The sequence below is a fragment of the Staphylococcus sp. HMSC063F05 genome (genome assembly GCF_001837075.1).
In the GTDB taxonomy this organism is placed as follows: Bacteria; Bacillota; Bacilli; order Staphylococcales; family Staphylococcaceae; genus Staphylococcus; species Staphylococcus epidermidis.
Map to the genome: position 1 here is coordinate 3,545 of NZ_KV831337.1, position 57,671 is coordinate 61,215.

Consider the following 57,671-nt stretch of genomic DNA (forward strand, 5'->3'; position numbering starts at 1 on the left):
TGTCGCCTTATCCACATTTGTAACTAAATCATTTGGGTTCGATTTAGTTTTAATGTCTAACTCTTCTTGCATCATCAACCTTACTTTATTTCCTGCTTCTAGTATCAACCCTTTTGCAAAATCATATAAAGCCATCGTATCATCTCCTATTACTACATATTATACATGAAGAACTATGTAAATTTATATGAATTCACACTATTTTACCTTTAAAAAGACTTCGTAAAACAAGAGAATAACCATCCTTATTTTAGATAAACTTTAAAAGTTTATGCTACAATATCCATAATCATATTAAAAGGAGGCATATTATGACCCAATATACTTTTTCACCTAAGGATTTTAAAGCTTTTGAAGTCGAAGGTTTAGACCAAAGAATGGAAGCACTTAATGACTATGTCAGACCTCAACTTCATCAATTAGGATCTTATTTTGAAGAATATTTCACTACACAAACAGGTGAAACTTTTTATGCTCACGTAGCTAAACACGCACGTAGAAGTGTCAATCCACCTATCGATACATGGGTAGCTTTTGCTCCTAATAAACGTGGTTATAAAATGTTACCACACTTTCAAATCGGATTGTTTAGAAATCAGCTTTTCATTATGTTCGGTATCATGCACGAAGGTAGAAATAAAGAAGAAAAAGTGAAAATATTTGATAAACATTTTGATAAACTGACATCTTTACCAAGTGATTATAGTGTTTCTCTAGATCATATGAAAACTGAAAAGCACTATATCAAGGATATGAGTAATGAAGAGTTGCATGCTGCTATCGATAGAGTTAAAAATGTTAAAAAAGGTGAATTTTTTGTTGCCAGAACATTATCACCAACCGATAAAAGATTAAAATCTGATAAGTCTTTTCTAAAATTTGTTGAGGAAACTTTTGATGAATTTTTAAAATTTTATCAATAAATATAAAATGCTTGAGTGATTTGAATTATGAAAAGTCATTCAAGCATTTTTGTCGTCTTAATATTTTTAGGTTGACCTAATATTTTATTTAGGTTAATATATTCTCATATATTAATGGGGGTGATTTTATTGAATTCCAATAATAACAATCATGAACAACAACGAAGTTTAGATGAAATCAATAACACCATAAACTTCAATCATAATGATAGTGCAAGTCAAAAATTTCTGGCTTTTTTAGGACCGGGATTGCTTGTTGCAGTTGGTTACATGGATCCTGGAAATTGGATTACATCCATGCAAGGAGGAGCACAATATGGCTATACCTTGTTATTCATAATCTTAATCTCTAGCTTATCTGCTATGCTGTTACAAAGTATGACTGTGAGATTAGGAATAGCAACTGGTATGGATTTAGCACAAATGACACGTCATTTTTTAAATAAGCCTGTAGCAATTATGTTCTGGATTATTGCAGAATTAGCAATTATCGCTACTGATATTGCAGAAGTTATAGGCAGCGCTATCGCATTAGATTTAATCTTCGGCATACCATTAATTGTAGGCGCATTAATCACTGTATTTGATGTATTTTTATTATTATTCATCATGAAATTTGGCTTTAGAAAGATTGAAGCTATCGTGGGAACATTAATCTTTACCGTATTGGCCATTTTTGTATTTGAAGTTTATATTTCTTCTCCACATATAATAGATATGCTTAATGGTTTTGTGCCTCATAAAGAAATTATTACAAACCAAGGGATACTTTATATTGCACTAGGCATCATAGGTGCTACTATTATGCCACATAACTTATATTTACATTCTTCTATTGTACAATCTCGAAAATATGATAGACACAGTATTCATGAAAAAGCACAAGCGATTAAGTATGCTACCATAGACTCTAATATACAGCTATCCATCGCTTTTGTAGTCAATTGCTTATTACTTACACTTGGTGCAGCACTATTTTTTGGAACTAAAACTGAAGATTTGGGTGGTTTTTATGATCTTTATTTGGCTCTAAAAACAGAACCTGCTTTAGGTGCAACGCTTGGCGGTATTATGAGTACTTTATTTGCTGTTGCCCTTTTAGCTTCTGGTCAAAATTCAACTATAACAGGAACGTTAGCAGGCCAAATTGTGATGGAAGGATTTCTTAAATTATCCATTCCAAACTGGTTACGTCGTCTTATCACTCGGTCTTTAGCAGTGATACCTGTTATCATTTGTCTTATAGTATTTAAAGGAAATACTGAAAAAATTGAACAATTACTTGTCTTTTCTCAAGTGTTCTTGAGTATTGCTTTGCCATTTTCGTTAATACCGCTTCAATTAGCTACAAGTAATCAAAATCTTATGGGTCCTTTTAAGAATAAGACATGGATTAACATCATTTCTTGGTTACTCATAATTGTCTTAAGTGGACTTAACGTATATCTTATCATTCAAACATTCCAAGAATTATGATTAAATGAATAACAAAGAAAATGTATCCTCTATTTTGAAATGACAAATTAGAAAGTCATTTTCTTTCGCTATTTATTCATATAGTTAACTTCAAGTTGTATAGTCCCTTTCTTACTTTATTAAAAAATACGCCTTATCAATTATTTTTACTGATAAGGCGTATTTTTATGGACTGCATTCAACATTTAATAGTCAAACATCAATCTAAACCTATTAATATATATATGGATCGTCCTTTTTTTGTTTGTTGATTTCTTGTTCAGGATCCCAAGCATCTTTCTGTTGTTGGTTTTGTTGATGATTCCAATCACTTTGGCCCTTTGAATGGTTTTGACGAAGTTGAGCTGTAGCATTTTCATTTACATCTGTTTTATCTTTTTTTGCAAAAAGTCTAATCGCAGCAATCATCCATAAAACCATTGCGATTAAATTAGTCGTAAATAAACCTACGATAGCCGCTGCTATGAGTAAACTAGCAGCAAGGTTTTTTCTACCTTCAATTACCATTGTACCAACAAAACCTAATAGCGTTGAAAAACCTAAAATGACTAATGACGCAATAAGAGAAACTAAAAACATTTCAGATGATATATCTTGATTATTACCTGAAAACTGCTTCATTAATTCATTATATTGTTGTTGATTTGATGTGTTATTAATAACAAATATCGATAGAATACCAAAAATTAAAAATAATAGGCTCAAGATATTTGCAATCCACGCTAATCTTTTTTCTACTTTTCTATTCAATTAATATGTGCCTCCTAACTCTTAAAACTATGGTTAATTTAATCATACTAAAAATTTATCTTTATCGCGAATAAGTGTATTTCATATATTGATTAAGAAGTAATAAGTTGCTATGATGTCAAGTTGATTTATCCAAAGTCCAACTCACTTTCTTTGAAATAGCGATATAGTAATACCCTGTTTATTATGTATTACATTTAATCTAAAATTAAAAATCTTGATATCATCCTATATAAAATCTAGTTACAGATAATGAATTTTTTAAAAATGCCTAGGACAGCAATAAATATCCTAGGCATAATTATTAATTTTCTTTTTTTGAATCTTCCTGTTGATTTAAGTTATTATCTGTATCTTCTTGTTCATTATTAATCATTTGTCGACGTTCTTCATAATTCATACGTCGTTGGTTAACAGCACTTGGCTGGTTTTTTCTTCGTTCTTTCATACGTTTATTATATGCTTTTCTCTTTTCTTTTTTCTTAGCACGTATTTCTGCTTTTTCTCTTTTTCTTTGCGCTTTTAGTTCTTTAGGATCAATTTGTGGTTCAACAACTCCTACGTCATCAAATTGATTACCTTCCATATGTTCCTGTTGCGCATCTTCAAAATCCGTATTTTTAGATTTTTTATTGTACTTAGCTTGTCTTGACATGACTGTTGGTTCATCTTCAGTTTGTTGAGATGCATATTCACTTTCAACTGCTCTTTTTGGAAATTGAGAATATTTATCTTCATTATCTACATATTCGTCTGAATAAAGTTGATCGGAAGATGTATCTTCATCGGGTTGATTATCAGTTATACCATTATAGGAATCTTGTTGCTGAGCATTTCTATTGAATTGACGTCTTGTATTTCTATCTTCCTTTTTAGTATGCATAGGTTCATACACATCATCATTATATCCATGTTCATTTCTTGACTCTGGTTCATAAAAACCTCTCTCATCATAGTATGGTTGATCATATTCATTATAATAAGATGGCACTGTTTCTATTCTATCTCTTCTAGCAAACATCATCATTGCAATGATAAAGAATAAGATAGGAATGATTAGAGTTACAATCAACAATACAAGCGGAATTGTGACTATAGCAGCTATTAAAAAAAGTAAACCAGACAAAATTCTTATATTCATAGAAATTAACGCTAAAAACGAGATGAGCAAACAAACAATAAAATAAACAATAATTGCCCAAACTCCATTTTGTAACCAAATCACAAATTGAGTTGTACTTAAATCATTATTGGCTAAAATTTGTTGTACGAGTTCATTATTATTAAGTGTGTTTTCTAAATTGGCAATTGACGTATCATTACTAAAAGATACGAGCGCAATAAACATTGAAACAATAGTTAATATGAGTAAGAATACCCAACTAAACCAACCTAATATTTTTTCAGTTAGCCGATTTGCTGGACGCTTAATTTGTGTATATTGCTCTCCTAACATTCGTTACAACTCCTTAACTTACTTATCACATTATTATATTAAAAAATTCTAAAAATAACTACCATTTGCTATTTTAAAGACATTTTAAAATTTAAAAAGCTTTCATTATAATCACTGAGAGACGTTTGACCTAAATCTTTATAGACTTCTAACCGTTGCTGTTCTTGATTTGATGGATAAAATCTATAATCATTTCTTACCTTTTTAGGCAACTTACTTCGAGCTGCTTTATTAGGTGTTGCATATCCTACCCATTCCGTATTCTGGGCACTATTTTGCGCGTCTAGTAAGAAATTCATAAACTTATACGCACCTTCTTTATTTTGTGCAGTTTTAGGTATCACCATATTATCAAACCATAGGTTAGAGCCTTCTTTAGGTATCACGTAATTATAACGAGTATTTTCCTGTACAAGTGGTGCAGCAACGCCACTCCAAACTACTGCAACATGTCCTTCGTTTTGTTGAAGCATCATAGTAATTTCGTCGCCTACTATCCCTCTAACTTGAGGTGCTAAATTATGCAAATCTTTTTCTGCTTGATGAATATGGGTCGGATTTTTGTCATTAAGACTATACCCTAATTTATTTAATCCCATTCCAATTATCTCGCGTGCACCGTCTACTAATAAAATATCATTTTTGAATTGAGAATGATACAAATCGTCCCAACTATCGAACGTTTCATTAGGATATTTCTCTTTATCATATAAAATTCCTACGGTACCAAAGAAATATGGAATTGAATATCGATTGTTTGGGTCATATGACAAGTTCATATAATCATTGTCTAAATTTCTGATATTTGGAATTTTGTCATGATTTAAAGTCTCAAGCAGTTTAGCTTTTTTTAATTTTTGAACAGTATATTCACTTGGAAAAGCTACATCATAGTGTGTGCCTCCATTTCGAATTTTCGCTTCCATTGCTTCATTTGAATCAAAGGTTTCATATACGACTTGTATACCTGTTTCTTTTTCAAACTTCTTAATTAAGCTAAGATCAATATATTCTCCCCAATTGTAAACATATAACTTCTCATTTGAGTGGGTATTATCTTTTGATTTAAACCAATGACTAATCATTAAACATAAAATACCAATAACTATAGCAGAAATGATAAGTTGAAAAAATCGCTTCATTCATTAACACCTCGCTTCATCTTTTTCTGACGATTAACGATATGTTGAATAAAGTAATATCCAAATACTCCAAACATAATAGCAATAAATATTATTGTAGAAATGGCATTAATCTCCATACTTATACCTTTTCGAGCCATAGCATAAACTTCTACAGACAATACACTAAATCCGTTTCCAGTAACAAAGAAGCTTACCGTAAAATCATCTAGAGAATATGTTAATGCCATAAAGAATCCTCCTATAATCGAGGGCATAATATTAGGTATAATAATGCTAGTTAATAATTGTGATTCATTAGCACCTAAATCTCTTGCTGCATTTAACATGTTATCATTCATTTCATATAATTGGGGTAAGACGATGATAACAACAATTGGAATACAGAACGCTATATGAGATGCTAGCACTGTTGAAAATCCTAAACCTAAACCTGTGAAATGTCCTATTGCAGTGAACATAATTAAAAAAGAAGCACCAATGACTACGTCTGAAGATACCATTAATACATTATTCATCGTTAATAGCGTAACCTTAAACCGTTTGTTGCGTAAGTAATATAAAGCGATCGCACCAAATGTACCTATAACTGTAGCAATCGATGCAGATAAAAGTGCCACTGCAACTGTATTAAAAATCACCGACATCAACCGATCATTATGAAAAAGGGAGTGGTAATGTTCTAAAGTAAAATGTTCGAAGTGACTCATATTACCCGCAGAATTAAAAGAATAAATCATTAAAAAGAAAATGGGAATATAAAGCACACTTATTAATAGAGCTATATATAATTTTCCGTACCATTTCACACTAATCACCCCTTCCCATTAGATGATTTTGATTTTGTAATAATGAGTAAAAAGGCCATAAAAATAATGAGAAAAAGTGCTATAGTGGAACCTAATCCATAATTTTGTATAGTTAAGAACTGTTCTTCAATTGCTGTACCTACATTGATTACTTTGTTCCCGGCAATCAACCTAGTAATCATAAACAGTGAAAGAGCTGGTATAAATGTTACTTGCACACCTGTTTTAATACCTTCTCTTGTTAAAGGAACGATTACTTTACGAAACGTAGTAAATGTACTCGCGCCCAAATCATTAGAGGCTTGCAAAATATTGTTAGGAATTGCTTTCATGCTGTTAAATATAGGCAAAATCATAAATGGGATATAAATATAACTCGCCACCAATAAAAATGCACCACTTGTAAACAACAAATTTAATTTAGGTATTTGAAATATATGTAGAGCTTGGTTAATAACTCCATCATGCCCCAACAAACCAATAAATGCATAGGTCTTAAGAAGTAAATTAATCCAAGTAGGGATAATTAACAACATAAGCAGTATATTTTGAAATCTTGAATAAGAAATAAAGTACGCAGCTGGGTAACTTATTATTAAGGTAATCATAGTAATTAAAGCGGCATACCATATTGAATCAATAAACATTTTTAAATATCTTGTTGAAAATACCTGCTCATAATTTGTGAAACTAAAGTGACCATGAATATCTATAAAAGAAAAGTAAACAAGTAAAATGACTGGAATGATAATAAATATAACCATCCATAATAAGTAAGGAACCAGTAACCATTTATTGATATTATGCATGATGATAGTCCTCATAACTTTCAATTCGCTTATCAAATTCTTCTTCAGTTTCACCTGGTACCATGATGTGTATTGCTTCTGGTTCAAAATACAGACCTACTTCACTACCTACATTAGCTTTTTTTGTTGATTGTATTACCCATTCATACCCTTTTCTATCTTTACAACAAATTTCATAATGTACACCTCTAAATAGCATAGAATCAACTTTGGCTTTAAATAGCCCATCATTTTGTGAAACAAGTGAAATGTCTTCGGGTCTAATTACAACTTCAACTTTTTTATTTTCTTTTATTCCCATATCTACACAATCAAAATTTTGACCATAAATATTAACGACAAAATCTTCAACCATTGTACCGTGAACTATGTTGGACTCTCCTATAAAATCAGCAACAAATCGGTTAACTGGTTCATCGTATATATCTATTGGTGTGCCAAATTGTTGAATTTTGCCATCTTTCATAACAAAAATATAATCACTTAATGCTAAGGCCTCTTCTTGATCATGAGTTACAAATATAAAGGTTATACCTAAACGGGATTGAAGTTCTCTCAATAAATATTGCATTTCAGTTCGTAATTTTAAATCTAATGCGGATAAAGACTCATCTAATAATAATATTTCAGGCTCATTAACAATTGCCCGTGCTATGGCTACACGTTGTTTTTGTCCACCACTCATACCTTGTATTTGCCTATGTTCATAACCACTTAATTTCACCAACTGAAGTGCTTCAGTAACCTTACGCTTAATTTCTGACTTACTTAATTTTTTTAATTTTAAACCATATGCAATATTGTCGAATACATTTAAATGTGGAAACAATGCATAGTCTTGGAATACAGTATTTACCTTACGCTTATTCGGTGGCATTTTACCAATAGGTTTATCTTTATATATAATATCTCCACTATCGGGATATTCAAATCCTGCTATGAGTTTTAAAATTGTTGTTTTTCCACAACCTGAGGGACCTAATAGTGTATAAAAATAGCTTGGTTCAATATCAATATTAATTTCATTTAGTATTTGTACATCTTCAAAGCCCTTACTGACATCTTTAAAAGAAAGCAATGGATTCATACAGTTTCCTCCTATAAATATGAAGCTGTGGCAACGATTAAAACCTTCACTTCTTTATCTGTTTCGTTATATAAGCGATGTTTATCTTTCGCTTTAAAATAAAGTACATCTTCTTTACAAGCTTTATATACTTGATTTCCTAATTGAAGTGATACTTCACCATTTAAACAATAGATAAAAGTATCTGATTCAGATGGTTTAAAGTTTTTATATGAGGCATTTGGTCGTAAAGTTAGGATTAATGGTTCCATGTCAAATTCATTAGAATTCGCTACAAGCCAGTTCAAGATATAACCTTTATCATACTCATCATAAATGGTCTGTTCCTTCTTCTTATAAAGTACCTTCTCATCTGACGGTTCTTTAAAAAAGTCACTTGCAGAAGTACCAAGTACTTCTATTAAATTTAAAAATGTTTCCATACTAGGTGAAGCATGATTACTTTCAATTTGTGATATATATCCTTTTGATAAATCAGTTCGCTCTGCTAATTCCTCTTGTGTCAAATTTTTTATTCTTCTTAAATTACGTAATTTGTATCCAATATCCATCTTTCTAACCACCTAAAAAAGCTATATCATGTTTACTTATATCAAACATTTTGTTTAATGCTTAATAAAAATAACAGAATATAGCTACGTAATCAATAGTTTTATATTAACTTATTATTGTGGATTTAATAGAAAAAGTTAGTCGAAATCTTTACTAAATAAAGTTTGATTTGGATTTTTTTTAATTTCTTGAACTACTTTGTAACTATTATAACCACTTTTATTTTCAAATTCTTTAAAAATCTGTTTTTCATCAGCTTTTCCAGGCACAATATGTTTAAAATTTTTATAAGCATTTAAAACTTCGTCACCTTTTACAGATGCCTCATAATAATTTTCGATTTTATTAAAGAAATGAATTACTTTCATCATTTCATCATTAGTCCAATCTAAATCTAATGGATATTGATATTCCATAGTGTCCTCTCCTTCATATACTTTTATTTTTCACATTTAGATATATTAAAAATAACACAGTATACCTTTATTGGCATAAAAAGATGGGATAAAATCCATTTTTGAATTCTATCCCACCATGAATAAATACCCCTAGCAGATTGCTATTATTTAGAGTAGCTAAACGCTAAGGGTATTTTGAAATGATTTAAGATACGTATGTCTTTGCCAGTCCGTGACTATACAAACGAAAAAGTAATATACGTACAAATCATAAATAAATCATATTAATTTATATACATTTATCATTATTAACTAGTAATTACATAGTATGAATTGGATAACCAATTGCTTTTTCAGCAGCTTCCATTGTCATTTCACCTAAAGTTGGGTGTGCATGTACAGTTAATGCGATATCTTCAGCATTCATACCTGACTCAATAGCTAAACCTAATTCAGAGATAATATCAGATGCGCCAGTACCTACAACTTGTGCTCCAATAAGCGTATCATCTTCTTTAAGTGTAATTAACTTAACAAAACCATTTGTATCATCTAATGATAAAGCTCGTCCATTAGCTGCATAAGGGAATTTAGAAGCTTTAATTGATAAACCTTCTTCTTTTGCTTGAGCTTCAGTATAACCAACTTGTGCTAATTCTGGTTCTGTAAAGCAAACTGCTGGCATACCAATATAGTCTACCTCTGCGGCTTGACCATCTATCGCTTCAGCAGCAACTTTACCTTCATAACTAGCTTTGTGAGCTAATGGTAATCCAGGTACAATATCTCCAATCGCAAAGATATTTTCAATAGAAGTACGACTTTGTTTGTCCACTTCTAGTAATCCACGATCAGCAAATTTCAGACCAAGTTCTTCTAATCCTAATTCATCAGTATTAGGGCGACGGCCAACTGTAACTAATACATAATCAGCTTCGATAGTTTGTTCCTCACCTTTTGCCTCATAAGTTACTTTGACACCATTTTCAGTTTCTTCTGCAGATTTTGCCATTGCTTCAGTAACGATTTCGATACCTTTTTCTTTCATACCTTTTTTAACAGGTTGTGTCATTTGCTTTTCAAATCCGCCTAAAATATCTTTTGCACCTTCAAGGATAGTAACTTCAGAGCCAAAGTTTGCAAAAGCAGTACCTAATTCAGAACCGATATATCCGCCACCAACTACAACTAGTTTGTTAGGTACTTCTTGTAGATTTAAAGCTCCTGTTGAATCGATAACACGTTTACCAAATTCAAAATTTGGAATTTCAATTGGTCTTGAACCTGTAGCTATAATCGCATGTTTGAAATTGTAAGTTTGAGCACTCTTTTCGTCCATGACACGTAAACTATTGTTATCAACGAAATAAGCTTCACCTCTAACAATCTCTACTTTGTTACCTTTTAAAAGTCCTTCAACACCGCCAGTTAATTTATTAACTACAGAAGTCTTGAATTCTTGAACTTTTTGATAGTTTAACGAAACGCTTTCAGCAATTACCCCTAAGTTTTCTGAATTTTGCGCTTCAACAAAGCGATGAGAAGCATGTAGTAATGCTTTTGAAGGTATACAACCAACGTTTAAGCATACACCACCTAAATTACCTTTCTCAACGATTGTTACCTTTTGTCCTAATTGAGCCGCGCGAATGGCTGCGACATATCCACCTGGACCTGCTCCTATTACAATAGTATCTGTTTCAATTGGGAAATCTCCAACTACCATGTTTTTACCCCTCCATTAATAATAATTCTGGATTATTTAATAAGCGTTTAATGTGATTCATAGCATTTTGTCCAGTAGCACCATCGATTTGTCTATGGTCAAAGCTTAATGATAAAGCTAACACTGGTGCAGCTACAATTTCTCCATCTTTAACGATAGGTTTTTGAGCGATACGGCCAATTCCTAAGATAGCTACTTCTGGGTGATTGATAACTGGAGTGAACCATTGTCCACCAGCGGAACCGATATTACTAATTGTGCATGTTGCACCTTTCATTTCTTCTGAAGTTAATTTACCATCACGTGCTTTTACAGCTAGTTCATTAATTTCATCAGAAATTTCGAATATTGATTTACGATCGGCATGTTTAACTACTGGTACTAATAATCCTTTATCCGTATCTGCAGCAATACCAATATTCCAGTAATGTTTGTGTACAACCTCTCCAGCTTCTTCATTGAAAGAAGTATTAAGTGCTGGATATTTTTTAAGTGCAGAAACTAATGCTTTAACAACATATGGTAAGAAAGTAAGTTTTGTACCTTGTTCAGCAGCAATTTCTTTAAATTTCTTACGGTGATCCCATAATTCTTGCACATCAATTTCATCCATTAATGTAACATGAGGTGCAGTGTGTTTAGAATTAACCATTGCTTTAGCAATTGCTTTGCGCATTGCAGGTATTTTTTCTGTAGTTTCAGGGAAGTCGCCTTCTGGTAATGCTTGTGTTGCAGAAGCATTAACGACATCACTAGAAGTTGATTCAGATGCTACGCTAGTGTTTGAACCTTCTTCGGAACTACCACCATTTAAGTATGCATCGATGTCTTCTTTTGTGATTCGTCCATTTTTACCAGAACCATTTACAGCTTTAATATTGACACCATTTTCACGTGCATACTTACGCACTGACGGCATCGCTTTAACAGTTTTACTTTCATCTACTTCTGTCTTTTCTTGTGATTGAGTTGATGAAGCTTCTTCTTGCACTGGTGATTCTTGTTCTTTTTCTTCTTTCTTAGAATCCTCATCATCGCCATGACCTTTAAATTGCATTTCTTCTGCATCAGGTGCATCAATTTTAACGATGACATCTCCTACTACTGCCACTGTTCCTTCATCTACTAACACTTCTTCAACAGTACCACTTACTGGAGAAGGAATTTCTACTACAGATTTATCATTTTGAACTTCTGCTAATACATCATCTTCTTCAATTGTATCGCCGGCTTTAATAAACCATTTAACAATTTCACCTTCGTGGATACCTTCCCCGATATCGGGTAATCTAAATTCAAATGCCACGTTCTTGTCCTCCTAAGATTTACGTATTTAAATTATTGAAAATTTATACAAAAGTTGTAAGGTAAGGAAAACCTTACAACTAAATGTAAACTTTATTTGATTGATATTTTTACGTTTGCTTTTTTAATAATTAGAATTCTAAAGTTGCCTTAGCTTGCTCTATAATATCTTTTTTATTTGGTAACCAAACGTTTTCAGCTTGAGTAAATGGATAAATTGTATCTGATGCGGCTACTCGAGCTATTGGAGCTTCTAATGAAAGAATTGCTCGCTCTGCTAATTCTGCTGCCACTTGTGCACCCACACCAGCTTGACGTTGTGCTTCTTGTACAACTACAGCACGTCCAGTTTTCTCAACTGATGCTACTAAAGTATCTATATCAATTGGTTGTACAGTACGTAAGTCAATAACTTCAACTGAATAACCATCTTTTTCTAACTCTTCAGCAGCTTTTAGTGATTCTTGTACCATTGCCCCGTAAGATATTAGAGTAATATCATTACCTTCTTTTTTAACATTGGCTTTTCCAATGTCAATTTTGTATTCTTCTTCAGGAACCTCTTCACGGAAAGAACGATATAATTTCATATGTTCTAGATATACAACTGGATCATTACTTTGAATAGAAGAAATTAATAATCCTTTAGCATCATAAGGACCTGATGGAATAACTACTTTCAAACCAGGTGATTGAGCTAAGATACCTTCTAAATTATCAGCATGCAACTCTGGAGTGTGGACGCCACCACCAAAAGGTGTACGAATTGTAACAGGCGCTGGTTTAGTTCCACCTGAACGGAAACGAGTACGAGCAATTTGACCAGCTACTTCGTCAAATACTTCATAAACGAATCCTAAGAATTGAATTTCCATAACAGGACGGAAGCCAGTCACTGCTAAGCCTAGTGCAAGCCCACCAATTCCAGACTCTGCTAATGGTGTATCAAATACTCGATCTTCGCCAAATTCTTTTTGTAAACCTTCAGTAACACGGAATACACCACCGTTAACACCAACGTCTTCACCGAAAACTAAAACGTCTTCGTCTCTTTTGAGTTCACTTTTAAGCGCATCGTTAATCGCTTGAACCATTGTCATTTGTGCCATGGCTTACTTCGACTCCTTCTCTTTGTAAATTTCATATTGTTCTGCTAAATTTTGAGGCATTTCTTCATACATGATATCCATTAGAGAAGTAACAGTTTGTTTTTCTGTATTGTCAGCCTCTTTAATAGCTGCTTTTATTTCAGATTTTGCACGTTCAACCACTTCATTTTCTTTGTCTTCATTCCAAAGACCTTTAGCTTCTAAATATTTTCTGAAACGTACTAATGGGTCTTTTTTCTCCCATTCAGCATCTTCATCTGAAGTTCTATAACGAGTAGGATCATCACCAGCCATAGTATGTGGTCCATAACGATAAGTTAAAGTTTCGATAACAGTAGGACCTTCTCCTGCTACTGCACGTTCACGTGCTTCTAATGTTGCTTGATAAACAGCTAAAGCATCCATACCATCAACTTGAATTCCAGGGATACCAACTGAAATAGCCTTTTGTGCTAATGTTTCTGCAGCTGTTTGTTTACTACGTGGTGTAGAGATGGCATAGTTATTGTTTTGAATTACAAAAATTGCAGGTGCTTTGTATGCAGATGCAAAGTTAATTCCTTCATAGAAGTCACCTTGTGATGAACCACCATCACCTGTATAAGTAATTGCGACTGCATTTTTGCCACGTTTTTTAAGTCCAAACGCTACACCGGCAGTTTGAATATATTGTGCACCGATAATAATTTGAGGGCTAAGTGCATTAACTCCCTCAGGGAATTGGTTACCTTTGAAGTGTCCTCTTGAGAATAAGAATGCGTCTGTAAGAGGTAAGCCATGCCAAATAATCTGAGGCACATCACGATAACCAGGTAAAATGAAGTCTTCACTTTCTAAAGCATACTGAGATGCTAATTGTGAAGCTTCTTGTCCTGCTGTTGGTGCATAGAAACCTAAACGTCCTTGTCTATTTAACGAAATAGAACGTTGATCAAGAATTCTAGTCCATACCATTCTTTCCATTAATTCCACTAATTGTTCGTCTGTTAAATCAGGTACTAAGTCTTCATTAACGACATTTCCGTCTTCATCCAAAATTTGAACCATTTCAAATTTCGATTGAGTCTCATTTAAAACTTTAACTGCATCGAATTGGGCTTGTAACTTAGGAGCCATTCAATTCACCATACCTTTCCCATGTAAATAGAAATTCATTTTATCCTCCTTAATTGTATCACAAATAAAAATCTCTGTTAAACGATTTCATAAAGTTCTGTTCCACATAAAAATAATACAGTTACATGACCTGTTGTATTAAAAATCACGTAACTGTATTAACCCATTATTTATTTTAATTGGTCTACATCTTGTTTTTCTCTTTTTACTTTCTCAATGGCTTTTGAGTAAGCATTAAATTTATTATTCATTTCTTTATATGCTTTAGAAAGATCTTTCGATTTTCCGTCTACTTCCGATTGTGTTGCATTATCTTCATTCAAATAAGAAAACAGTTCTTTTTCCTTATTAAGTGCTTTTTTGTAAGCCTTTGCATAAGCATCATGTGATTTATATTTTTCTTTAATAGCACTATCAAGTTGTTCAACTTCTTTTTTCTTTGCTTTGTTTTCTACATGTTCAAGATATTGCTTGGCTTGTTTAAATTCTTTTTCAGAATTATCTAGAGCCTTCTCTTCTTTTTCAAATTCTTTTTGTCTTTGTTTTACATTTTCAACTATATCTTCAGCTGCTTTTTTACGTGTGCTTTGATCTTTATCATTTACCTTTTTAAATAATTTTTGCTTTTTCTCTTCTAATTCGTTTATTTTTTTACTTACTTGATTAACGGTTTTCTCTTGGTCCATAGCTTTTTGTACTTGATCATCATATTTTTTAATTTCTTTTTTATCTATAGTACATCCAGCTAATAACACTGCTGACGTTAGGACAATTGCTACAGTCTTTTTAAAATTCATGAACTGTTACCTCCTCAAAGTTGTTCGCTTGTAATATTAAATAATAAATTATAATAAATCAATATAAAGCTATCATTCTATATTCTAGTGCAAACATTTAAAGCAATAAAATCTTTGAGTATCTATTAATGTACTTGTGTCTATCTTATCTGATATATTATTTAATAAGGAAGGTGTATGACATGATAACAATGAAAGATATTATAAGAGATGGTCATCCAACACTTCGTGAAAAAGCGAAAGAATTAAGCTTCCCACTTTCTAACAATGATAAAGAAACATTGCGCGCAATGCGTGAATTTCTAATCAATAGTCAGGATGAAGAAACCGCAAAACGTTATGGTTTACGTTCTGGCGTAGGTTTAGCTGCTCCACAAATTAATGAACCAAAACGTATGATTGCTGTCTACTTACCTGATGATGGAAACGGTAAATCGTATGATTATATGCTCGTAAATCCTAAAATAATGAGTTACAGTGTACAAGAAGCTTATTTACCAACTGGCGAAGGTTGTCTAAGTGTTGATGAAAACATCCCAGGTTTAGTGCATCGTCATCATAGAGTCACTATTAAAGCTCAAGATATTGATGGAAATGATGTTAAATTACGTCTCAAAGGCTATCCTGCAATTGTATTTCAACACGAAATTGATCATCTAAATGGCATTATGTTTTATGATTATATTGATGCCAATGAACCTCTAAAACCACATGAAGAGGCCGTAGAAGTCTAAATCATGAATTATATTAAAACACTTCATTAAGTTGTATTTTATACTTACTTAATGAAGTGTTTTTTTAAAAGTAATTCAAATGTCATTAGGATTAATTTAAAAACAACAAAGTACATGCAAAATAAAACTGCTTTATTTATTCAAAAACATCATGTAAAATATAACTTAACTGAAATCTTAGTAAATTGATACTAATTTCAAATCTTGAACGACATTATTACCCTAGAGAACATACTGGGCAGTGAGATTAAACAAGTATAAAAATAACGTTTAGATTGAGCTGGTATGTTTCTAACAAATTAAATTTAGAACACAAAAATTATTGAAGAATAATACTCTAATGGATATGTAAAAAATCTTTAATAACCCGAGTATTCACAACTAGGGTCGTAAAAAATAACAATTATAATTTATAGGAGGACAATACAACAATGGCAGTATTTAAAGTATTTTATCAACATAATAAAGATGAAGTCATCGTTCGTGAAAATACTCAAACAATTTATGTTGAGGGACAAACTGAGGAACAAGTGAGACGTTATTTGAAAGACCGAAATTTTAATATTGAATTTATTACTAAATTAGAGGGCGCACACTTAGAATATGAAAAAGAACATTCAACACACTTTAATGTGGAGAACGCCGAATAATGAAACAACTACATTCAAATGAAGTAGGTGTATATGCACTTGGTGGTTTAGGTGAAGTTGGAAAAAATACCTATGCTGTTGAGTACAAAGATGAAATTGTAATCATTGATGCTGGAATCAAATTCCCTGACGATAATCTGTTAGGAATTGATTATGTAATTCCTGATTACACTTACTTAGAACAGAACCAAGATAAAATTGTCGGTCTGTTTATTACTCATGGACACGAAGACCATATAGGTGGTGTGCCCTTCCTATTAAAACAAATTAATGTACCTATTTACGGTGGTCCATTAGCATTAGGTCTCATTCGCAATAAACTAGAAGAACATCATTTGCTTAGAACGACTGAATTACATGAAATAGATGAAAGTAGCGTAATTAAGTCTAAACATTTTGAAATTTCTTTCTATCTAACCACACATAGTATTCCAGAAGCATATGGCGTTATAGTCGATACACCTGAAGGTAAAATTGTTCATACGGGAGACTTCAAATTTGACTTTACTCCTGTAGGTGAGCCTGCTAACATAGCTAAAATGGCTCAATTAGGTCATGAAGGTGTGTTGTGCTTACTATCAGACTCAACAAACGCACTAGTTCCAGATTTTACTTTAAGTGAACGTGAAGTTGGACAGAATGTCGATAAAATTTTCAGAAATTGTAAAGGTCGTATTATCTTTGCAACTTTTGCTTCTAATATTTATCGTGTTCAGCAAGCAGTTGAAGCAGCAATTAAATATAATCGTAAAATCGTTACATTTGGACGTTCAATGGAAAACAATATCAAAATTGGTATGGAACTAGGATATATCAAAGCGCCACCAGAAACGTTTATAGAACCTAATAAAATAAATAGTGTACCTAAACACGAGTTACTCATTCTTTGTACTGGTTCTCAAGGTGAACCTATGGCTGCATTATCAAGAATTGCAAATGGTACACATAAGCAAATAAAAATTATACCGGAAGACACTGTAGTATTTAGTTCTTCGCCTATTCCAGGTAACACTAAGAGTATCAATCGTACAATTAATGCGTTGTACAAAGCTGGTGCAGATGTGATTCATAGTAAAATTTCAAACATTCACACTTCTGGACACGGTTCTCAAGGTGATCAACAATTAATGTTACGTCTGATTCAACCTAAATACTTCCTGCCAATTCACGGTGAATATCGTATGCTTAAAGCTCATGGTGAGACTGGTGTTCAATGCGGTGTTGATGAAGATAATGTATTTATTTTCGATATCGGTGATGTACTTGCTTTAACACATGATTCTGCACGAAAAGCAGGAAGAATTCCTTCCGGCAATGTACTTGTTGATGGCAGTGGTATAGGTGATATTGGCAATGTTGTCATCAGAGATCGTAAATTACTTTCAGAAGAAGGGTTAGTTATTGTTGTTGTGAGCATTGATTTTAATACTAACAAATTACTATCTGGCCCTGATATTATTTCACGCGGTTTTGTTTATATGCGGGAATCTGGTCAATTAATTTATGATGCTCAACGTAAAATTAAAGGCGATGTCATTTCTAAACTTAACAGCAATAAAGATATTCAATGGCATCAAATTAAATCTTCAATTATCGAAACATTACATCCTTATCTTTATGAAAAAACAGCTCGAAAACCTATGATTTTACCTGTGATAATGAAAGTAAATGAAGATAAATAAACACTTAAATATATTTAATCAAGTTACAATGAATTTATACTACTTTAAATGTTTCCATTACTCTAATAGTATTATATATTTTTAGTAGTAATTAATTATTTTGAATTATTTATTTAATACGATTTGAGATTATATCTTTTATCTTTGAATTTCTTACAAAAAGGAGTTTAGAGCTAAAAGTTCTTAAACTAGTAAAAAGAGACAATTTCTATATTATTTCATATAGAAATTGTCTCTTTTATAATTTTCAAACTATAATAAGCTTGTTGATATACTATCTTACTTATATAAGTTCCTTTAATACAAATCATATTCCTTCTATAACTAGCCAATTGTTTTTGGTTTAGGTTCAGAAAGTTTCTTAAAGTAATATTTCTATATTCCAATCAAAAAATACAGATTATGTGTAGACATATAGAACTACTTTTAACAATATTTTACGATGATATAATAGATTGCATCACAATGATATTCAATTTCATTAAATTCAGTATCTATAATTGTTTCAATTTTATCATTCACATATCTAGACATATCATTTATGAAGATGAGTATTGAAGTTTCTATTAGTATAGTAAATTAAGTCATATTATAACCTTTATTCACAAGGCATGTCTTTCAATACTAAGTATTGTATAAATAGAGAAAAGCAGTAAGGTAATTTTCAATTAGAAAATATCTTACTGCTTTTTTAGGAATTAATGTCCCAGTTTTCTTTTTATAATTTTGAAATATTTTTATTCACTTATCAAGTTTTAGGAATAACATTTACATAGAAGTTCAAATAATTAAGTGTACTTTGTTATGTCTAAGCTTAAAATAATACAATTTTATTAATCTATTTAAATACTAAAAAAGATTCAACATTATAAACTAGTTTTCAATTACAATGTTTTAAAAATAAAAAGAAACAAATTTCACTTTTTAACAATTCGCTTATAATGTACACATACATCAATTTGAAATTGGATATGCAAACATTTACTTGCTTATATTTTTTTCAAAGCGACCTAAGTCATTATCATGACCAATCATAATTAAAATGTCTCCTATTTCAATATTGATGTTAGGGTCTGGAGAGACTATAAATTCTTTAGCTCTTTTAATTGCTATAATGTTAATACCATATTGAGCTCGAATATCTAATTCAATAATTGTTTGTCCTGCCATTTTTTCTGTAGATTTTAATTCAACGATTGAATGCTCATCAGCAAGTTCCAAGTAGTCAAGGACACTAGCACTAGCAACATTATGAGCAATACGTCTTCCCATATCTCTTTCAGGGTGCACAACAGTATCGGCACCTATTTTATTTAAAATCTTAGCATGATAATCATTTTGGGCTTTAGCAGTAACCTTTTTAACACCTAATTCTTTAAGAATTAACGTCGTTAGTGTACTAGATTGTATATTCTCACCAATAGCGACAATAACATGATCGAAATTACGTATTCCTAAACTCTTCATTACTGCCTCATCAGTTGTATCAGCAACAACTGCATGTGTTGCTATATCACTATATTCGTTAACACGATTTTCGTCTCTATCAATAGCCATAACATCCATGTCTAATGCGTTAAGTTCTCTAACAATACTACCACCAAAACGCCCTAGTCCAATTACGACATACTCTTTATCCATATTCGTCCTCCACTATATAAAAGAGGAATGATTACTAACATTCCTCAGAGTCTTATTATTTCTTTCCTTCCACATATGCTTTGTCGAAAACAAATAATCTTAATAATAATATTAACGATGGAATTAATAAAAGTAAACCTAAAACAAAAACAATAACTAATGATAATCCCATTTCCGGATTGACATGGGAGTCTGTAATTTTAATAAACGGATAAAGTAAATATGGAAGTTTACTCATTCCGTAGCCAAAGAATGCAAATAACATTTGCAATATAACCATGATAAAAGCTAGACCGTGTTTCTTTTTAAATATAGTCAGTAATCCAGCTATTATAAAAAATATAAAGCTGATTGCAAACATCCTCCAATAATTAAAAATAGCAGTTCTAAAGTGATCAGAATTTTGAATTCTAAGAGATAAGAAAACAAATAATGAAATCACAATCATAGGTGGCCCCCAAAAAATATGCCATTGTCGTGTCATATCATAAGCAGGTTGATCATTTGCTTTATGAGCATAATATGTTAAAAAACCTGATGAAATATAAAGAACTGAAACAATGGCTAAGAATACTACAGACCATGCAAATGGACTTAATAATAATTGTATCCAGTCTAAATCAATATGTGTGCCATGCTCATAGATATAACCACCTTCTGAAATTGTTAGAGCAGTTGCTAGAGAAGCTGGAATTAACAGCCCTGTTAAACCATATAATACAATCCAGGGCAGTTTAGTATCTTGACCATAATTTTCAAAAGCATAAAAACTACTTCGTATAGAAATAAGAATTAAAGCTATTGATCCGGGTACTAATAAAACTGTTCCTAAGTATTTAGCAGAATCAGGAAAAAAACCTATAAATCCTACAAAAAAGAAAACGAAAAAGACATTTGTAACTTCCCAAACTGGATTGAGGTATCTATGGATTAAATGATTAACCTTTTTCTCATTACCTGTCATTTTAGAATGCAATGCGAAAAATCCTGCACCAAAATCAATGGAGGCGATAATAATATAACAAAATAAAAATACCCATAATACTGTTATACCGATATAAGCGTAAATCATTTTGTTTCACCTCTCTCTTTAATCACTTTTTCTACATCTTTATAAGCAGGTTGATTTTTAAACATTCTAATTAGTAAATAAGCCGAAGTAACTAGTAATAAAAGATATAGTAAACCGAATAGCGTCGTTACTAATGTGATTCCCCCCGCCTGGGTAGCAGCTTCTGATACGCGCATATATCCTCGTATAATCCACGGTTGACGACCCATTTCAGTTAAGAACCAACCAAATTCTATCGCTAACATTGATGCAGGACCAGTTAACAAGATAGCGTATAACATCATATTACTAGTTACATATTTACGTAACTTTTTAACAATTAAAAATAACATATATAGTCCTGAAATGATAAAACAGAATATTCCCATTGATACCATCAAATCGAAAAAGTAATGCACTATCATAGGAGGTAATTCATTTTTAGGAAATTCATTTAAACCTTTAACTTTTGTATTAAAGCTATTATCTGCTAAAAAACTAAGTAATCCGGGAATCTCTAGTGCTCCTGAAACTTCATGTGTTTTTTCATTTAATACACCGAAAAGAACTAAATTCGCATGAGATTGCGTATCATAATGCCATTCATATGCTGCAAGCTTATCTGGTTGAACTTTGTGTAAAAATTTAGCAGATAAATCTCCTGCAATCATCGAAAGAACGGTATTGATGAATCCAACAATCATGCTTAAATTAAGAGCTTTTGTATGGTATGTTCTATCTTCTGTATGATTATGACGTAATAATTTAAACGCTGCGATGGCTGCTAATATAAACGCCATCGTCATACCTGCAGTTGCAACTACATGTAAAGCACGAACCATAAACGATGAATTAAACATTGCTTCTAATGGCTGAACATTTACCATACGACCATTTTTAATTTCAAAACCAGCTGGGGTATTCATAAATGAATTGACTGATGTAATAAAGAATGCTGAGAATGAACCTCCTATAATAACGGGTATAGATATGAAAAAATGTGTCCATTTATTTTTAAATCTTTCCCAAGTGTATAAATAAATACTTAAAAAGATTGCTTCAAAAAAGAATGCAAAAGTTTCCATGAATAGTGGTAATGCGATAACATGACCGCCCATTTTCATAAATGTTGGCCAGACAAGTGAAAGTTGTAAACCAATAATAGTACCTGTAACGACTCCAACAGCAACGGTTATCGTGTAGCCTTTCGACCATCTTTTAGCCAATGTGATATAATTCGCATCATTTTTCTTTATGCCAATAAACTCTGCTATTGCAAACATAAGTGGCATACCAACACCAATTGTTGCAAATATGATATGCACTGCAAGTGTCATACCCGTCAACAATCGAGCTATTTCTACTGAATCCATCTATTAATCACCCTTCATTTTTTTAGTTATTGGAGTGACAAGTGATTAGAATTATAAGTCCTTAGTACTATTGAACTAAATTAAATTGCTTTAAATCACTGTGACGATTTTATGTCTTTTCACACAACGTTCACAAAGTTGAAATGACGTCTCATTTTTTATATAGTGTGGTAAGATAAATCATGAGAGGATGTAATGTATGACTGATACAGTGATTATTTATACACAAGATGACTGTCCACCTTGTGCTTTTATTAAAAATTATTTAGTAAATAAAAATATAAAATTTACAGAAAAAAATATCAAAAACCAAAAATATAAAAATGAAATGATGAATTACGATGCTTTTGCTACACCTTTTATTTTGCTTAAAGGGATGCCAATGTATCAAGTAGATATGGAAAAATTGAATGATGAATTGAATATTACACCTTAATTTCTATTTATTATTTTATGCGTGTTTAATTTCAAATTTTCAGACTAGCTAAACAAAATCCTCGCCTTTAAATAATTTATTAAATAAATATAATATATTAACAAAATGAAAAATATAGGACATATTTTGAAAAATAGCAATTCAACAAACGAATATAATTTAAACAATTATAAAAAGACAATTTCTATATTATTTCAATAGAAATTGTCTTTTTCTTGTCTAAGAACTTTATGTCCCAGACTCTTAAAATATTCTTTTTAAAGTCAATTATTTAGCTAATTGGTTAACTAAATCAACGACTTCCTCTTGCGTTGAGCATTCAACAGCTCTATTAGCAAGTTCAGCCATTTCATTTTTACTTAAACCATTGATTTGTCTTCTAGCTTTTAGGATAGAAGTCGCACTCATTGAGAACTCATCTAAACCTAAACCTAATAATAAAGGCACAGCTGTTTGATCTCCAGCCATTTCACCACACATACCAGTCCATTTACCTTCTTTATGAGAAGCTTCAATAACTTGTTTAACTAATCGTAAAATTGAAGGATTATATGGTTGATATAAGTATGAAACTCGTTCAGACATACGGTCAGCAGCTAATGTGTATTGAATTAAGTCATTCGTTCCTATACTAAAGAAATCTACTTCTTTAGCAAATACATCAGCAAGTGCCGCGGTAGCTGGAATTTCAACCATAATACCTAATTCAATATCATCTGAAACTTCGTAACCTTCGCGAAGAAGATTTTCTTTCTCTTCAAGAAGCATTGATTTAGCGTCACGGAATTCTTTAATTGTTGCTACCATTGGGAACATAATATTCAATTTCCCATAGACTGAAGCACGTAGTAATGCACGTAATTGTGGTCTAAAGATTTCCGGCTGTGCTAAACATAAACGTATCGCACGATAACCTAAGAATGGATTCATTTCTTTAGGCAAATCTAAGTATGGAAGCTCCTTATCTCCGCCAATATCTAAAGTACGTACAACTACACGTTTACCGTCCATAGTTTCAAGTACCTTTTTATAAGCCTCGAATTGTTCTTCCTCAGTAGGCATTTGGTCTCTACCCATGTACAAGAATTCTGTACGGTATAAACCTATCCCCTGTGCACCGTTATCAATAACTCCTGATAAGTCATCTGGAGTACCAATATTAGCAGCTAGTTCAGCATGAACACCGTCAACTGTTACTGTATCAGCATCGCGCAATTTTTGAAGTTCTTTCTTATCTTCAAAGAAACGCTCACGTTTATTTTGATAAGCAATTAACTCATCTTCTGTAGGATCTATGATAACATCTCCGGACATACCATCTACAATAATCATATCACCTTGTTTAACTTCTTCAGTGATAGATTTAGTACCGACAACAGCTGCAATCTCTAATGAACGACTCATAATTGCAGAGTGGCTTGTTCTACCACCGATATTAGTTACAAAACCTTGAACAAATTCTTTATTTAACTGTGCTGTATCTGAAGGTGTGAGGTCATTACCTACAATGACAGCACTTTCATTGATTAAACTAGGATTAGGTAAATCTACACCTAGAATATGAGCCAATACACGTTTAGAAACATCTCTGATATCAGCTGCACGTTCTTTCATGTATTCATTATCCATTGACTCAAAAATAGAAATAAATTGTGTCGTTACTTCATCCAAACCAGTTGCAGCATTGACTTTGTCATTTCTAATTTTGTCTTGAATGGGTTGTATTAATTCTGGATCATCTAAAACAAGTAAATGTGCATCAAAAATCGCTGCTTTATCAGCACCTAATTGAGCTTCGGCATTATTTCTTATTTTAGTTAATTCGATTTTTGAAGCTTCGATAGCGTCATTAAACTTTTCAACTTCACTTTCTATGTCAGTAACTTTTTCGTTACTGTCATAGGATAAGTCTGGCTCTACAATTAAGTAAGCTTTTGCGATTGCCACACCATCTGATGCAGCAATCCCTTTAATTAATTTAGACATAATTATTCAGCTAAACCTTCTTTTGATAAGACATCAGTGATAGATTGAATTGCGTCAGTTTCATCGCTACCGTCAGCATAAATAGTTATTTCAGCATCTTTACCTACACCTAAGCTCATTACACCCATGATTGATTTTAAATTAACTTTCTTCCCGTTATATTCTAATTGAATATCTGAATCAAATTTTGATGCAGTTTGTACTAGCATTGTAGCAGGGCGAGCATGAATCCCTGTTTCGTCTGTGATTACATATGATTTTTGTTCCATATTAAACTCTCCTTTGTACAGTTAGAATCTTCAATATTATTACAATCTAACAAAATATTTACAACTTAACTTTACCAAAACCTATAGCTAAATTCAATTCGTTTAAAATCGTTTTCAACATATAAATTTTGCACCTCGAGACGATTATAACACTTCTATAAGTTATTGATAACTTTTTCACATTTATTAATATGATCTTTACCCAATTTGCTCATAAAATAATAGCTAATGGATGCAGATACAGCTTGCCCAACAAACGGGAACCATTTTGTTTGTTTGGCAGCTGCTCGTTTAGCTACATCTTTAATCACAACTTTAAGCAACGCCTCAGATACCTTACGTCCAATAAATTGACTTCCTTGAATTGCCGCTGCAGACATAATTCTTTCTTTCACTTGATCACTCAATGAATTAACTTGATCGTGATCTAAACCATAAATTTTATTTACATCCTCTATAATATCTCTCATTAATTTAAGATCTACTCCAAAATCAAGTCCTGGAATAGGGACAATACTAGCACCGGAGGAAAGTAGCGATTTCTTTTTAACTAAAGTTTCAGCTCTTTCTCTGCGTTGTCTAAGTTCTTCCTGTGTAGTTGGCAAATCACCTTTCTCTTTAATTTCCTCTATGTTCAATAATGAGTTCCCTACTTTATTTGTAATATTATTAGTTAGTTTACTTCTAATTCCCATATAATGACATCCTTTCAAATAAAATTTCAACAGTGATTTATACCCATATTTATAGAAAATTAATGTTTTATTGTTACAAATACTGCTTTTAAATATTTTGAAGGTTTGTAGTGAGGATGAGTTTTAAAATCTTTAGGTAACCCCATTACTTCATTTATTTCATATTCAATATTATTTTGGGCTAATGTTTTCTTTATTACGTTTTTAAATGCCTTAAGAGAAAATGCACTTGAATTCGTACATAATAGTAATGTACCTCCTGGCGATAAAATGTTAAGGGCTCCTTCAATTAATAAATTATAATCTTTTTGAACAGAGAATGTTTTTTTCTTATTTCTCGCAAAGCTAGGTGGATCAATAACAATTGTATCGTATTGATGTCCATGTCGTCCTGCATAATTATAAAAATCAAACGTATCCATAACATAAATATATTGAGATTTAGGATTAATACCATTTAAACCAAAATTTTCTTCAGTTAGCCCTCTAGAGCGATTTGCTAAGTCTACACTTGTTGTTGAGTTTGCATTTTCAGCTGCTATTACTGAAAACGCTCCAGTGTAACTGAATAAGTTAAGTACGTATCGTCTTTCTGAAAACTGATCTCTTAATTTTTTTCTAACTTCTTTTTGATCTAAAAATATACCAGTCATAAGACCATCGTTTAGGTCTACATTATAAAAGGTAAAATTTTCTTCTACAACGATAGGAAATTCAGGAGCATTACCTTCTACAAAGCCACCAGTGTAGGAAGTACCTTTAAAACGCATTTTCTCAAAAATTGAAATGTATTCATATACCTCTTTGATTGCTTCTAAGATAGGAAATCTAAATTTATATATTCCTTTCGAATACCATTGAATTAAAAGATGTCCGTTATAATTATCAATTGTCAGACCACCTACACCGTCACCTTCAGCATTAAATAATCTAAATGCATTTGTACCTTCTATGTTGAAATAGTATTGTCGCTCTTCTAATGCAGCTTCAAATAAACGTTTAAAAAACAAAGTGTTAATCTCTTCATTTTGATTATAACTCAATACCCATCCTAATCCTTTATGTTGTCTTCCAATATATCCAGTAGCTATATATTGTTGTTGCTCTGTCACCAGTGTTATCAAATCACCTTCTTTAAGATGATCATGTTCAAATAAATCTTCTTCATCTATTAATGGATAGTGGTTTAAATACTTTGTTTCTTTGCCTTTATTTAGCGTAGCAAGTTTCATAAATGAATACCTCTCTTAATTTTTATCACTGTTAGTTATGATAATTTTGTTTTGTAAATCAGTTAACACCATATAATTTCAACATCATTTTAACAAATAACTTTAGTGAATCACACAGAAAAAGAGTGGGACGAAATTCATTCTGAATTCACTATCCCACCCATGAAATGTATTGCTCACATAGAAACCTTTCTGTGATATTTCTTACTGGTCATTGAATATAAAGTTAGATAAATACAATTATTGATTTGAAAAGTTAAGTATTTTCACCAATGATTAGTTGTTATAAATCAAATTTAACCTATTTATTTTTCTCTCAACTGTAAAGAATAAGCAACAATCATTGCAATAAGCATTAATAATAAAATTGGCGTAATGAAAATTGATAATAATAATCCATGTACCATAATATTGATAAATTCTGTAAGAAATTTAAAGAATAAAATACTGCCCATAAAGAGTTGTAAATAATAATATTTATCCCTTAAATAATAAGTTAATGTAGTTGCAATATAAATAATAATAATGAAAAGTAGCAATAATAATGTTACCCATTCAACTACATATTGCGTTTGTGATAACTCCCATTCACCAGTTAAGAATAATGCGTTTCTATTATTAAATTCTAGAAAAGCAAAAAACAGAATAATTACACCACAAAACAATTGAACATACATAGGTTTAACCCATTTAGGTTTTTTCATCCAACTTGGAATATCGTCCTCTTGTATATCTACTATGCTGTTAATTTTTTGCTTAAATTTGTCCCTTTTGGCTCTAATTTTATCTAAATCAACACTTCTTCTAGTCTTACGTGCATACTCGGTTGTCTTATTTTGTAGTTGTTTTAAGTGAACTTTAGTTTGATTAGATACATTGCCTTTATTAGTTCTTGAAAGTTCAGGTTCCTCTTCGCCTAATTCTTCTTTAGTGAGTGGTAATGAACGTCTTAGGAATAAGAAATTCCATATAGCCATCTGACCTAATAGCCACATAATAATGAAGAATGTATTTACACTTAAAATATCAATTGATTCAATTTCATTTGCGTCAATACGTCCATATAGCGAAATTTGGGTAATAAGATAACTCATTCCATAAGTTACAATAATCCACATATAATGGTTCTTTCGATTGTCTTGGTTCAACTCATCTTTATAAACTATGTAACCAATATGAACTGTAAAAGGAATAATAAAGACGATAGCAAAAAAGCCATACACTTGTGTCATTAGCAATAATGTAATGATAAAGTACATAATGCCAATAACTAAAAAGAAAATTGAAATGTCATAATCGTATTTAATAGTTCTAAATAAAGTGTGACCTAACAGCATCACTAGAATACCAAATACGATGATTACTATGGCACTTGTAATTGGAAAGCCACCAATAAATTTACTCATCACTTTTATAATCTCGGCAAAAAAGGCATTTAGGAATTCCCATACGTTATGCACATGCGTATCAACCTTTTTGTCACCTTTAAATTGTTTGATTAAAGGTAAGTTAATAAAAATAATGAGACCTGTAAAAAGTGAAACGATACCGATGATATAACTAAATATAATTTCGGTGTGTTTCCTAAGAAAAGACATACTGTTCACCTCAAAATTATTATATATGAAGATTGTTTAATTGTCTTTAAAATATCATGAAATACATCTATAGTCCTACAAACGTTTATTAATAGAATAACGGGGTAAAACATTTGTGTAAACTGAAATCCTATTAAAGAGGTGAATTTTTATGACAAATAAAGAATTCGAAAAAAATCAGCAGAAAAAGCCAAAGAAGTAGAAGAAAAACTTAAAGAACAAAACGAAGAAAAAACAGATGATATCGAACAAACAAAGAAAGATATTCAAGATACACTAGATTAATTTCACTAATGATATAAGTGTTTATGCTAGATAATAAGATGATTTATTAGCATTTAAATCGTTGAATCATTGAGTTCATAAGTAATATAAAAAGACAATTTCTATTAAAATTTTGATAGAAATTGTCTTTTTTCTGTACTAATAAAGGCGTTCATCTATGATTATCATTATAATAATTTCTTTTAATACAAATCTACGTTATTATTTAACCTTTTTTATTTCACAGTTGACATTTATGTAAAATTCAGCAGAATATTTATTTATCCTAAAGAAATTACACAACAATTTTACGACTACTTTTTCGCAGGATTTGCGTCATAGCTCTTAAATCATTATTAATATCATTGATAGAAAAAACTGTCGCCAAAATTCTATATCTTGGACGACAGTTATATTTATCATTTAATTACACTATAGTAATTTATGTTTACGTAACAATTCTTCAATGAAAGTACCACGTATTTTCTTCAGCACTGTATTTAATACTGATCTTTTAATAAAGTTTTTATTAACAAGTTCATGTAAAGATTTACGATCATTTAATTCATAAAATGCATCCATCAGTACGCGTGCATCAAATTCGGAGGCATAAACTTCAGGTACACCTCTATCAACATCCAACAATTGATAAACTGCTTCCATAGCTGTTCTAACTGAATATTCTGTAGTGAATACAGTATCCCGTGCTGTTTCTGCAAAGTTTCCAATAAATGCTAAATTTTTAGAGCCATTCGGTACTACTAACGGTCGATCTTTGTATGCTCTAGGCATGAAATATGCAGTTACATATGGCATATAAACAGGAATCGTGTTACATTCTGATTGAGCTAATTCAACAATTTCCTCTTGGGGAACACCCATATGATATAACCATTCTTGACAGATTTCACTACCAGTACATTCCGTGATTGGCTTTTTAATGAAGTCTCCTTTTTCGTCAGAGTATAATGCGTAAATCCATACACTAACTTGATTTTTAGGTTGTTTCTTAAATTGTTGCTGACGGTTCACTGTAAAACTAAGTTGCCAACTCGAATTAGCGACAGAAATGATACCGCCTGTGACTGTCCGACCTGATAAAACATCTCTTTTACATAATTGTTCGATATATGAGATTATTTTTTTATTATCTGTTGTTGCCGTTGCTGATACGAACCAACTTTTAGCTGGAATGTGATCACAGAATTTCTCAGGTCTTCCGAATTCAGGACTTTGATTAGCTAAGTTTTTCCATAATGTCCAACTACCACCTAAAGAATGTGTTATAGGAGCAGGGTGGTCATTATCACCATAGGTTGAACTTTCGGTAATACTTCCATTAGTAACAAATACCAAGTCATTAACTGTCAACGGGATAGATTCTTCTTTATCATCTCTAGTTAAAATGATTTCTCTAGCAATTTTAGTAGATGGTGTTGCATCAACTAAAATATTATTCACTTGTACTCCAAATTCAAAGTTCACGCTATGTGATTTTAGATATTCTATCATCGGTAATACTAAAGATTCATATTGATTATACTTAGTAAATTTTAATGCACTAAAATCTGCTAAACCACCAATATGATGCACAAAACGCATAAGATATCTACGCATCTCCATCGCTGAATGCCATGGCTCGAATGCAAACATTGTTTTCCAATAAAGCCAAAAATTAGAATTTAAAAAGTCTCTTGAAAAGACATCAGTGATTTTAACATCGTCTAAATCTTCTTCTTTCATCAAACATAAATTTAAAATTTCTTTAATTGCTTTTTTTGTTAATGTAAAATCACCATCAGTATCAATACGCTTACCTCCACTTTCAATCGCTCTACATTTAGAATAATTAGGGTCTTCTTTATTTAACCAATAAAACTCGTCTAACACAGAAGCATTAGTTTGCTCAAGTGATGGTATACTTCTGAATAAATCCCATAAGCATTCAAAATGATTTTCCATTTCTCTGCCACCACGTACTACATAGCCATGATGCTCCATATTGATGCCATCTAAACTTCCGCCTGAGATATCTAACTCTTCTAAAATATGGATATTCTCGCCTTTCATTTGTCCATCTCTAATTAAAAAACATGCTGCAGCTAAAGAAGCTAATCCAGACCCTATTAAATAGGCTGATTTACTATCAACATTTTCAGGTTTTTTAGGTCGAGCAAACGCTTCGTAATTACTATTTGTATAATACATAGAAACATCACTCCAATTAGATAAAGTTTGAAAATCTATATGATATCGCTTTCAAGTATATTTTACTCCTCATTGTGTAATAACACAAACAATTGGTTATTTTTTAATTTAGTTTACTTAAAACTATACTAATCATTTTTATTTAGCTATTTTTAATATCAAATTAAAGACTGGTTAGAAAAATTTAAATCATTAATTCTATAAATTTTACTTCGATACACATTTATTGCAATTCATCTCTAAAATAGTAAATATATTTCTCATTTAAATAACAATACTCGAAAGAACCTTGACAATATATGATAAAAATCATACATTTAAATTAATTAAATAATTGAACGCACTAGGGGTGTATTCTTTACTGAGATGAGGCCAACCTCAAACCCTTCGAACCTGATCTAGCTAGTTACTAGCGTAGGAAAGTGTTGTTATACATCTAATCTAATGGATTATGATTAGATGTAGCTTCTGACGCACAACTTTCCTAGAGAAGGTTGTGCGTTTTTTAGGAGGATGTTTTTTATGTCAAAAGGTTTGAAACTATCTGAAATTCTTGTGACAGTTTTAATTTCAGTAGTATTTGCCATCATTTATAACTTATGGTGGTTTGTTTACAATATTGTACAAGTTGCGGGTATTCACTTAGAACAACTTACATATGGTGTATGGTTTATGGCAGCAGTCGTTTGTTACTTAATCATTCCTAAGCCAGGTATAGCATTATTAGCAGAAATCGCAGCTGGAGCTGGTGAAACGATTGTTATGGGAAAATTTGATATACCTACTATCATATATGCGATATTACAGGGATTGGCTTGTGAAATTATATTTGCTATTTTTAAATACAAATCACGTTCTGCTGCTGTAGCAATGCTAGCTGGGTTAGCAACTGCTTTAATCTCTTTCCCAGTGGATTACTTCTATGGTTACTTAAACGAAGTTGCTGGATGGAACTTACTACTATTTATAGTTTTCCGTTCAATTAGCGGAATTGTATTAGCTGGTTTAGTTTCATACTGGATTGTCAAAGCATTAGATAAAACCGGTGTAACTAAATTCTTTAGACCAGCATCACAACAAGATTACGATAACCTATAAGGGGATTTTTTAATTGTTACGTGTTAAAAATTTACGTTTAAAGTATCCGAATGGTGATAGGAAAATATTCGATAACTTAAATCTTGAGATTAAAAATAAAGAAAAAGTGCTTTTACTCGGTCCTTCCGGATCAGGTAAAAGCACATTACTTAATGTATTAAGTGGAATAGTACCTAATTTAATTGAACTTCCGATGAAATATGATGAATTGAATATTGATCATGATAGTGGCGTTATATTTCAAGATCCAGATAATCAATTTTGTATGCCAAAAGTATATGAAGAACTTGCATTTGTTTTAGAAAATAGAAATATTCCTAGAAGTGAGATGGATCAAGAAATCGAAGACGCACTAAAGTCTGTAGACCTTAATGTTACTCATAAAACATATGTCAATAATCTAAGTGGTGGCATGAAACAGAAGTTAGCTATTGTTGAAACAATACTACAAAAATCAAAGACACTTTTTTTAGATGAGCCTACTGCAATGCTCGACGTGAAAGCAACTGAAGATTTATGGAAGAAATTAATCAATCTTTGGGAAGATCAAACAGTTTTAATTGTTGAGCATAAGGTTGAACATATTTGGCAACATGTTGACCGCGTATTGTTATTAAATTATGATGGTGAAATTGTTGCTGACGACACCCCAGAACAAATCTTAGATCATTATGAAGCGTTATTAACTGAATATGGAGTTTGGCACCCTAGAGCATGGCACAGTGCACCACGCCCCATCCCATTACCTAATCAAACAAAGAACCTCTTATTTCATTTTGACGACGGGCAAATTATTAGAGGTAAAAAGACACTTTTTTCATCCAAGGAGTTTAAACTGTATTCAGGTGAATGGTTAACAATCACTGGTAAAAATGGTGCTGGTAAAACCTCTTTACTAGAAGCTATGTTACAACTGATTAAATATAAAGGTGACATGTTTTATCGCGATCAATTATTATCTAAAATTAAACAAGCGGCAAAGCATATGTATTTGGTATATCAGAACCCTGAATTACAATTTATTACTAATTCTGTTTATGATGAAGTGTATATTCATTATAATCATTTAGATCCTAAGCATGCGAATGATGAAACCATGGATCTGTTAAAATTATTACATTTAGATCAAGTTAAGGATCATCATCCTTTTGAAATATCAACAGGCCAAAAGCGTCGTTTAAGTGTTGCAACAGCATTAAGTTCAAAGGCAGAGATTATTTTACTAGATGAACCAACATTCGGCCTAGATAGTCATAATACATTTCAACTTATTAAGTTATTTCAAGAACGCGTTAATCAAGGTCAAACAATTATCATGGTGACACATGATCCAGAAATTATTAAACGATATCCAACAAGACGATTACGCGTGGAAGATGGATGTCTTAAAGAAATGGAAGGTGAACACATTGTTTGAAAGATGGAAAAAACGCCACACCTTCGTTGATGATGTAAATATTATTACTAAGTTACTTTTAGGTATCGCATTATTCTTTTTCATTATATTTATCCATAACTTCGACTTTATGATTTATATCGTCATATTAATGTTTATGTTCTTACTTTTATTTAACGGTACAGAATTTAAAATAACTGCAATATTTATTTTAGTTACAACCCTCTTTGCCTTGATGTCATCATTATTTATGATTTTATATGGTGATGGAGAACATATGCTTGTAAAATTTGGTATTTTGCAAATAAGTACAGAAAGTATTGTACGAGGTCTTCATCTATCTATGAGAACAATTACCGTTTCAATGTTTGGTATACTAATCGCATTGACTTCACAAATTGTAATGATTTTTTATAGTTTAATGCAACATTTAAAGGTAAAGCCAAAGTTTGCTTATGCTTTTATGGCAGCGATTAGAATGGTTCCACTTATAATAAGTTCTCTTATTCAATTAAGACGTTCCCTAAAAATGCGTTATCAAATGATAGATGCATCTAACTATAAAGGAATCAAGCGTCTTAACCATTTAGTCATACCTTTATTAAGTCAAAATATTCGACGTGCACATCAACTTTCAGTTGCAATGGAGTCTAAAGGTTTTAAAGATGGTCCGAGAACATACTACTATCGGGTACCATTTTCATATAAAGATATCGTATTTATTGCTTGTATATTAATTATCATTACTTTGTCATTTGTCTTATCATCATACCTTCCAATTACTGGTATTCATGATGTCCGTTTTGGACAATTAGACTAATAATCATACACCAAATATTTAATTAAAAGTAAATATTCATTTTATTCCAATGTAAATAGAAATCATAAAAAATGTCCTTCGTTGATCTTATCCAATCAACGAAGGACTTTATTTCAAATTGAACAATCAATTTTACTTAGTGATGGCTTTATTCCCAATATCATTACGATAAAAAAGATTATCACTTTTTATTTGTCGTGCATGTTCATATGCATTTGCTTGTGCTTTTTCAACTGTTGGACCTTCCCCTATAGCTAGGATAACTCTTCCACCAGAATTCACAAAACATTGACCTTCTTTCTTTAATCCACTCACATAATAATGAGAATCTAGATTAAAACCACTTATTTCATGCCCTTTTTCATATGAACCAGGGTATCCTTTAGATGCTAGCATTACTCCTACAACAGCTTCATCTTTCCAGTTAAAATGAATGGGTTGGCAATTTTCCAAATCGATAATGAGTTGCATTAAGTCACTTTCTAAACGTGTTAATAATACTTGTGCTTCAGGATCACCAAAACGTGCATTAAATTCAATAACTTTAGGTCCATCTTTTGTTAAAATTGCACCAATATATAGTAATCCGAAGAAGTCATGACCTTCTTGTGCCATAGCTTTAGCAATAGGTTGAGCAATCTCCTTATTGGTTTGTTCAAGAACAGATGCATCAATGTGGGGTACAGGGCAATATGCGCCCATCCCACCAGTATTTGGTCCTTGATCATTATCAAATGCTCGCTTATGATCTTGAGCAATACAGTCGAAAGGAACCGCATAATCTCCATTTACAAAAGTCATTAAAGAAAACTCTTCTCCTTCTAAATAACTTTCGAAAACGACTTTCCCTTTTTCTTCTTGATAAATTTTTTTGACCCCTTCTAATGCGTCTTCTCTCGTAAAAGCAATAATAACCCCTTTACCTGCTGCTAAACCGTCTTTCTTTATTACGATTGGTAAATCACAAGTTTCAACATATTGCAACGCCTCGTTACGTGAACTTACTTCTTTATATTCTGCTGTAGGAATACGATATTTGTCCATTAATTGCTTGGCAAATAATTTTGAACCTTCAATTTGAGCGGCATCTTGTCCTGGACCAAACACTTTAATATTTGCATTTCTTAATAAATCAGCTAACCCATCTATTAAAGGTTGTTCAGGCCCAATGATTACCCAATCAATTGCGTTATGCTGAGCAAAATGTAAAATAGCTTGATGATCTGATTCAGCAATTTCACTGTGCACTTCAGCAATATTGACCATTGCATCATTTCCTGGAATCGCGTAAACCTTATCTACAATTGGAGATTGATTGATTTTAGAAGCTAATGCATGTTCACGTCCACCAGCTCCAACTATTAAAACTTTCAATAGATTACCCCTTTCTTTTCAAAAATTAATGTTTAAAATGACGCATACCTGTCATAACCATTGTAATGCCATATTTATTAGCCATATCAATGGAATCTTGATCTTTAATTGAACCACCTGGTTGAATAATTGCCTTAATACCATGTTCGGCAGCATATTCAACTGTATCTCCCATTGGGAAGAAACCATCTGAAACAAGCGCAACATTATCGTTAATTTCTATTGCTCTTTCGATTGCAATTTTAGCGGAACCTACACGATTCATTTGCCCTGCACCTATACCAACTGTTTGTTTGTTGTTACTCAATATCACTGCATTACTCTTAACGGCACTTACAACTTTCCAACCTAGGAGCATAGCTTCCCACTGTGCTTCTGTAGGTTGAATGTCGGTAGCAACAGTCATGTCATTTCGAGTCACATCTTTATTATCTTTATCTTGTACTAAGTAACCACCTGAAACGGAAACAAATTCTTGTTCAGCGTTATCAATTGTCATATCTATTTGTAATAAACGAATATTTTTCTTTTGTGTCAATATTTTTAAAGCTTCCTCAGTAAATTGAGGTGCGATAACTACTTCTAAAAAGATAGAATGTAATGCTTCAGCTAATTTAACATCTACCGTTCTATTCAATGCTATAATTCCGCCAAATATTGATTGATTATCCGCTTCATATGCATGTTGAAATGCTTCATCAATCGACTGTCCAATTCCTACTCCACACGGGTTCATATGTTTTACTGCTACAGCAGTTGGCTCGTTGAATTTTTTTACTAAACTGAGTGCTGCATCTGCGTCTTTAATATTATTAAAACTCAATTGTTTACCATGTAATTGTTTTGCACCCGCAATCGTATGTTTGCTATCAGATGTTCTAACAAAATATGCAGATTGTTGAGGATTTTCGCCATATCTTAGTGTTTCTTTATTGTCTTTGAAATAGTTAACAATAGCATGATCATATTCATTTGTATGTTGGAAAACTTTAACCATTAGCGATTTTCTATATGCTTCGTCCAATTGATGATTTTTAATTCTCTCAATTACCTCGTTGTAATCGGAAGGATGTACGATAGTTGTAACATGTTTAAAGTTTTTAGCAGCTGCTCTTAACATTGTAGGTCCACCAATATCAATATTTTCTATTGCATCAGTTTCTGTTACGTCAGGTTGAGCAACAGTCTGTTGGAAAGGATATAGGTTGACTACTACCATATCAATTAAATCAATATGTTGTTCTCGTAATTGCTCTAAATGATGTTCTTTATCACGATCAGCTAAAATACCACCATGGACTGCTGGATGTAGTGTTTTAACACGACCATCCATAATCTCTGGAAATTGTGTTAATTCTGACACGGACTTAATATTGATATTCGCATCTTCTAATACACGTTTTGTACCACCCGTAGAATACAGTTCATAGTCTAAATTAGTTAATGCTTTTGCAAACTCTACAATTCCACTTTTATTAGAAACGCTTAATATTGCTTTTTTCATTCTATAAGATACTCCTCTATTTAATGATTTTAGCTATAACTCTTGGATAAAGTTCATATTCTAAATGTTTTACTCTATCTTCTAATTGTTCTTTAGTATCGTCCGGTTTTATATCACATTGCTGTTGTTCAATAATTTCTCCCGTATCCATCCCACTATCTACATAATGGACAGTTGATCCAGTTACAGTATCTCCACTTTCTAACGCTTGACCTATGGCATCTAAACCTTTGAATTTAGGCAATAATGAGGGATGTATATTTAATATCCGTCCTTCATAAGCTTGTAATAAGTCTTGGCCAACTAGTCTCATATAACCAGCTAATACAATCCACTGAACTTCCTCACTGGATAATAATTTAAGTAGATGCTGTTCATATAAAGATTTGGATGAAAAGTCTTTTGGCTTGTTAATATGAATTGGAATATTTAAATTTTTAGCTCTATCAATACAGGGTACCCCTTCATTATCTGTATACAGTGCCGTTACATTGATACCAGATAATTGCCCTGTTTGGATATGTTTTACAATATTTTCAAAGTTACTACCTGATCCTGAGGCAAAAATCGCTATATTGGTCACTATTCTACCTCCAATAAATGAATAGGTGTATCATCATCTTTTATAATCTCACCAATTTCATATGCAGTTGTATCCATTGCACGTAACGTTGTTAATGTTGTTTGAACATCTTTTTTGTCAACAATAATTGTATATCCAATACCCATATTAAATATGTTATACATTTCATTCGTTGAAATGTTGCCCTGTTTTTGAAGCCAATTAAAGACTTCCAACGTTGGGAATGATTGTGTATCTATTTTTGCTGATAAACCTTTAGGAAGGGCACGCGGAATATTTTCATAGAAACCTCCACCAGTAATATGGCTCATCGCTTTGATATCAATATGTTTCTTTAATTCAAGAATAGGCTTTACATACAATTTTGTTGGTGCAAGGAAGGTTTCTAAAAAGGTTTGACCATTAAATTGATCATGTAATTGAACTCCTGATTCTTTTATCATTTTTCTAACTAGACTATAGCCATTTGAATGAATACCACTTGAAGCTAAACCAATAATTGCTTGTCCTTCTTCAACATTTGAACCATCAATATAGTCCTCTTTCTCTACCGCTCCTACTGCAAAACCAGCAATATCATATTCACCTTCATGATACATTTCTCCCATTTCAGCAGTTTCACCGCCTATAAGTGCCGTATTGGTTTGTTCGCAACCGTCACTTATACCTTTAACGATTTGCTCTATAGTACTTGGCACTACTTTATTCGTGGCAATATAGTCTAAAAAGTATAAAGGTTCAGCACCTGTTGTTAAAATATCATTTACACACATTGCGACAGCATCAATACCAATTGTGTCATGCTTTCCATAGTCAATTGCTAATTTTAACTTTGTACCCACACCGTCAGTACCTGATACCAGAACTGGCGCTTTCATTTTTAATTGAGACAAATCAAATGTTGCACCAAATCCACCTAAACCACCTAATACTTCTTTGCGCAATGTACGTTCAACATGACTTGTTATTCTTTCGACTGCTTCATATCCTGCTTGAATATTTACACCAGATTCCTCATATGCTTTAGACATGTAAATTTCCCTCACTATCAAAATAATGTTTATTATTAGCTATATATGATTTTTGACGTTCACTTAAATGCTTTTTATAATTTTTCTCATAATCGTAAAGTCCTGCTGGATAATCACCTGTAAAACTTTCTACACACAAGCCATGATATGGCGCATCATAATCAAGTCCTATAGACTCGATTAAGCCATCAACGCTTAAATAAGCAAGAGAATCTGCACCAATATGATTTTTAATTTCCTCAGGAGACTTACTTGCTGAGATGAGTTCAGCTGTTGTAGATACGTCAATACCATAAAAACTAGGGAACATGAATTCGGGAGAAGCAATTCTTACGTGAATGCGGTTAGCTCCTGAATCCTTAAGCATTTTAACTATGCGTTTAATCGTTGTACCTCGAACAATCGAATCATCTACAAGTACGATATCTTTACCATCAACAATATCCTTAACAGCCGACAGTTTCACACGTACACCTTGCTCTCTTAATTCCTGAGTAGGTTGTATAAAAGTTCGAGCAACATATTGATTTTTAACTAGTCCCATTTCATATGGTAGGCCTATTTCTTCAGCATAACCACTTGCTGCAGATAATGATGAATTAGGTACGCCTATTACCATATCTGCTTTTGCTGGGTTTTCCTGTGCTAACCGTTTACCTGATGCCTTTCGTACCGCATGAACATTTTTTCCTGCAATCGTTGAATCAGGTCTCGCAAAATAAATATATTCCATAGCTGAAATTGCAGTTGTTGTTTGTCGTGTGTAAGTCTTAACTTCTATACCTTCATCCGTAATAACAACATACTCACCTGCATGAATATCTTGTATAAATTCAGCACCTAAAACATCAATCGCACATGTTTCACTTGCTAAAATATAAGCACCGTTCTCCATTTTTCCAACTACTAATGGTCGAATAGCATTAGGATCTACTGCACCATACAACGCATCTTTTGTTAGGATGGCAAAAGTAAATCCACCCTTAATGAGTCGTAAACTCTCTTTCAATGCCTCTTCAAATGTCGGCGCCTTACTACGACGAATTAAGTGCATAATGACTTCAGTATCCGAAGAAGAATGGAAAATCGCACCTTGTTCTTCTAAATTTTGACGTAATGATTTAGCGTTAATTAAATTACCGTTATGACATATACCTACGCTCATATCATAAAAGTGATATAAAAATGGTTGAATATTTTCAATGCCTTTATTACCAGAGGTTGCGTAACGAACATGTCCTATCGCATGTGGATAACCTTTTATATTTGACATATGTTCGTCTTTAATTGCTTCAGTTAATAGGCCTAATCCTCGTTCACCTTTTAGCGTTTCGTGATTTGAAACTACAATACCTGCACCTTCTTGACCTCTGTGTTGTAAACTATGTAGACCCATATATGTTAACTGTGCTGCTTCAGGATGATTCCAAATACCGAAAACGCCACATTCTTCATTTAATCCTGAGTAGTTAGACATTGAACTATAGCCCCTTCCCATTTTTGTTTGATATCTGAAACGTTTTCTTTTATTTTTACGTCTGAATTAGATATATCAAATAACTGCTGATGAGTTAAATGCCCAATTTCTTGAGCTTGATCTATATCCAAAGTTTGCCCTTCTTTAACAACAACAATATATCGTCCTTGAGTTTCACTAAATAATTGTGCATTGGTAACATCCAATTGAGCTTGCATACCTAAATCATAATGGGCACTAATTTTAGCTAAAGTAACTAATAAGCCGCCCTTACCAACTGTTTGTACATGAGATGCAATGCCATTACGAATAGCCTGTTTGATTAATTTTCCTTTTGAAACTTCATCACTTAAATCAATAGATTCAAACTCATGATTAACTGATCCATACAACAATTTTTCCAATTGACTACCACCAAAGTCATCACGCGTTTCACCAACTAAATAAATCTTATCTCCTGCTTTAGGTTTAAACTCTTTTAGATAGCTCACGTCTTCAATAAGACCAACCATACCTACGACAGGTGTAGGGAAGATAGAGGTTCCACGTGTCTCGTTATATAATGAAACATTTCCTGAAACTACAGGAGTTTGAAGCACTTTACAAGCTTCTGACATACCTTTTGTTGAATCTATTAATTGTTGATAGATTTCTTTCTTCTCTGGAGAACCATAGTTTAGACAATCAGTCATAGCCAATGGTGTCGCCCCTACTGCAATTAAATTTCGATAGGCTTCAGCAACAACCATTTTTCCACCTTCATAAGGTTGGTTGAAAACATAACGTGCTTCACCATCTATAGTTGAAGCAATAGCTTTTTGTGTTCCTTCTACGCGCACAACTGAAGCTTGTAAACCTGACTTAATAATTGTATTTGCTCCTACTTGTTGATCGTATTGTTCATATAAATGATGTTTAGATGCTATTGTTGGGTGTTGTAATAACTTGATAAATGTATCATGTACATCTATATTGCTGTAATCGTTTTTTGATGTATTATATTCCTTTTCTTCTCCTTCTAAAATATACACTGGTGCCTCATCAGCAAGAGGTTGCACAGGAATGTCTGCATACACTTCATCATCGTATGTAAGCACGAATCTATCAGTGTCTGTTACTTCACCGATTACTGCACTATCTAGTTCGTGTTTATTGAATAAATCTAAAAACTTTTGTTCTGTACCTTTTTCTACAACTAACAGCATTCTTTCTTGCGTTTCTGAAAGCATCATTTCATATGGAGAAATTCCAGGTTCTCTTGTTGGAACTTGATCAAGTCTTAAATGTAAACCACTACCACCTTTAGCTGCCATTTCAGATGAAGATGAAGTTAAACCAGCTGCTCCCATATCTTGTATACCTACTAGTTCATCAAAAGTAATTGCTTCTAATGTTGCTTCCATTAGCTTTTTGCCTACAAATGGATCTCCAATTTGTACTGAAGGTCTTTTACTTTCACTTTCCTCAGTAAGTTCTTCAGATGCAAATGTTGCACCATGAATACCGTCACGCCCAGTTTTTAAACCTACATATATAACGGAATTACCAACACCCTTAGCTGTTCCTTTTTGGACCATATCATGATCAATGATTCCTACACACATAGCATTGACTAATGGATTGCCATCATAGCGTTCATCAAATTCAATCTCACCAGCCGTAGTAGGAATACCAATACAGTTGCCATATCCACCAATACCACTTACAACACCTTTAAGTAATCGTTGATTTTGTTTTACAGTTAACTCACCAAAACGAAGACTATTTAGTAAATTAATTGGACGGGCACCAATTGAAACAATATCTCTAATAATACCTCCGACTCCAGTTGCCGCACCTTGATATGGTTCAATTGCAGATGGATGATTGTGAGACTCAACTTTAAATACTACGGCTTGATTATCGCCTATATCTACAACACCTGCACCTTCTCCTGGTCCCATTAATACGTGCTCTCCTGTCGTAGGAAATTGTTTTAAAAATGGTTTAGAATGTTTATATGAGCAATGTTCGCTCCACATCACTGAGAAAATTCCTACTTCTGTGAAGTTGGGTTCTCTACCAAGAATTTCAACCACTTTGTCATATTCTTTATCACTTAATCCCATATCTTGATAAAGTTTTTCAAGTTTAATCTCTTCATTACTTGGTTCGATAAATTTAGACATTTTGTTCCCTCCAACTTTTCACCATTGATTCAAACAATTTCACACCACTATTTGTTCCTAATAATGTTTCAAGTGCGCGTTCAGGGTGTGGCATCATCCCACAAACGTTTCCCTCTTTATTAACTATTCCTGCAATATCCTCATAAGAGCCATTAGGGTTATTCGTATATTTAAGGATAATTTGATTGTTATCGTTGAGTTCACGATATATTTCATCAGTACAATAATAATGACCTTCACCGTGTGCTACAGGATAAACAACATTCTCATTTTTCACATATAAATGCGTAAAAGGTGTTTGATTATTAGTAATTTTTAAAGTTTCGTTTCTACTTATAAATAAATGTGAATCATTATGAAGTAATGCGCCTGGTAACAATCCAATCTCAGTTAAAATTTGAAACCCATTACATACTCCTAAAACAGGCTTACCTTCTTTCGCAAATCGCTTAACTTCTTTAATAATCGGAGCAACACTTGCCATAGCTCCCGATCTCAAATAATCGCCAAATGAAAAACCACCAGGTATTAAAACACCATCAAAACCATCTAAAGTCGTTTCACGATAATCGACATACGCTGCATCAACACCTGATTTAATAGCTGCGTTATACATGTCTCTATCGCAGTTTGAACCAGGGAACACAAGAACTGCAAATTTCATATTATGCTTTCTCCTTTTCATCGATAACTTTATAGCTATATTCTTCAATGACTGTATTAGCAAATAACTTTTCACTTAGTGTCGTAATAATATTATCAACAGCCTCGTCAGTTGGTTCATTAACTGTCATATATAAAACTTTACCTACTCGAATGTCATTCACTTGTTCATAACCGAGATCGTGAACTGCTCGGTTTAAAGCTTGTCCTTGTGTATCTAAAACTTGTGGTTGTAAAGTGATATGTAGTTCAATCGTTTTCATTATTTAAGATCCTCCAATTTATTTAAAAATGTTTGATAAGTTTCAATCAACGAGCCAGTGTTGTTTCTATATACATCTTTATCAAAGTTAGTATCCGTATTTTTATCCCATATTCTACAAGTGTCAGGAGAGATTTCATCTGCAAGTAAAATTTTTCCACCATTGGTTTTACCAAATTCAACCTTAAAATCTACAAGTCTCAAACTCATTTCATTCATCAATTGAATCAGTACTTGATTAATATCTTTTGCCATTTGTTTAAGTTGTTTTATTTCTTCATCGTTCGCTATGCCGAGTAATTTTACATGGTCATCAGTAATAAGCGGATCATTAAGTTCATCTTTTTTGTAGAAGAATTCTACTAGAGGTTCTTCAAATGTATGCCCCTTTTTAAAACCAAGACGTTTTGTGATCGAACCAGTGGCAATGTTTCTAACAACAACTTCTAAAGGTATAATATCAACTTGTTGGACGAGTTGTTCTGTTTGTGAAAGTTGTTTAATAAAGTGATTGTCAATATGATTATGAGTTAAATAATCAAATATAATAGAAGTAATTTGATTATTTAACTTACCCTTGCCAATCATAGTATCTTTTTTTGCACCGTTTCCTGCTGTTACCTCATCTTTATATTCAACTCGTAATTGTCCATCAATATTTGTCGTGAATACTCTTTTAGCTTTACCTTCATATAACAATGACACTTACTTGTCTCTCCCTTCAAATTTCATTAACATATATTGTTCTGTTTGATTGACATCATCCGTCAGTAAAGTCATGTGTCCCATTTTTCTATCAGGTTTTCTTTCTTTCTTACCGTAAATGTGAATATGCCAATCTGGATGTCTGCTAAATTCATTTTCAAGTAAATCCAAATCGCGACCTAATAAATTCATCATTACTGTTGGCTTTAATAATTCAATAGCTTGCGGAAGTTTTTGACCAGTTATGGCTAAAATATGTGTATCAAACTGTGAATAATCACAAGCTTCTATAGAATAGTGTCCAGAATTATGTGGTCTTGGTGCAATTTCATTTACATATAAGTTATTTTCTTTATCAATAAAGAATTCTACTGTAAAGGTTCCCACAAAATGAATTGCGCGAGTGATTTTCTCAACTTCCTTACGTGCTTCATTTTCTTTATCAGATCTTGCTGGAACGACTGTTTTAAATAATATTTGATTTTGATGTTCATTTTCTTGAAGAGGAAAGTATGTTGTTTGTTGTTCATTTCCAATTGTTACTGTAAGAGATACTTCCTTTTGAATATCAAGATATTGTTCAGCAACACATTCTTGCTTCTCAACTAGCTGGTATGCTTCGTCTAATTCCGAATCATTTCTTACCAAAATTTGTCCTTTACCATCATATCCACCAAAACGTGTTTTCACTATGAACGGAAAGCCTAATTTTTCTATGGCTTTTAATAAGTCTTGATTTGTTTGAATTTGTACAAAAGGAACAATTTGAGTATTTGCTTCTAGTAATGTTTGCTTCTCGGTTAGCCTATCTTGTAATAGTTCAATAGCTTGGTACCCTTGGGGAATATGATATAACTGAGTGAGTTTTTTTAATTGTTCAGACGAAATATTTTCAAACTCATAAGTAACAACATCAGAATTTTCACCTAACTGATTTAAAGCTTGCTCATCATCATAATTTGCATGAATAAACTGATGTGCGACATAACGACAAGGACAGTCTTCATTAGGATCTAGGACAATCACCTTATAACCCATTTTTTGTGCAGACTGAGCCATCATTTTTCCTAACTGCCCTCCGCCAATGATTCCTATTGTCGCGCCAAATTTAAGTTTACTGAAGTTCATTTTGCATTTCCTCCACTTTTGCGACTAAAGATTTTTCATAATTTTCCAAATTATTTTGAACTGATTCATTTGTTATTCCTAACATTCTTGCCGCTAATATCCCAGCATTTTTAGCACCTGATTTTCCAATTGCTGTGGTTGCAACTGGGATACCACCAGGCATTTGGACGATAGATAGTAATGAATCTAATCCTTTTAGACTTTTAGATTCAATTGGCACACCAATCACAGGTAATGTTGTCATGGAAGCTACCATTCCAGGTAAGTGTGCTGCTCCCCCTGCACCGGCAATGATAATATCAAAACCATTTTGGCGTGCTTGACTAGCGAAATTGAACATCATTTGAGGCGTACGATGAGCTGAAACGACTTTCTTTTCGTACGGTATTTCAAATTCTTCAAGCATCGAACAACTTTCTTTCATAATTTTCCAATCTGAGGAACTGCCCATAATGACTGCTACTTTCACTTTGTACACCCTTTCGAAACTTTTGGATTGTTATTAGGAATAGTTGTATATTACACATATAGCATAACAATCCATTTGGTATTTTTCAATCAAAAATCGAACTTTAACATCAATTTAAATATTAATTTACGTCTTTTGACTATCATTTGCTTTTTGATTAATGTTAAAGTTAAGATATTAATTAATAATTAGGAGTGGTTTAAGGTGGTTGCTAAAATTTTAGATGGTAAACAAATAGCAAAAGAATATAGACAAAGACTTAAAAATCAAGTCAATGACTTAAAAGAATATGGTTTTACTCCAAAATTATCAGTCATATTAGTTGGTAATGATGGTGCAAGCCAAAGTTATGTAAAATCAAAGAAAAAAGCAGCAGAAAAAATTGGAATGATATCAGAAATTATTCACTTAGACGAATCCACATCAGAAGAAGTAGTTTTAAGCGAACTTAATCGATTAAACAATGACGATACTGTTAGTGGTATTTTAGTTCAAGTACCATTACCTAAACAGGTAAGCGAACAAAAAGTACTTGAAGCTATCAATCCGGAAAAAGATGTAGATGGTTTCCATCCAATTAATATTGGAAAATTGTATATTGATGAGCAAACCTTTGTACCATGTACACCCCTGGGTATTATGGAAATTTTAAAACACGCAGATATTAATTTAGAAGGAAAAAATGCAGTTGTTATTGGTCGTAGTCATATTGTTGGCCAACCTGTTTCAAAGTTATTGTTGCAAGCTAACGCAACTGTTACGATTTTACATTCACGTACAAAAAATATGAATGCACACTTAAAACAAGCAGATGTGATTGTTAGCGCAGTAGGACAACCTGGTTTAGTTACTAAAGAAAATGTCAAAAAAGGCGCAGTAATTATAGATGTTGGTAATACACCTGATGAAAATGGAAAATTAAAAGGAGATGTAGCATATGATGAAGTAAAAGAAATAGCTAGTGCAATTACTCCAGTACCAGGTGGTGTTGGTCCTTTAACTATTACAATGGTACTTAATAATACACTTCTTGCAGAGAAATTAAGACGTGGCTTAACAAAATAATATCAGTGAAAAAGCCCGTGACATGAATATGTAGTCATGGACTTTTTCTGTCTTACTTTCAACACATGAATGAGTTGAACATAAGTTTATGAGTTGATTTTATTATATTTTTTTTATTAATCATTTAAATATAACAACGAATTTTCGTCTAATTCACAATACTTATTAATTGAACACTTAACTTTGAATTCAGTTTCAGTAAATGTTTTCAAACAATTCACAATTTACATAATCTTTATCAAAGTTTCATAAAAAAGGATTTAATTTTTATGTTGATTGAGTTATATTAAGACCATAGTATGATGTCGACAAAATAAAAATAGGGTATATTAAACTTAAATTATAGATGATTCAATAGACGGAGGTTAAGTTATGAACAAATTACTACAGTCATTATCAGCACTTGGAGTTTCAGCTACATTAGTGACACCCAATTTAAATGCAGAAGCCACTACTAATACTGAACCTCAATTAAAAGGTGTTAACGATATCGTTATTGAAAAAGGACAAGAATATAATTTACTTAAAGGCATAAGTGCTTACGATAAAGAAGACGGCGATCTTACTCATAAAATCAAAATTGATGGTCAAGTTGATACATCCAAAGCAGGTAAGTATAAAGTAAAATATCAAGTTACCGATTCTGATGGTGCTGAAAAAACTTCTATAAGAAATATTGAAGTAAAATGAACCTCTCCTCTTAATCACACATAATCTTTGTTTAATTTCTACCTATTATATATTTTAATGAGCTATAAATTACGAGAACGCTTATACAAAAATTAATTGTATAAGCGTTTTTTTTTGTGATTAAAAATTATTTTATATGACTATGCATCACTTAAAAGAACATTCAATCAATAAACTAAAACAATATATCCTACTATTAACCTACCTAAAATCAGACACATCTTATAGACATATTATTCAACTTAATTCTTTCTATATAAGATCATATTTTTCTATAAGTAATATTCTTTTTTTGTATCTAATTGATAAGATTTATCAATAATGTGTTGTATTACATGTAATTTTGCTAAATTTGTCTATTTTCACAAAATGTACACATAATTTTAACAAATCTTACAAACCCCGTCATATCTAGGACTAACAGACCTCAATTATATAAATAAGTAATTTTTTTTGAACATACTCTTGTAAATATTGTGTAATAAACTAAAATTATTGGTAAGCCCTACATTTGTAGTATTAGGAGGTCAAAAAAAGTGTCAAAATTTAAGTCTTTGCTTCTATTATTTGGCACACTAATTTTACTTAGTGGTTGTTCAAATATAGAAGTTTTTAATGCAAAAGGGCCAGTAGCAAGCAGTCAGAAGTTCTTGATTATCTATTCAATAATTTTCATGCTTGTTATTGTTGCTGTAGTGCTTTCCATGTTCGCTATTTTTATTTTTAAATATAGCTACAAAAAGAATAGCGAATCTGGTAAGATGCACCACAATTCTCTAATTGAAACAATTTGGTTTGTGGTACCTATTTTAATCGTAATTGCTTTAGCTATTCCTACAGTTAAAACTTTATACGATTATGAAAAACCACCAGAAAAAGACAAAGATCCACTTGTCGTTTACGCAGTAAGTGCTGGCTATAAATGGTTCTTTGCCTACCCTGATCAACATATTGAAACTGTTAACACATTAACAATTCCTAAAGATCGACCAGTTGTATTCAAGCTTCAATCTATGGATACAATGACAAGTTTCTGGATTCCACAATTAGGTGGTCAGAAATATGCCATGACTGGTATGACTATGAATTGGACTTTAACAGCTGATCAATTAGGTACTTTCAGAGGTCGTAACTCAAACTTCAATGGTGAGGGATTCTCTCGTCAAACATTTAAAGTTCACTCTGTAAGTCAAAATGATTTTGATAAGTGGGTAAAAGAGGCTAAAGGTAAGAAAACTTTAAGTCAAGATACTTTTGACAAGCAACTCTTACCAAGCACATCTAATAAAGAATTAACATTTAGTGGAACTCATATGGCGTTTGTTGACCCTGCGGCTGATCCAGAGTATATCTTCTACGCTTACAAACGTTACAACTTTGAACAAAAAGATCCTAACTTCACAGCTGAAGAGGATTTATACAAAGATGTAAAAGATAAACCAATCAAACCTGCTCGTAAGGTTCATATAACAAACCCTAACTATGAACGTCACGGTATGAAACCTATGATTCTCGGCAACAATGAAAAATACGATAATGAGTTCAAAAAAGAAGAGGATCATAACTCTAAAGAAATGGAAAAAATTTCTAAGGGAGCAAAAGACGAAAATGCGTCTAAACTTCACAAAAAAGAACACGATGATCATGGAGGTGGACATTAATGAATTTTCCATGGGATCAACTACTAGTTAAAGGAAATTGGATGATTATCTCAGCACAAATTGCTGCGCCATTCTTAGTCATCGGCCTTATAGCAGTTATATCTTATTTCAAATTATGGAAATATCTATATAAAGAATGGTTCACATCCGTAGACCATAAAAAAATCGGTATCATGTATTTAATTTCTGCCGTATTAATGTTCGTTCGTGGTGGTATCGATGCGTTAATGTTACGTACTCAATTAACAATTCCAGATAACAAATTCTTGGAAGCAAACCACTATAATGAAGTATTTACTACGCACGGCGTAATTATGATTATATTTATGGCTATGCCATTTATCTTTGGTTTATGGAATGTTGTTATTCCATTACAACTTGGTGCACGCGATGTTGCCTTCCCTGTAATGAATAACGTTAGTTTCTGGCTATTCTTCGCTGGTATGATTTTATTCAACCTATCATTTATTGTAGGTGGATCACCAGCTGCTGGTTGGACTAACTACGCACCACTTGCTGGTGAATTCAGTCCAGGTCCAGGTGTTAACTATTATTTAATTGCAATTCAAATATCTGGTATCGGATCGTTAATGACTGGTATCAACTTCTTTGTTACGATTCTAAGATGTAAAACTCCAACAATGAAGTTTATGCAAATGCCAATGTTCAGTGTAACAACATTCATTACAACATTAATCGTTATATTAGCATTCCCAGTGTTCACTGTAGCACTTGCTTTAATGACTGCTGATAGAATTTTTGGAACTCAGTTCTTCACTGTAGCAAATGGCGGTATGCCAATGCTTTGGGCAAACTTCTTCTGGGTATGGGGGCACCCTGAAGTTTATATCGTTATTTTGCCAGCATTCGGTATGTACTCAGAAATCATCCCTACTTTTGCCCGTAAACGTTTATTCGGTCATCAAAGTATGATTTGGGCAACTGCAGGTATCGCATTCTTAAGTTTCTTAGTTTGGGTTCACCATTTCTTCACTATGGGTAATGGTGCGTTAATTAACTCATTCTTCTCTATCTCAACAATGTTAATCGGTGTTCCAACCGGAGTTAAACTATTTAACTGGTTGCTCACATTATACAAAGGTAGAATTACATTTGAGTCACCTATGCTATTCTCATTAGCATTCATCCCTAACTTCTTATTAGGAGGGGTTACTGGTGTAATGCTTGCAATGGCATCAGCTGACTATCAATATCACAACACTTATTTCTTAGTAGCTCACTTCCACTATACATTGGTTACTGGTGTAGTATTTGCCTGCTTAGCTGGTTTAATCTTCTGGTATCCAAAAATGATGGGCTACAAGTTAAATGAAACATTAAACAAATGGTGCTTCTGGTTCTTCATGATCGGATTTAACGTTTGTTTCTTACCACAATTCATTCTAGGTTTAGATGGTATGCCACGTCGTCTATACACTTACATGCCTTCTGATGGTTGGTGGTTACTAAACTTCATCTCAACTATCGGTGCAGTATTGATGGCAATTGGATTCTTATTCCTAGTTGCAAGTATCGTTTATAGTCATATCAAAGCTCCACGTGAAGCTACTGGAGATAACTGGGATGGACTTGGTCGTACTTTAGAATGGTCTACAGCATCAGCTATTCCACCTAAATACAACTTTGCTATCACTCCTGATTGGAATGACTACGATACATTCGTTGATATGAAAGAACATGGTCGTCATTATTTAGACAACCATAACTACAAAGATATTCATATGCCAAACAATACTCCAGTAGGATTCTGGATGGGTATATTTATGACTATTGGTGGTTTCTTCTTAATCTTCGAATCTATTGTTCCAGCACTTATCTGTTTAGCAGGTATCTTCATTACTATGATTTGGAGAAGTTTCCAAATTGATCATGGTTACCACATCCCTGCTTCAGAAGTTGCAGAAACTGAAGCTCGTTTAAGAGAAGCTCGAATTAAAGAAAGGGAGGCTGTAAGTCATGAGTCATGATGCAAATACTATTGATTCTCGTACACACGAAGGCGAATTAAATAAACTTGGCTTTTGGATTTTCCTTACAGCTGAATTTGCGTTATTCGGTACCCTATTTGCAACGTTATTAACGTTACAACATGGTGGCGGATATGGCGGTAAATTAACTACCGACTTATTCGAATTACATTTGATTTTAATAATGACTTTTGCATTATTAATTAGTTCTTATACTTGTGGTATTGCAATTTATTACATGCGACAAGAAAAACAAAACTTAATGATGTTTTGGATGATTATCACAGTTATCCTAGGTCTTGTATTCGTAGGTTTCGAAATTTACGAATTCGCACACTATGCTTCTGAAGGTGTTAACCCAACTATTGGCTCCTTCTGGTCTAGTTTCTTTATACTACTAGGTACGCACGGTGCACACGTATCATTAGGTATTGTTTGGGTTATTTGTTTGTTAATTCAAATCGGCACTCGTGGTTTGGATTCATACAATGCTCCTAAATTATTTATAGTAAGTTTATACTGGCACTTCTTAGATGTTGTTTGGGTCTTCATCTTTACTGCCGTATATATGATAGGGATGGTGTATAGCGGATGAATACAATCGTAAAACATACAGTAGGTTTTATTGCTTCTATCGTACTAACGCTTTTAGCAGTTTTTGTAACTCTATACACTAATATGACATTCCATGCTAAGGTAACTATCATCTTTGGTTTTGCTTTCATTCAAGCTGCCCTTCAATTATTAATGTTCATGCATTTAACTGAAGGTAAAGATGGACGTTTACAATCGTTCAAAGTTATCTTTGCAATTATCATTACTTTAGTAACTGTTATCGGAACATACTGGGTAATGCAAGGTGGACACTCTTCTCACTTATAAAGATGAGTTTTCCAGGGTTGATTTCAATAAAGAATGAATTTGAATATATTTGTTCTTTATTGATTCATTTCCACCTTATATGTAAAGAGCCTGAGACTTAAAAGTCTCAGGCTCTTTTTATTTCGTTATCGTAACAATCCCATACCATGTTATGCTTTAATTATTATGAAATACGGAGATGATGATATGTCTATTCCCATTATAATTGATACTGATCCTGGTATAGATGATGCTACAGCAATTAGTATCGCACTTTCACACCCTCAATTTGACGTTAAAATGATATCAACTGTGAATGGTAATGTAGGTATTGAGAAAACGACAGCAAATGCATTAAAGCTAAAAAGGTTTTTTAATAGTTCTGTTCCTGTACATAGAGGGGCATCCCAACCATTGATTAATGACATCTTTGAAGCTACATCAATTCATGGTGAGTCTGGTATGGATGGTTACGAGTTTCCACAAATAAATCAAGATGATTTAACATCAATTCATGCAGTTGAAGCAATGAGAAATCTATTAGTAAATACTCAAGAACCTTTAACCTTGATTGCCATAGGTCCACTAACAAATATCGCTATTCTTTTAACTAGTTATCCCGAAGTTCAACCATTTATTAAGGAAATTGTTTTAATGGGTGGTAGTACCGGTAGAGGTAATGTAACGCCTTTAGCTGAATTTAATATATATTGTGATCCAGAAGCTGCTCAAATTGTATTTAACTCTGGATTACCTTTGACTATGATTGGTCTTGATTTGGCTCGTGAAGCATTGTTTACTCACCATTTTGTAAAAGACTTCAAAGATACAAATGCAACTTCAAACATGTTATATAATTTATTTCAGCACTATAAGAGTGAAGATTTTGAAATAGGATTTAAATTATACGATGTATTCACTATATTATATTTGTTGGATCCAGAAGCCTTTAATGTCAAGGAGGCGTATACTCAAATAGAATTAAATGGCAACTTTACAAGGGGAGCCACAGTGGTAGACTTTAATATGGAGCATCCCAATTGTACAGTTGTTTTAAGTCCTGTTGAAAGACAGTATGAGGATTTATTCTTAAACGCCCTTTCTTATTGTAAATAATTAAATTGCAATTTGAATGTTATTTTATTAATCATATAACAAATGCCCGGTTACACTTCAGATTGAAGTTCCGGGCATTCGTTATATATAATTTATTGAAGACTAACCTTGTAAATATGGAATAACGAGTCTAATCCATTATTAACAAAATTACAATTACTCAACTTTAACACCTGCTGTATTATAAGGCTTTTTCTGGTCAAGAATATTATAGAAAATGTGTCTCATTTTGTCTTCATTACTCACTAATCCAGGTGTATTACTTACATTCGTCCCTAAAATGACAATATACCGATCATTAAAGTAAACAGTAAAAATTTGACCAAAGAATACCCCGTTGACTCTATTTAAATACGGAGTTATGTAAAAACCATATCTATATTCTTCTGGATATTCTTGAGTTCCAAATTCATGTAAAATAGGTCGAGTTTGACGTGCATTAAAGATTTTATTTTGTTGTAACGTATAAATTAATTTGCCCATATCATGTGGCGTCATATATAAATTACCAGCTCCATAATATTGATCTAATATATTAGGTTTAAGGAATGAAAAAGTATTATTTTTAAACTTATAGCCTTTTGCCATCTCACTTTGAAGAGGTTTCTCGTCATAAAAAGCAGTATGTTTGAGATTATATTTATTACCTAATCGTTCATAATAATTTTTAACATATGGTTTTCCAGTAACATTTTCAATAACTTTAGCTAAAACTAAATAATTAGCATCATTATATTGATGCTTATGATAAACTGTATCATCAATACCTCGAGCTTGAATTGCTCTAACAGCCTGTTCTAAATTTTTGATATTAGTTGAAGCTTCATATTTATATAGTCCACTTTTATGTAACATTAAATCTTTAATTGTAATTTCTTTATTTGTTTTAAACCAATGAATATATTTAGTGACTGAATCTTGCAAATTCACTTTATTTTCGACTTCAAGTTGCTTCAGCATTAAACCTGTTGTAAATTTTTGCGCTGATCCTATTAAATACATTGTATTTGCAGTGTTCTTTTTGCCTTTCTCTATATCTTGATAACCATATCCTTTATTCATTTTAACTTTTCCATTATCAAATACAGCTACAGTTCCATTAAATTGAGTTTTTTCTAAATATTTGTTTATCGATTTGGAAGTAGGATCTTTTTTATCATATTTAGTCTTTATTTTTTTAGGTTTCTCAACAGTCTTATCTCTCTTTTCTATATAATTCGTATTTCCACTTTCTTGACTTAACGTTTGTTTTTTTAATTCTAGGTGTCTTGTCCATTCAACACCTAATATACCTATTGACACGACTAAAGTTAATAATACGATAATAAAAAATACGATTTTAAATTTATTTAATTTCATCTTTATTGTTTGCCTCACACTTTAATGTCTTAAAATTTTGTTGACTATTCACATCATATATCAATATATTATATTATTCGTTATCATTTTTAAGAATTAATACCCACAATACTTGAATAAATAATTATCTGATGAGATATCTGAAATAAATGCTTATATATTTTCCTAGCTAAAATGATAATGACTTTTTTATTTAATCATACGACTACACTTAAACGATTAAAAGATTTTAAATACTTTAACTGTAATTTAATAATACTTTGGTTATCTGTGACACATCCAGTTACTTTTAAGAATTACAATGCAACTAATATTATGATATTCATAATGTCAACGAATACAAATACTTGTTCAAGAACGTTATAATATATCTAACTACTAAATTAATTAGTAAATACTTTTTTGATTATCAAATTTAAGATTCTTAATCAGAAATATTACTTACAGATATTATTTTTGAACAACTAATCCGTCTGCACCTTGTTATAACAATATTTGTAGCTATTAAGCTAAAGTTTATTATAACTTAAAGCTATAAAGAAATCACTTTAATTAGATAATACACTTATTTAAAAATAAATCTATAGTACTTTGGTACTATATGAAAATTGAGTTAAACAATAAGTTGTTTAACTCAATTTTATAATCATTCGTCAATAATATTTTGTAACAATAAAATGTTGATGAGAGTTGTAATTTGATTAATAAAGTAATACAATTTAAGGCTATAGTGTACTTAATAAATCATAACTTTTTATGTATCAATCATTTGTGAAATATTTAAAATTTAACTAGGAGTACTAACAATGAACAAATTTATAAAATATTTTTTAATATTATTATCTTTTGGTCTCCTCGTTGTTCCAATTATTTTTGCTACTCAATTATATCAAAGTTCAGAATCGGCATTTGAGTCATCTCAAAACACTAAAGATTCTCAACGAAAGTCTACTTTAAGAGATTCAAAAGTTGATCCTGAAAAACAACCTATATCAATTTTATTCTTAGGTATAGACGATAATGAAGGTAGAGAAAAAAACGGGCAAAGTGTAGAACATTCTAGGTCAGATGCTATGATATTATCTACTTTTAATCAGAAAAAGCATCAAATAAGAATGCTTAGCATACCTAGAGATACTATCAGTTATATACCTAAAGTTGGCTATTACGATAAAATAACACATGCGCATGCATATGGTGGACCTCTTGCTGCTATGGACTCAGTTGAAGCAACAATGAATGTACCGGTAGATTATTATGTGCGTATTAATATGAAAGCCTTTGTTGAAGCAGTTGATGAATTAGGTGGTATATATTATGACGTACCATATAACTTAAATGAACCTAACAGTGATGATACTGGTAGAATTAAAATAAAAAAAGGATACCAAAAGCTAAACGGCGACCAAGCATTAGCTGTAGCTCGAACTAGACACCATGATTCAGACCTTAAACGTGGTCAAAGACAAATGGAACTTATTAAAATATTGTTCCAAAAAGCTCAAAATTTAAAATCTATAGATAAACTTGACAATGTTATTAGTATTGTAGGGAAAAATGCTAAACATAATTTAACTCAAAAAGAAATTAAGTCTCTAGCCAAAATGTATCTTGGTGGTAGTACTGAAATTAAAACATCACAACTTAAAGGTAAGGATGACTACTTAAATGATATATACTATTACCACCCAAGCGTAAAAAGTATTATGGAATATTCAAATCTTTTACGTAATGATTTAGATTTATCTAAAATAACAAACAAAAACGATTTCTTAGATCAAAGAGTCATTAAACGATATGGTTCACTCGTACCCTTAACAGAATTAGATGAAGACTTATTGCGTAAGAACCAAAAGGAATCGACTGATAGTCAGAAAGAGTCTGATTCTTCATCACAAAATAATGATGAAGAAGATCAAACTAACGAACAAACAGACCAAAATAGCTTAAACGGAAACGAACAGTACCCAAATCAACAAGACAACAATCAAACCAATGGTGAAAATGGTATGATAAATAATGACAATTATCCTTACGCACAATAAAAGCTATATAAACTTATGTAGTAAATATACTTAAAAGGAGCGCAAATATGAGTCGTAAAACATATGAAAAAATTGCTAATATTAATGGTATGTTCAACGTACTTGAACAACAAATCATTCATAGTAAAGATATGGCATTATTTAGGAATGAATTTTTCTATGTAAACCATGAACACAGAGAAAATTATGAAGCGCTTTTGATCTACTACAAGGATAGTTTAGATAATCCCGTTGTAGATGGCGCATGTTACATTCTTGCATTACCTGAAATATTTAATAAGGTTGATGTGTTTGAGTCTGATTTACCTTTTACCTGGGTTTATGATGAAAATGGACTTTCTGATACAATGAAAAGTATCAGTGTGCCCCTTCAATATCTTATTGCAGCCGCTTTGGAAGTGACTGATGTAAATATATTTAAGCCTTCAGGTTTTACTATGGGCATGAACAATTGGAATATTGCCCAATTACGTATTTTTTGGCAATACTGCGCTATCGTCAGAAAAGAGGCTTTATAATACTATCAATTAGTAATAAACGTATCGTTTCTTAATTCTTTGGTTTATAAATTATATATTTTTCTAATTATCAGAGTGAGGTTAGGATATAATTCCTAGCAAAATAGCCAGTAAATGAGTTTTCTATAAATTCATTTACTGGCTTCTTTATTTATAATACTTCGTATTGTTTTCTCGCTTTCTTAGGGGACAGCTTCAGCCTGTAGTCTTCAGCTTGACCTGTTCCCTCAAGAGTCTCGCCAAAATACTTTATGTTTATATGTAATTTCACATTGAAATACTTTAAAAAATAAGGCCCTTTCGTAAAATTTAATAAATATCACTAAAATAAATTAACGAAGTTCCTTATGTATAAAGATTATAATAAGACTCAACTTACTTTACCAATAGAAACTTCAGTTCTTATCCCCACAAAT

The 57,671-nt window shown here is 32.2% G+C and carries 53 protein-coding genes, 1 pseudogene and 1 riboswitch; of the genes and pseudogenes, 19 read left to right on the forward strand and 35 right to left on the reverse strand.

Features of this window, described 5'->3' with window-relative positions; translation table 11 throughout:
• A pseudogene (locus HMPREF2576_RS12130) lies at nucleotides 1-135 on the reverse strand (inositol monophosphatase); the annotation flags it as partial.
• Between the two features lie 176 nt (nucleotides 136-311).
• Here HMPREF2576_RS12130 and HMPREF2576_RS05720 point away from each other — a divergent pair.
• Together HMPREF2576_RS05720 and HMPREF2576_RS05725 are read left to right on the forward strand one after the other, a co-directional pair.
• The gene (locus tag HMPREF2576_RS05720) at nucleotides 312-923 is read left to right on the forward strand and encodes a YktB family protein (protein ID WP_001831689.1); all 612 of its coding nucleotides are present in this window, start codon (nucleotides 312-314) and stop codon (nucleotides 921-923) included.
• 114 nt (nucleotides 924-1,037) lie between these two features.
• Nucleotides 1,038-2,399, forward strand: coding sequence for an Nramp family divalent metal transporter (locus HMPREF2576_RS05725; protein WP_002439344.1), 1,362 nt, complete (start codon nucleotides 1,038-1,040; stop codon nucleotides 2,397-2,399).
• A gap of 213 nt (nucleotides 2,400-2,612) precedes the next feature.
• On the opposite strand, the gene HMPREF2576_RS05730 is transcribed toward HMPREF2576_RS05725, so the two are convergent.
• The 13 genes from HMPREF2576_RS05730 to HMPREF2576_RS05790 all read right to left on the reverse strand — a co-directional run bounded on the left by HMPREF2576_RS05730 (nucleotide 2,613) and on the right by HMPREF2576_RS05790 (nucleotide 15,455).
• Nucleotides 2,613-3,149 (reverse strand): DUF4064 domain-containing protein, encoded by a 537-nt coding sequence (locus HMPREF2576_RS05730; RefSeq protein WP_001831659.1) that lies wholly within the window; start codon nucleotides 3,147-3,149, stop codon nucleotides 2,613-2,615.
• A gap of 304 nt (nucleotides 3,150-3,453) precedes the next feature.
• The gene (auxB, locus tag HMPREF2576_RS05735) at nucleotides 3,454-4,605 is read right to left on the reverse strand and encodes a lipoteichoic acid stability factor AuxB (RefSeq protein ID WP_001831714.1); all 1,152 of its coding nucleotides are present in this window, start codon (nucleotides 4,603-4,605) and stop codon (nucleotides 3,454-3,456) included.
• A 68-nt stretch (nucleotides 4,606-4,673) separates the two neighbouring features.
• Nucleotides 4,674-5,747: an ABC transporter substrate-binding protein gene (locus HMPREF2576_RS05740; RefSeq protein ID WP_001831707.1), complete on the reverse strand. Its 1,074-nt coding sequence runs from the start codon at nucleotides 5,745-5,747 to the stop codon at nucleotides 4,674-4,676.
• Nucleotides 5,744-6,556 (reverse strand): ABC transporter permease, encoded by an 813-nt coding sequence (locus HMPREF2576_RS05745; RefSeq protein WP_001831717.1) that lies wholly within the window; start codon nucleotides 6,554-6,556, stop codon nucleotides 5,744-5,746. Before HMPREF2576_RS05745 ends, HMPREF2576_RS05740 begins: the two co-directional genes overlap by 4 nt.
• 5 nt (nucleotides 6,557-6,561) lie before the next feature.
• Nucleotides 6,562-7,365 carry an ABC transporter permease gene (locus HMPREF2576_RS05750; RefSeq protein ID WP_001831695.1) on the reverse strand — a complete coding sequence of 268 codons (804 nt, stop codon included), beginning with the start codon at nucleotides 7,363-7,365 and terminating at the stop codon, nucleotides 6,562-6,564.
• The gene (locus tag HMPREF2576_RS05755; RefSeq protein ID WP_001831686.1) at nucleotides 7,358-8,452 is read right to left on the reverse strand and encodes an ABC transporter ATP-binding protein; all 1,095 of its coding nucleotides are present in this window, start codon (nucleotides 8,450-8,452) and stop codon (nucleotides 7,358-7,360) included. The genes HMPREF2576_RS05750 and HMPREF2576_RS05755 overlap by 8 nt, the downstream gene beginning before the upstream one ends.
• Nucleotides 8,453-8,463: 11 nt before the next feature.
• Complete coding sequence (locus HMPREF2576_RS05760; RefSeq protein ID WP_002439334.1) at nucleotides 8,464-9,003, reverse strand: helix-turn-helix domain-containing protein; 540 nt, start codon at nucleotides 9,001-9,003, stop codon at nucleotides 8,464-8,466.
• A 138-nt stretch (nucleotides 9,004-9,141) separates the two neighbouring features.
• Nucleotides 9,142-9,420, reverse strand: coding sequence for a UPF0223 family protein (locus tag HMPREF2576_RS05765; protein WP_001833064.1), 279 nt, complete (start codon nucleotides 9,418-9,420; stop codon nucleotides 9,142-9,144).
• A 301-nt stretch (nucleotides 9,421-9,721) separates the two neighbouring features.
• On the reverse strand, nucleotides 9,722-11,128 hold the full coding sequence (gene lpdA / locus HMPREF2576_RS05770) for a dihydrolipoyl dehydrogenase (RefSeq protein ID WP_001831650.1): 1,407 nt from the start codon (nucleotides 11,126-11,128) through the stop codon (nucleotides 9,722-9,724).
• Between the two features lie 4 nt (nucleotides 11,129-11,132).
• Nucleotides 11,133-12,434 (reverse strand): dihydrolipoamide acetyltransferase family protein, encoded by a 1,302-nt coding sequence (locus HMPREF2576_RS05775; RefSeq protein ID WP_002467591.1) that lies wholly within the window; start codon nucleotides 12,432-12,434, stop codon nucleotides 11,133-11,135.
• Nucleotides 12,435-12,564: 130 nt separating this feature from the next.
• Entirely contained in the window at nucleotides 12,565-13,542 is a 978-nt protein-coding gene (locus HMPREF2576_RS05780; RefSeq protein ID WP_001831654.1) for an alpha-ketoacid dehydrogenase subunit beta, read from the reverse strand.
• A gap of 3 nt (nucleotides 13,543-13,545) precedes the next feature.
• The gene (pdhA, locus tag HMPREF2576_RS05785) at nucleotides 13,546-14,658 is read right to left on the reverse strand and encodes a pyruvate dehydrogenase (acetyl-transferring) E1 component subunit alpha (RefSeq protein ID WP_001831653.1); all 1,113 of its coding nucleotides are present in this window, start codon (nucleotides 14,656-14,658) and stop codon (nucleotides 13,546-13,548) included.
• Nucleotides 14,659-14,828: 170 nt separating this feature from the next.
• On the reverse strand, nucleotides 14,829-15,455 hold the full coding sequence (locus HMPREF2576_RS05790) for a YkyA family protein (protein ID WP_001831725.1): 627 nt from the start codon (nucleotides 15,453-15,455) through the stop codon (nucleotides 14,829-14,831).
• A 182-nt stretch (nucleotides 15,456-15,637) separates the two neighbouring features.
• On the opposite strand from HMPREF2576_RS05790, the gene def reads away from it, so the two are divergent.
• The 3 genes from def to rnjA all read left to right on the forward strand — a co-directional run bounded on the left by def (nucleotide 15,638) and on the right by rnjA (nucleotide 18,521).
• The gene (def, locus tag HMPREF2576_RS05795) at nucleotides 15,638-16,189 is read left to right on the forward strand and encodes a peptide deformylase (protein ID WP_001831696.1); all 552 of its coding nucleotides are present in this window, start codon (nucleotides 15,638-15,640) and stop codon (nucleotides 16,187-16,189) included.
• Nucleotides 16,190-16,620: 431 nt separating this feature from the next.
• Entirely contained in the window at nucleotides 16,621-16,839 is a 219-nt protein-coding gene (locus HMPREF2576_RS05800; RefSeq protein WP_001831646.1) for a DNA-dependent RNA polymerase subunit epsilon, read from the forward strand.
• Nucleotides 16,839-18,521, forward strand: a complete 1,683-nt coding sequence (gene rnjA, locus HMPREF2576_RS05805; protein ID WP_001831649.1) for a ribonuclease J1 — start codon at nucleotides 16,839-16,841, stop codon at nucleotides 18,519-18,521. Before HMPREF2576_RS05800 ends, rnjA begins: the two co-directional genes overlap by 1 nt.
• 981 nt (nucleotides 18,522-19,502) lie before the next feature.
• On the opposite strand, the gene HMPREF2576_RS05810 is transcribed toward rnjA, so the two are convergent.
• Genes HMPREF2576_RS05810 through HMPREF2576_RS05820 form a run of 3 tightly spaced genes read right to left on the reverse strand, consistent with a single transcriptional unit; the run spans nucleotide 19,503 to nucleotide 22,586 of the window.
• The gene (locus tag HMPREF2576_RS05810; RefSeq protein WP_001831652.1) at nucleotides 19,503-20,162 is read right to left on the reverse strand and encodes a potassium channel family protein; all 660 of its coding nucleotides are present in this window, start codon (nucleotides 20,160-20,162) and stop codon (nucleotides 19,503-19,505) included.
• 55 nt (nucleotides 20,163-20,217) lie between these two features.
• A complete protein-coding gene (locus HMPREF2576_RS05815) occupies nucleotides 20,218-21,234 on the reverse strand; it encodes a cytochrome d ubiquinol oxidase subunit II (RefSeq protein ID WP_002467583.1) in 1,017 nt (338 codons plus the stop codon).
• Nucleotides 21,231-22,586: a cytochrome ubiquinol oxidase subunit I gene (locus tag HMPREF2576_RS05820; protein WP_070856260.1), complete on the reverse strand. Its 1,356-nt coding sequence runs from the start codon at nucleotides 22,584-22,586 to the stop codon at nucleotides 21,231-21,233. Before HMPREF2576_RS05820 ends, HMPREF2576_RS05815 begins: the two co-directional genes overlap by 4 nt.
• A 199-nt stretch (nucleotides 22,587-22,785) precedes the next feature.
• On the opposite strand from HMPREF2576_RS05820, the gene HMPREF2576_RS05825 reads away from it, so the two are divergent.
• Nucleotides 22,786-23,022, forward strand: a complete 237-nt coding sequence (locus tag HMPREF2576_RS05825) for a glutaredoxin family protein (RefSeq protein ID WP_002470437.1) — start codon at nucleotides 22,786-22,788, stop codon at nucleotides 23,020-23,022.
• Nucleotides 23,023-23,289: 267 nt separating this feature from the next.
• Here HMPREF2576_RS05825 and ptsP read toward each other — a convergent pair whose 3' ends face one another.
• The 5 genes from ptsP to auxA form a co-directional block, all read right to left on the reverse strand.
• Nucleotides 23,290-25,008 (reverse strand): phosphoenolpyruvate--protein phosphotransferase, encoded by a 1,719-nt coding sequence (gene ptsP / locus HMPREF2576_RS05830; protein WP_001831740.1) that lies wholly within the window; start codon nucleotides 25,006-25,008, stop codon nucleotides 23,290-23,292.
• Nucleotides 25,009-25,010: 2 nt separating this feature from the next.
• Nucleotides 25,011-25,277, reverse strand: a complete 267-nt coding sequence (locus HMPREF2576_RS05835; protein WP_001831726.1) for a phosphocarrier protein HPr — start codon at nucleotides 25,275-25,277, stop codon at nucleotides 25,011-25,013.
• Between the two features lie 155 nt (nucleotides 25,278-25,432).
• Nucleotides 25,433-25,972 carry a hypothetical protein gene (locus HMPREF2576_RS05840; RefSeq protein WP_001831644.1) on the reverse strand — a complete coding sequence of 180 codons (540 nt, stop codon included), beginning with the start codon at nucleotides 25,970-25,972 and terminating at the stop codon, nucleotides 25,433-25,435.
• A 59-nt stretch (nucleotides 25,973-26,031) separates the two neighbouring features.
• Nucleotides 26,032-27,204 carry a class I SAM-dependent rRNA methyltransferase gene (locus HMPREF2576_RS05845; RefSeq protein WP_002470435.1) on the reverse strand — a complete coding sequence of 391 codons (1,173 nt, stop codon included), beginning with the start codon at nucleotides 27,202-27,204 and terminating at the stop codon, nucleotides 26,032-26,034.
• A gap of 305 nt (nucleotides 27,205-27,509) precedes the next feature.
• Nucleotides 27,510-28,802 carry a lipoteichoic acid stability factor AuxA gene (auxA, locus tag HMPREF2576_RS05850; RefSeq protein WP_002470439.1) on the reverse strand — a complete coding sequence of 431 codons (1,293 nt, stop codon included), beginning with the start codon at nucleotides 28,800-28,802 and terminating at the stop codon, nucleotides 27,510-27,512.
• A 165-nt stretch (nucleotides 28,803-28,967) separates the two neighbouring features.
• Between auxA and graF the strand changes: the two genes are divergently transcribed.
• Nucleotides 28,968-29,087, forward strand: a complete 120-nt coding sequence (gene graF, locus HMPREF2576_RS05855) for a glycopeptide resistance-associated protein GraF (protein ID WP_038399392.1) — start codon at nucleotides 28,968-28,970, stop codon at nucleotides 29,085-29,087.
• 411 nt (nucleotides 29,088-29,498) lie between these two features.
• Here graF and HMPREF2576_RS05860 read toward each other — a convergent pair whose 3' ends face one another.
• Nucleotides 29,499-31,274 carry an oleate hydratase gene (locus tag HMPREF2576_RS05860; protein WP_002470438.1) on the reverse strand — a complete coding sequence of 592 codons (1,776 nt, stop codon included), beginning with the start codon at nucleotides 31,272-31,274 and terminating at the stop codon, nucleotides 29,499-29,501.
• Between the two features lie 335 nt (nucleotides 31,275-31,609).
• A riboswitch (TPP riboswitch) is annotated at nucleotides 31,610-31,712 on the forward strand.
• A gap of 84 nt (nucleotides 31,713-31,796) precedes the next feature.
• Between HMPREF2576_RS05860 and HMPREF2576_RS05865 the strand changes: the two genes are divergently transcribed.
• The 3 genes from HMPREF2576_RS05865 to HMPREF2576_RS05875 are packed head-to-tail and all read left to right on the forward strand — an operon-like array spanning nucleotide 31,797 to nucleotide 34,588.
• Entirely contained in the window at nucleotides 31,797-32,372 is a 576-nt protein-coding gene (locus tag HMPREF2576_RS05865) for an ECF transporter S component (protein ID WP_001831663.1), read from the forward strand.
• A 13-nt stretch (nucleotides 32,373-32,385) separates the two neighbouring features.
• Nucleotides 32,386-33,789 carry an ABC transporter ATP-binding protein gene (locus HMPREF2576_RS05870; protein WP_002470436.1) on the forward strand — a complete coding sequence of 468 codons (1,404 nt, stop codon included), beginning with the start codon at nucleotides 32,386-32,388 and terminating at the stop codon, nucleotides 33,787-33,789.
• Nucleotides 33,782-34,588 carry an energy-coupling factor transporter transmembrane component T family protein gene (locus tag HMPREF2576_RS05875; protein ID WP_001831682.1) on the forward strand — a complete coding sequence of 269 codons (807 nt, stop codon included), beginning with the start codon at nucleotides 33,782-33,784 and terminating at the stop codon, nucleotides 34,586-34,588. Before HMPREF2576_RS05870 ends, HMPREF2576_RS05875 begins: the two co-directional genes overlap by 8 nt.
• 132 nt (nucleotides 34,589-34,720) lie before the next feature.
• On the opposite strand, the gene purD is transcribed toward HMPREF2576_RS05875, so the two are convergent.
• The 11 genes from purD to purE are packed head-to-tail and all read right to left on the reverse strand — an operon-like array spanning nucleotide 34,721 to nucleotide 45,952.
• On the reverse strand, nucleotides 34,721-35,962 hold the full coding sequence (gene purD, locus HMPREF2576_RS05880) for a phosphoribosylamine--glycine ligase (RefSeq protein WP_001831701.1): 1,242 nt from the start codon (nucleotides 35,960-35,962) through the stop codon (nucleotides 34,721-34,723).
• Between the two features lie 25 nt (nucleotides 35,963-35,987).
• Nucleotides 35,988-37,466, reverse strand: coding sequence for a bifunctional phosphoribosylaminoimidazolecarboxamide formyltransferase/IMP cyclohydrolase (purH, locus tag HMPREF2576_RS05885; protein WP_001831692.1), 1,479 nt, complete (start codon nucleotides 37,464-37,466; stop codon nucleotides 35,988-35,990).
• A 16-nt stretch (nucleotides 37,467-37,482) separates the two neighbouring features.
• Complete coding sequence (gene purN / locus HMPREF2576_RS05890) at nucleotides 37,483-38,049, reverse strand: phosphoribosylglycinamide formyltransferase (protein ID WP_001831672.1); 567 nt, start codon at nucleotides 38,047-38,049, stop codon at nucleotides 37,483-37,485.
• Nucleotides 38,049-39,080 (reverse strand): phosphoribosylformylglycinamidine cyclo-ligase, encoded by a 1,032-nt coding sequence (gene purM, locus HMPREF2576_RS05895; protein ID WP_001831685.1) that lies wholly within the window; start codon nucleotides 39,078-39,080, stop codon nucleotides 38,049-38,051. Before purM ends, purN begins: the two co-directional genes overlap by 1 nt.
• Entirely contained in the window at nucleotides 39,073-40,557 is a 1,485-nt protein-coding gene (purF, locus tag HMPREF2576_RS05900) for an amidophosphoribosyltransferase (protein WP_001831721.1), read from the reverse strand. Before purF ends, purM begins: the two co-directional genes overlap by 8 nt.
• Complete coding sequence (purL, locus tag HMPREF2576_RS05905; RefSeq protein WP_002470440.1) at nucleotides 40,536-42,725, reverse strand: phosphoribosylformylglycinamidine synthase subunit PurL; 2,190 nt, start codon at nucleotides 42,723-42,725, stop codon at nucleotides 40,536-40,538. The genes purF and purL overlap by 22 nt, the downstream gene beginning before the upstream one ends.
• Nucleotides 42,718-43,389, reverse strand: a complete 672-nt coding sequence (gene purQ, locus HMPREF2576_RS05910; RefSeq protein WP_001831727.1) for a phosphoribosylformylglycinamidine synthase I — start codon at nucleotides 43,387-43,389, stop codon at nucleotides 42,718-42,720. The genes purL and purQ overlap by 8 nt, the downstream gene beginning before the upstream one ends.
• A gap of 1 nt (nucleotide 43,390) precedes the next feature.
• Nucleotides 43,391-43,651 carry a phosphoribosylformylglycinamidine synthase subunit PurS gene (gene purS / locus HMPREF2576_RS05915; RefSeq protein WP_001831728.1) on the reverse strand — a complete coding sequence of 87 codons (261 nt, stop codon included), beginning with the start codon at nucleotides 43,649-43,651 and terminating at the stop codon, nucleotides 43,391-43,393.
• On the reverse strand, nucleotides 43,651-44,355 hold the full coding sequence (gene purC / locus HMPREF2576_RS05920; RefSeq protein ID WP_001831723.1) for a phosphoribosylaminoimidazolesuccinocarboxamide synthase: 705 nt from the start codon (nucleotides 44,353-44,355) through the stop codon (nucleotides 43,651-43,653). The genes purS and purC overlap by 1 nt, the downstream gene beginning before the upstream one ends.
• On the reverse strand, nucleotides 44,356-45,483 hold the full coding sequence (gene purK / locus HMPREF2576_RS05925; protein WP_001831674.1) for a 5-(carboxyamino)imidazole ribonucleotide synthase: 1,128 nt from the start codon (nucleotides 45,481-45,483) through the stop codon (nucleotides 44,356-44,358).
• Nucleotides 45,470-45,952, reverse strand: a complete 483-nt coding sequence (gene purE, locus HMPREF2576_RS05930; protein ID WP_001831735.1) for a 5-(carboxyamino)imidazole ribonucleotide mutase — start codon at nucleotides 45,950-45,952, stop codon at nucleotides 45,470-45,472. The genes purK and purE overlap by 14 nt, the downstream gene beginning before the upstream one ends.
• 204 nt (nucleotides 45,953-46,156) lie before the next feature.
• Between purE and folD the strand changes: the two genes are divergently transcribed.
• From folD to rihC, 7 genes are all read left to right on the forward strand, one after another.
• Entirely contained in the window at nucleotides 46,157-47,017 is an 861-nt protein-coding gene (gene folD, locus HMPREF2576_RS05935) for a bifunctional methylenetetrahydrofolate dehydrogenase/methenyltetrahydrofolate cyclohydrolase FolD (protein WP_001831669.1), read from the forward strand.
• 372 nt (nucleotides 47,018-47,389) lie between these two features.
• A complete protein-coding gene (locus tag HMPREF2576_RS05940) occupies nucleotides 47,390-47,707 on the forward strand; it encodes a DUF5011 domain-containing protein (RefSeq protein WP_001831741.1) in 318 nt (105 codons plus the stop codon).
• 536 nt (nucleotides 47,708-48,243) lie between these two features.
• On the forward strand, nucleotides 48,244-49,368 hold the full coding sequence (gene qoxA / locus HMPREF2576_RS05945; protein ID WP_001831736.1) for a cytochrome aa3 quinol oxidase subunit II: 1,125 nt from the start codon (nucleotides 48,244-48,246) through the stop codon (nucleotides 49,366-49,368).
• Nucleotides 49,368-51,356 (forward strand): cytochrome aa3 quinol oxidase subunit I, encoded by a 1,989-nt coding sequence (qoxB, locus tag HMPREF2576_RS05950; protein WP_001831713.1) that lies wholly within the window; start codon nucleotides 49,368-49,370, stop codon nucleotides 51,354-51,356. The genes qoxA and qoxB overlap by 1 nt, the downstream gene beginning before the upstream one ends.
• On the forward strand, nucleotides 51,346-51,951 hold the full coding sequence (gene qoxC / locus HMPREF2576_RS05955; protein ID WP_001831738.1) for a cytochrome aa3 quinol oxidase subunit III: 606 nt from the start codon (nucleotides 51,346-51,348) through the stop codon (nucleotides 51,949-51,951). The genes qoxB and qoxC overlap by 11 nt, the downstream gene beginning before the upstream one ends.
• On the forward strand, nucleotides 51,948-52,238 hold the full coding sequence (gene qoxD / locus HMPREF2576_RS05960) for a cytochrome aa3 quinol oxidase subunit IV (protein WP_001831700.1): 291 nt from the start codon (nucleotides 51,948-51,950) through the stop codon (nucleotides 52,236-52,238). The genes qoxC and qoxD overlap by 4 nt, the downstream gene beginning before the upstream one ends.
• A gap of 186 nt (nucleotides 52,239-52,424) precedes the next feature.
• Nucleotides 52,425-53,333 (forward strand): ribonucleoside hydrolase RihC, encoded by a 909-nt coding sequence (gene rihC, locus HMPREF2576_RS05965; RefSeq protein WP_001831704.1) that lies wholly within the window; start codon nucleotides 52,425-52,427, stop codon nucleotides 53,331-53,333.
• A 156-nt stretch (nucleotides 53,334-53,489) separates the two neighbouring features.
• On the opposite strand, the gene HMPREF2576_RS05970 is transcribed toward rihC, so the two are convergent.
• Nucleotides 53,490-54,692: a serine hydrolase domain-containing protein gene (locus HMPREF2576_RS05970; protein ID WP_002439305.1), complete on the reverse strand. Its 1,203-nt coding sequence runs from the start codon at nucleotides 54,690-54,692 to the stop codon at nucleotides 53,490-53,492.
• An 806-nt stretch (nucleotides 54,693-55,498) separates the two neighbouring features.
• Between HMPREF2576_RS05970 and HMPREF2576_RS05975 the strand changes: the two genes are divergently transcribed.
• Together HMPREF2576_RS05975 and HMPREF2576_RS05980 are read left to right on the forward strand one after the other, a co-directional pair.
• Nucleotides 55,499-56,737: an LCP family protein gene (locus tag HMPREF2576_RS05975; RefSeq protein WP_001833067.1), complete on the forward strand. Its 1,239-nt coding sequence runs from the start codon at nucleotides 55,499-55,501 to the stop codon at nucleotides 56,735-56,737.
• 47 nt (nucleotides 56,738-56,784) lie between these two features.
• On the forward strand, nucleotides 56,785-57,255 hold the full coding sequence (locus HMPREF2576_RS05980; protein WP_001831729.1) for a DUF2538 family protein: 471 nt from the start codon (nucleotides 56,785-56,787) through the stop codon (nucleotides 57,253-57,255).
• Nucleotides 57,256-57,671 lie beyond the last annotated feature (416 nt).

Bases quoted from the DNA above. Each gene is read 5' to 3' on its own strand.
- HMPREF2576_RS05840 (WP_001831644.1), bottom strand. From the start codon at position 25,972: ATGGGAATTAGAAGTAAACTAACTAATAATATTACAAATAAAGTAGGG.
- HMPREF2576_RS05790 (WP_001831725.1), bottom strand. From the start codon at position 15,455: ATGAATTTTAAAAAGACTGTAGCAATTGTCCTAACGTCAGCAGTGTTA.
- qoxD (WP_001831700.1), top strand. From the start codon at position 51,948: ATGAATACAATCGTAAAACATACAGTAGGTTTTATTGCTTCTATCGTA.
- HMPREF2576_RS05860 (WP_002470438.1), bottom strand. From the start codon at position 31,274: ATGTATTATACAAATAGTAATTACGAAGCGTTTGCTCGACCTAAAAAA.
- HMPREF2576_RS05765 (WP_001833064.1), bottom strand. From the start codon at position 9,420: ATGGAATATCAATATCCATTAGATTTAGATTGGACTAATGATGAAATG.
- def (WP_001831696.1), top strand. From the start codon at position 15,638: ATGATAACAATGAAAGATATTATAAGAGATGGTCATCCAACACTTCGT.
- HMPREF2576_RS05740 (WP_001831707.1), bottom strand. From the start codon at position 5,747: ATGAAGCGATTTTTTCAACTTATCATTTCTGCTATAGTTATTGGTATT.
- HMPREF2576_RS05845 (WP_002470435.1), bottom strand. From the start codon at position 27,204: ATGAAACTTGCTACGCTAAATAAAGGCAAAGAAACAAAGTATTTAAAC.
- purF (WP_001831721.1), bottom strand. From the start codon at position 40,557: ATGTCTAACTACTCAGGATTAAATGAAGAATGTGGCGTTTTCGGTATT.
- HMPREF2576_RS05980 (WP_001831729.1), top strand. From the start codon at position 56,785: ATGAGTCGTAAAACATATGAAAAAATTGCTAATATTAATGGTATGTTC.
- rihC (WP_001831704.1), top strand. From the start codon at position 52,425: ATGTCTATTCCCATTATAATTGATACTGATCCTGGTATAGATGATGCT.
- HMPREF2576_RS05865 (WP_001831663.1), top strand. From the start codon at position 31,797: ATGTCAAAAGGTTTGAAACTATCTGAAATTCTTGTGACAGTTTTAATT.
- rnjA (WP_001831649.1), top strand. From the start codon at position 16,839: ATGAAACAACTACATTCAAATGAAGTAGGTGTATATGCACTTGGTGGT.
- HMPREF2576_RS05750 (WP_001831695.1), bottom strand. From the start codon at position 7,365: ATGCATAATATCAATAAATGGTTACTGGTTCCTTACTTATTATGGATG.
- HMPREF2576_RS05810 (WP_001831652.1), bottom strand. From the start codon at position 20,162: ATGGATAAAGAGTATGTCGTAATTGGACTAGGGCGTTTTGGTGGTAGT.
- purL (WP_002470440.1), bottom strand. From the start codon at position 42,725: ATGTCTAAATTTATCGAACCAAGTAATGAAGAGATTAAACTTGAAAAA.
- HMPREF2576_RS05780 (WP_001831654.1), bottom strand. From the start codon at position 13,542: ATGGCACAAATGACAATGGTTCAAGCGATTAACGATGCGCTTAAAAGT.
- purM (WP_001831685.1), bottom strand. From the start codon at position 39,080: ATGTCTAAAGCATATGAGGAATCTGGTGTAAATATTCAAGCAGGATAT.
- qoxC (WP_001831738.1), top strand. From the start codon at position 51,346: ATGAGTCATGATGCAAATACTATTGATTCTCGTACACACGAAGGCGAA.
- HMPREF2576_RS05720 (WP_001831689.1), top strand. From the start codon at position 312: ATGACCCAATATACTTTTTCACCTAAGGATTTTAAAGCTTTTGAAGTC.
- pdhA (WP_001831653.1), bottom strand. From the start codon at position 14,658: ATGGCTCCTAAGTTACAAGCCCAATTCGATGCAGTTAAAGTTTTAAAT.
- auxB (WP_001831714.1), bottom strand. From the start codon at position 4,605: ATGTTAGGAGAGCAATATACACAAATTAAGCGTCCAGCAAATCGGCTA.
- HMPREF2576_RS05975 (WP_001833067.1), top strand. From the start codon at position 55,499: ATGAACAAATTTATAAAATATTTTTTAATATTATTATCTTTTGGTCTC.
- lpdA (WP_001831650.1), bottom strand. From the start codon at position 11,128: ATGGTAGTTGGAGATTTCCCAATTGAAACAGATACTATTGTAATAGGA.
- purS (WP_001831728.1), bottom strand. From the start codon at position 43,651: ATGAAAACGATTGAACTACATATCACTTTACAACCACAAGTTTTAGAT.
- HMPREF2576_RS05815 (WP_002467583.1), bottom strand. From the start codon at position 21,234: ATGATTTACGCTTATATCGGTATAACAGTATTATGGGTATTTTTATTT.
- HMPREF2576_RS05820 (WP_070856260.1), bottom strand. From the start codon at position 22,586: ATGGATTCAGTAGAAATAGCTCGATTGTTGACGGGTATGACACTTGCA.
- purK (WP_001831674.1), bottom strand. From the start codon at position 45,483: ATGAACTTCAGTAAACTTAAATTTGGCGCGACAATAGGAATCATTGGC.
- HMPREF2576_RS05800 (WP_001831646.1), top strand. From the start codon at position 16,621: ATGGCAGTATTTAAAGTATTTTATCAACATAATAAAGATGAAGTCATC.
- HMPREF2576_RS05825 (WP_002470437.1), top strand. From the start codon at position 22,786: ATGACTGATACAGTGATTATTTATACACAAGATGACTGTCCACCTTGT.
- HMPREF2576_RS05940 (WP_001831741.1), top strand. From the start codon at position 47,390: ATGAACAAATTACTACAGTCATTATCAGCACTTGGAGTTTCAGCTACA.
- purH (WP_001831692.1), bottom strand. From the start codon at position 37,466: ATGAAAAAAGCAATATTAAGCGTTTCTAATAAAAGTGGAATTGTAGAG.
- HMPREF2576_RS05835 (WP_001831726.1), bottom strand. From the start codon at position 25,277: ATGGAACAAAAATCATATGTAATCACAGACGAAACAGGGATTCATGCT.
- auxA (WP_002470439.1), bottom strand. From the start codon at position 28,802: ATGTCTTTTCTTAGGAAACACACCGAAATTATATTTAGTTATATCATC.
- purQ (WP_001831727.1), bottom strand. From the start codon at position 43,389: ATGAAATTTGCAGTTCTTGTGTTCCCTGGTTCAAACTGCGATAGAGAC.
- HMPREF2576_RS05970 (WP_002439305.1), bottom strand. From the start codon at position 54,692: ATGAAATTAAATAAATTTAAAATCGTATTTTTTATTATCGTATTATTA.
- HMPREF2576_RS05755 (WP_001831686.1), bottom strand. From the start codon at position 8,452: ATGAATCCATTGCTTTCTTTTAAAGATGTCAGTAAGGGCTTTGAAGAT.
- qoxB (WP_001831713.1), top strand. From the start codon at position 49,368: ATGAATTTTCCATGGGATCAACTACTAGTTAAAGGAAATTGGATGATT.
- HMPREF2576_RS05725 (WP_002439344.1), top strand. From the start codon at position 1,038: ATGGGGGTGATTTTATTGAATTCCAATAATAACAATCATGAACAACAA.
- ptsP (WP_001831740.1), bottom strand. From the start codon at position 25,008: ATGTCTAAATTAATTAAAGGGATTGCTGCATCAGATGGTGTGGCAATC.
- HMPREF2576_RS05760 (WP_002439334.1), bottom strand. From the start codon at position 9,003: ATGGATATTGGATACAAATTACGTAATTTAAGAAGAATAAAAAATTTG.